At 69.0% G+C, this 56,857-nt stretch carries 48 protein-coding genes and 1 riboswitch (2 of these 49 only partly in view); of the genes, 24 read left to right on the top strand and 24 right to left on the bottom strand.

What is annotated here, in order from left to right:
• Together murJ and ACF07B_RS18525 are read right to left on the bottom strand one after the other, a co-directional pair.
• Nucleotides 1-1,873 carry the 5' portion of a murein biosynthesis integral membrane protein MurJ gene (gene murJ / locus ACF07B_RS18530; RefSeq protein ID WP_392179664.1) on the bottom strand. It extends 362 nt beyond the left edge of the window, so only the first 1,873 of its 2,235 coding nucleotides appear in the window; it begins with the start codon at nucleotides 1,871-1,873; its stop codon lies beyond the left edge, outside the window.
• A gap of 46 nt (nucleotides 1,874-1,919) precedes the next feature.
• A complete protein-coding gene (locus tag ACF07B_RS18525) occupies nucleotides 1,920-4,361 on the bottom strand; it encodes a DUF6049 family protein (protein WP_392179663.1) in 2,442 nt (813 codons plus the stop codon).
• A gap of 223 nt (nucleotides 4,362-4,584) precedes the next feature.
• On the opposite strand from ACF07B_RS18525, the gene ACF07B_RS18520 reads away from it, so the two are divergent.
• On the top strand, nucleotides 4,585-6,051 hold the full coding sequence (locus ACF07B_RS18520; protein WP_392179662.1) for a CCA tRNA nucleotidyltransferase: 1,467 nt from the start codon (nucleotides 4,585-4,587) through the stop codon (nucleotides 6,049-6,051).
• Nucleotides 6,052-6,152: 101 nt separating this feature from the next.
• Here ACF07B_RS18520 and ACF07B_RS18515 read toward each other — a convergent pair whose 3' ends face one another.
• From ACF07B_RS18515 to ACF07B_RS18500, 4 genes are all read right to left on the bottom strand, one after another.
• Nucleotides 6,153-6,647, bottom strand: a complete 495-nt coding sequence (locus ACF07B_RS18515; protein ID WP_392179661.1) for a hypothetical protein — start codon at nucleotides 6,645-6,647, stop codon at nucleotides 6,153-6,155.
• 109 nt (nucleotides 6,648-6,756) lie between these two features.
• The gene (locus ACF07B_RS18510; RefSeq protein ID WP_392179660.1) at nucleotides 6,757-8,019 is read right to left on the bottom strand and encodes an MFS transporter; all 1,263 of its coding nucleotides are present in this window, start codon (nucleotides 8,017-8,019) and stop codon (nucleotides 6,757-6,759) included.
• Between the two features lie 78 nt (nucleotides 8,020-8,097).
• A complete protein-coding gene (locus ACF07B_RS18505) occupies nucleotides 8,098-9,180 on the bottom strand; it encodes an inositol-3-phosphate synthase (protein ID WP_369480761.1) in 1,083 nt (360 codons plus the stop codon).
• Between the two features lie 44 nt (nucleotides 9,181-9,224).
• Nucleotides 9,225-9,905, bottom strand: coding sequence for a PadR family transcriptional regulator (locus ACF07B_RS18500; RefSeq protein WP_362393826.1), 681 nt, complete (start codon nucleotides 9,903-9,905; stop codon nucleotides 9,225-9,227).
• 374 nt (nucleotides 9,906-10,279) lie between these two features.
• Between ACF07B_RS18500 and ACF07B_RS18495 the strand changes: the two genes are divergently transcribed.
• Together ACF07B_RS18495 and ACF07B_RS18490 are read left to right on the top strand one after the other, a co-directional pair.
• A complete protein-coding gene (locus ACF07B_RS18495) occupies nucleotides 10,280-13,030 on the top strand; it encodes a transglycosylase domain-containing protein (protein WP_392179659.1) in 2,751 nt (916 codons plus the stop codon).
• Between the two features lie 175 nt (nucleotides 13,031-13,205).
• Nucleotides 13,206-14,711 carry a glycosyltransferase family 87 protein gene (locus ACF07B_RS18490; protein ID WP_392179658.1) on the top strand — a complete coding sequence of 502 codons (1,506 nt, stop codon included), beginning with the start codon at nucleotides 13,206-13,208 and terminating at the stop codon, nucleotides 14,709-14,711.
• Between the two features lie 89 nt (nucleotides 14,712-14,800).
• Here the strand turns inward: ACF07B_RS18490 and ACF07B_RS18485 are convergent, their stop codons facing one another.
• The 3 genes from ACF07B_RS18485 to ACF07B_RS18475 form a co-directional block, all read right to left on the bottom strand.
• Nucleotides 14,801-15,832 carry an alanine racemase gene (locus ACF07B_RS18485; RefSeq protein ID WP_326786770.1) on the bottom strand — a complete coding sequence of 344 codons (1,032 nt, stop codon included), beginning with the start codon at nucleotides 15,830-15,832 and terminating at the stop codon, nucleotides 14,801-14,803.
• Between the two features lie 158 nt (nucleotides 15,833-15,990).
• The gene (gene femX, locus ACF07B_RS18480; protein ID WP_326786771.1) at nucleotides 15,991-17,112 is read right to left on the bottom strand and encodes a peptidoglycan bridge formation glycyltransferase FemX; all 1,122 of its coding nucleotides are present in this window, start codon (nucleotides 17,110-17,112) and stop codon (nucleotides 15,991-15,993) included.
• Nucleotides 17,113-17,275: 163 nt separating this feature from the next.
• Complete coding sequence (locus ACF07B_RS18475; RefSeq protein WP_329300628.1) at nucleotides 17,276-17,587, bottom strand: hypothetical protein; 312 nt, start codon at nucleotides 17,585-17,587, stop codon at nucleotides 17,276-17,278.
• Nucleotides 17,588-17,875: 288 nt separating this feature from the next.
• On the opposite strand from ACF07B_RS18475, the gene rpsF reads away from it, so the two are divergent.
• The 4 genes from rpsF (at nucleotide 17,876) to rplI (ending at nucleotide 19,616) form a co-directional block, all read left to right on the top strand.
• Entirely contained in the window at nucleotides 17,876-18,166 is a 291-nt protein-coding gene (rpsF, locus tag ACF07B_RS18470) for a 30S ribosomal protein S6 (RefSeq protein WP_037615007.1), read from the top strand.
• Between the two features lie 73 nt (nucleotides 18,167-18,239).
• Nucleotides 18,240-18,857: a single-stranded DNA-binding protein gene (locus tag ACF07B_RS18465; protein WP_362393840.1), complete on the top strand. Its 618-nt coding sequence runs from the start codon at nucleotides 18,240-18,242 to the stop codon at nucleotides 18,855-18,857.
• A 57-nt stretch (nucleotides 18,858-18,914) separates the two neighbouring features.
• Nucleotides 18,915-19,151 carry a 30S ribosomal protein S18 gene (rpsR, locus tag ACF07B_RS18460; protein WP_003949403.1) on the top strand — a complete coding sequence of 79 codons (237 nt, stop codon included), beginning with the start codon at nucleotides 18,915-18,917 and terminating at the stop codon, nucleotides 19,149-19,151.
• Nucleotides 19,152-19,169: 18 nt separating this feature from the next.
• Nucleotides 19,170-19,616 carry a 50S ribosomal protein L9 gene (gene rplI / locus ACF07B_RS18455; protein ID WP_362393843.1) on the top strand — a complete coding sequence of 149 codons (447 nt, stop codon included), beginning with the start codon at nucleotides 19,170-19,172 and terminating at the stop codon, nucleotides 19,614-19,616.
• 186 nt (nucleotides 19,617-19,802) lie between these two features.
• Here the strand turns inward: rplI and ACF07B_RS18450 are convergent, their stop codons facing one another.
• Nucleotides 19,803-21,140, bottom strand: coding sequence for an MATE family efflux transporter (locus ACF07B_RS18450; RefSeq protein WP_392179657.1), 1,338 nt, complete (start codon nucleotides 21,138-21,140; stop codon nucleotides 19,803-19,805).
• Nucleotides 21,141-21,599: 459 nt separating this feature from the next.
• Between ACF07B_RS18450 and dnaB the strand changes: the two genes are divergently transcribed.
• Nucleotides 21,600-23,069, top strand: a complete 1,470-nt coding sequence (gene dnaB / locus ACF07B_RS18445; protein WP_362393849.1) for a replicative DNA helicase — start codon at nucleotides 21,600-21,602, stop codon at nucleotides 23,067-23,069.
• 141 nt (nucleotides 23,070-23,210) lie between these two features.
• Here dnaB and ACF07B_RS18440 read toward each other — a convergent pair whose 3' ends face one another.
• Complete coding sequence (locus ACF07B_RS18440) at nucleotides 23,211-23,777, bottom strand: dihydrofolate reductase family protein (RefSeq protein WP_392179656.1); 567 nt, start codon at nucleotides 23,775-23,777, stop codon at nucleotides 23,211-23,213.
• A gap of 215 nt (nucleotides 23,778-23,992) precedes the next feature.
• Between ACF07B_RS18440 and ACF07B_RS18435 the strand changes: the two genes are divergently transcribed.
• Nucleotides 23,993-25,378: a serine hydrolase domain-containing protein gene (locus ACF07B_RS18435; RefSeq protein WP_392179655.1), complete on the top strand. Its 1,386-nt coding sequence runs from the start codon at nucleotides 23,993-23,995 to the stop codon at nucleotides 25,376-25,378.
• A 102-nt stretch (nucleotides 25,379-25,480) separates the two neighbouring features.
• On the opposite strand, the gene ACF07B_RS18430 is transcribed toward ACF07B_RS18435, so the two are convergent.
• A complete protein-coding gene (locus tag ACF07B_RS18430; protein WP_392179654.1) occupies nucleotides 25,481-25,933 on the bottom strand; it encodes a GNAT family N-acetyltransferase in 453 nt (150 codons plus the stop codon).
• 9 nt (nucleotides 25,934-25,942) lie between these two features.
• Nucleotides 25,943-26,431 (bottom strand): MarR family winged helix-turn-helix transcriptional regulator, encoded by a 489-nt coding sequence (locus ACF07B_RS18425; protein ID WP_369481967.1) that lies wholly within the window; start codon nucleotides 26,429-26,431, stop codon nucleotides 25,943-25,945.
• Nucleotides 26,432-26,570: 139 nt separating this feature from the next.
• Between ACF07B_RS18425 and ACF07B_RS18420 the strand changes: the two genes are divergently transcribed.
• Both ACF07B_RS18420 and ACF07B_RS18415 read left to right on the top strand, forming a co-directional pair.
• Nucleotides 26,571-27,779 carry an MFS transporter gene (locus ACF07B_RS18420; RefSeq protein WP_392179653.1) on the top strand — a complete coding sequence of 403 codons (1,209 nt, stop codon included), beginning with the start codon at nucleotides 26,571-26,573 and terminating at the stop codon, nucleotides 27,777-27,779.
• Between the two features lie 99 nt (nucleotides 27,780-27,878).
• Nucleotides 27,879-28,301 carry a heme-binding protein gene (locus ACF07B_RS18415; RefSeq protein ID WP_362403826.1) on the top strand — a complete coding sequence of 141 codons (423 nt, stop codon included), beginning with the start codon at nucleotides 27,879-27,881 and terminating at the stop codon, nucleotides 28,299-28,301.
• A 132-nt stretch (nucleotides 28,302-28,433) separates the two neighbouring features.
• On the opposite strand, the gene ACF07B_RS18410 is transcribed toward ACF07B_RS18415, so the two are convergent.
• Complete coding sequence (locus tag ACF07B_RS18410) at nucleotides 28,434-29,300, bottom strand: GNAT family N-acetyltransferase (RefSeq protein ID WP_392179652.1); 867 nt, start codon at nucleotides 29,298-29,300, stop codon at nucleotides 28,434-28,436.
• A 158-nt stretch (nucleotides 29,301-29,458) separates the two neighbouring features.
• Here ACF07B_RS18410 and ACF07B_RS18405 point away from each other — a divergent pair, with 158 nt between their 5' ends.
• On the top strand, nucleotides 29,459-30,091 hold the full coding sequence (locus ACF07B_RS18405; protein ID WP_392179651.1) for an HAD family hydrolase: 633 nt from the start codon (nucleotides 29,459-29,461) through the stop codon (nucleotides 30,089-30,091).
• A gap of 34 nt (nucleotides 30,092-30,125) precedes the next feature.
• Here ACF07B_RS18405 and ACF07B_RS18400 read toward each other — a convergent pair whose 3' ends face one another.
• The 5 genes from ACF07B_RS18400 to ACF07B_RS18380 all read right to left on the bottom strand — a co-directional run bounded on the left by ACF07B_RS18400 (nucleotide 30,126) and on the right by ACF07B_RS18380 (nucleotide 33,893).
• Nucleotides 30,126-30,608 (bottom strand): NUDIX domain-containing protein, encoded by a 483-nt coding sequence (locus ACF07B_RS18400; RefSeq protein ID WP_392179650.1) that lies wholly within the window; start codon nucleotides 30,606-30,608, stop codon nucleotides 30,126-30,128.
• 80 nt (nucleotides 30,609-30,688) lie between these two features.
• Nucleotides 30,689-31,594, bottom strand: coding sequence for a LysR family transcriptional regulator (locus ACF07B_RS18395; protein WP_362403837.1), 906 nt, complete (start codon nucleotides 31,592-31,594; stop codon nucleotides 30,689-30,691).
• Between the two features lie 215 nt (nucleotides 31,595-31,809).
• A complete protein-coding gene (locus tag ACF07B_RS18390; RefSeq protein WP_392179649.1) occupies nucleotides 31,810-33,009 on the bottom strand; it encodes a cystathionine gamma-lyase in 1,200 nt (399 codons plus the stop codon).
• Nucleotides 33,006-33,497 (bottom strand): low molecular weight protein-tyrosine-phosphatase, encoded by a 492-nt coding sequence (locus ACF07B_RS18385; protein ID WP_392179648.1) that lies wholly within the window; start codon nucleotides 33,495-33,497, stop codon nucleotides 33,006-33,008. The genes ACF07B_RS18390 and ACF07B_RS18385 overlap by 4 nt, the downstream gene beginning before the upstream one ends.
• An 18-nt stretch (nucleotides 33,498-33,515) precedes the next feature.
• On the bottom strand, nucleotides 33,516-33,893 hold the full coding sequence (locus ACF07B_RS18380; protein ID WP_369481961.1) for a phage holin family protein: 378 nt from the start codon (nucleotides 33,891-33,893) through the stop codon (nucleotides 33,516-33,518).
• Nucleotides 33,894-33,974: 81 nt separating this feature from the next.
• Between ACF07B_RS18380 and ACF07B_RS18375 the strand changes: the two genes are divergently transcribed.
• From ACF07B_RS18375 to ACF07B_RS18360, 4 genes are all read left to right on the top strand, one after another.
• Nucleotides 33,975-34,292 (top strand): cupin domain-containing protein, encoded by a 318-nt coding sequence (locus ACF07B_RS18375; RefSeq protein WP_362403847.1) that lies wholly within the window; start codon nucleotides 33,975-33,977, stop codon nucleotides 34,290-34,292.
• 165 nt (nucleotides 34,293-34,457) lie between these two features.
• On the top strand, nucleotides 34,458-34,670 hold the full coding sequence (locus tag ACF07B_RS18370) for a DUF5326 family protein (RefSeq protein WP_369481960.1): 213 nt from the start codon (nucleotides 34,458-34,460) through the stop codon (nucleotides 34,668-34,670).
• A 388-nt stretch (nucleotides 34,671-35,058) separates the two neighbouring features.
• Nucleotides 35,059-35,952 carry an IclR family transcriptional regulator gene (locus ACF07B_RS18365; protein ID WP_392179647.1) on the top strand — a complete coding sequence of 298 codons (894 nt, stop codon included), beginning with the start codon at nucleotides 35,059-35,061 and terminating at the stop codon, nucleotides 35,950-35,952.
• A 101-nt stretch (nucleotides 35,953-36,053) separates the two neighbouring features.
• Entirely contained in the window at nucleotides 36,054-36,491 is a 438-nt protein-coding gene (locus tag ACF07B_RS18360; protein ID WP_362403853.1) for an SsgA family sporulation/cell division regulator, read from the top strand.
• Between the two features lie 84 nt (nucleotides 36,492-36,575).
• Here the strand turns inward: ACF07B_RS18360 and ACF07B_RS18355 are convergent, their stop codons facing one another.
• Nucleotides 36,576-38,084 carry a YibE/F family protein gene (locus tag ACF07B_RS18355; protein ID WP_392179646.1) on the bottom strand — a complete coding sequence of 503 codons (1,509 nt, stop codon included), beginning with the start codon at nucleotides 38,082-38,084 and terminating at the stop codon, nucleotides 36,576-36,578.
• Between the two features lie 71 nt (nucleotides 38,085-38,155).
• Nucleotides 38,156-38,312, top strand: a riboswitch (TPP riboswitch).
• Between ACF07B_RS18355 and thiC the strand changes: the two genes are divergently transcribed.
• On the top strand, nucleotides 38,305-40,125 hold the full coding sequence (thiC, locus tag ACF07B_RS18350) for a phosphomethylpyrimidine synthase ThiC (RefSeq protein ID WP_392179645.1): 1,821 nt from the start codon (nucleotides 38,305-38,307) through the stop codon (nucleotides 40,123-40,125). It overlaps the preceding riboswitch by 8 nt.
• Nucleotides 40,126-40,183: 58 nt before the next feature.
• Here thiC and ACF07B_RS18345 read toward each other — a convergent pair whose 3' ends face one another.
• Nucleotides 40,184-40,579, bottom strand: coding sequence for a VOC family protein (locus tag ACF07B_RS18345; RefSeq protein ID WP_392179644.1), 396 nt, complete (start codon nucleotides 40,577-40,579; stop codon nucleotides 40,184-40,186).
• A gap of 227 nt (nucleotides 40,580-40,806) precedes the next feature.
• Here ACF07B_RS18345 and ACF07B_RS18340 point away from each other — a divergent pair, with 227 nt between their 5' ends.
• Both ACF07B_RS18340 and ACF07B_RS18335 read left to right on the top strand, forming a co-directional pair.
• The gene (locus ACF07B_RS18340; RefSeq protein ID WP_392179643.1) at nucleotides 40,807-41,739 is read left to right on the top strand and encodes a LysR family transcriptional regulator; all 933 of its coding nucleotides are present in this window, start codon (nucleotides 40,807-40,809) and stop codon (nucleotides 41,737-41,739) included.
• Nucleotides 41,736-43,223 carry a VWA domain-containing protein gene (locus ACF07B_RS18335; RefSeq protein ID WP_392179642.1) on the top strand — a complete coding sequence of 496 codons (1,488 nt, stop codon included), beginning with the start codon at nucleotides 41,736-41,738 and terminating at the stop codon, nucleotides 43,221-43,223. Before ACF07B_RS18340 ends, ACF07B_RS18335 begins: the two co-directional genes overlap by 4 nt.
• Before the next feature lie 269 nt (nucleotides 43,224-43,492).
• On the opposite strand, the gene ACF07B_RS18330 is transcribed toward ACF07B_RS18335, so the two are convergent.
• The 3 genes from ACF07B_RS18330 to ACF07B_RS18320 form a co-directional block, all read right to left on the bottom strand.
• Entirely contained in the window at nucleotides 43,493-44,356 is an 864-nt protein-coding gene (locus ACF07B_RS18330; RefSeq protein ID WP_392179641.1) for a hypothetical protein, read from the bottom strand.
• 180 nt (nucleotides 44,357-44,536) lie between these two features.
• Entirely contained in the window at nucleotides 44,537-45,679 is a 1,143-nt protein-coding gene (locus tag ACF07B_RS18325) for a metallophosphoesterase (RefSeq protein ID WP_392179640.1), read from the bottom strand.
• A 202-nt stretch (nucleotides 45,680-45,881) separates the two neighbouring features.
• On the bottom strand, nucleotides 45,882-46,994 hold the full coding sequence (locus ACF07B_RS18320) for a LacI family DNA-binding transcriptional regulator (RefSeq protein WP_369481951.1): 1,113 nt from the start codon (nucleotides 46,992-46,994) through the stop codon (nucleotides 45,882-45,884).
• A gap of 476 nt (nucleotides 46,995-47,470) precedes the next feature.
• Here ACF07B_RS18320 and hisC point away from each other — a divergent pair, with 476 nt between their 5' ends.
• The 5 genes from hisC to ACF07B_RS18295 form a co-directional block, all read left to right on the top strand.
• Nucleotides 47,471-48,547 (top strand): histidinol-phosphate transaminase, encoded by a 1,077-nt coding sequence (gene hisC / locus ACF07B_RS18315; RefSeq protein WP_392179639.1) that lies wholly within the window; start codon nucleotides 47,471-47,473, stop codon nucleotides 48,545-48,547.
• 424 nt (nucleotides 48,548-48,971) lie between these two features.
• Nucleotides 48,972-50,480: a cytochrome ubiquinol oxidase subunit I gene (locus ACF07B_RS18310; RefSeq protein WP_392179638.1), complete on the top strand. Its 1,509-nt coding sequence runs from the start codon at nucleotides 48,972-48,974 to the stop codon at nucleotides 50,478-50,480.
• A 20-nt stretch (nucleotides 50,481-50,500) separates the two neighbouring features.
• Entirely contained in the window at nucleotides 50,501-51,508 is a 1,008-nt protein-coding gene (gene cydB, locus ACF07B_RS18305; RefSeq protein WP_392179637.1) for a cytochrome d ubiquinol oxidase subunit II, read from the top strand.
• A 60-nt stretch (nucleotides 51,509-51,568) separates the two neighbouring features.
• Nucleotides 51,569-55,096, top strand: coding sequence for a thiol reductant ABC exporter subunit CydD (gene cydD, locus ACF07B_RS18300; RefSeq protein ID WP_392179636.1), 3,528 nt, complete (start codon nucleotides 51,569-51,571; stop codon nucleotides 55,094-55,096).
• A 175-nt stretch (nucleotides 55,097-55,271) separates the two neighbouring features.
• Nucleotides 55,272-56,857: the 5' portion of a GAF domain-containing protein gene (locus ACF07B_RS18295; protein WP_392179635.1), read on the top strand. Its footprint extends 124 nt past the window's final position; only the first 1,586 of its 1,710 coding nucleotides appear in the window; it begins with the start codon at nucleotides 55,272-55,274; its stop codon lies off the right edge, out of view.

The following is a 56,857-nucleotide window of genomic DNA, read 5'->3' as shown; positions in this document are numbered from 1 at the left end:
TGTAACAGACGGCCGAGGCTGCCGCGTTGACGGCGGCCACGATGACCGTGTTGTAGAACGGCGTGCGGGTGTCCTCGTAGGCGTAGAAGCCGCGCAGGATCACGTACTGCACCGAGAACGGGATCAGGCCCAGGGCGAAGGCCATGAGGACGTAGCCCTGGGATTCGGCGGACTGGAGGCCGCTGGAGCCGAAGAGCAGGGTGCACATGGGGATGCCCAGGGCGAGGAACATGAAGGCCACCGGGACGATCGCGACGGCCGAGGTCCGCAGGCCCTGCGAGATGTCGTCACGGACGGCTCCCGGGTCTCCGTCGTGGGCCGCTCGTGAGATCCGCGGAAGCATGGCCGCCATGACGGAGACCGTGATGATCGCCTGCGGCATGCCCCAGATCAGCTGGGCGTTGGCGTAGGCCAGGATGCCCGCTCCGCTCTTGCCCGAGGCCTTGCCCGCCGCCGTGGCCAGCTGTGTGACGACGAGGACGCCGGCCTGGTTGGCGAGGACGAAGAGCACGGTCCACTTGGCGAGCTGAATGGCCTTGCCGAGGCCGTGGCCCCTCCAGTCGAAGCGCGGGCGGAACCGGAAGCCGGCCTCGCGCAGATACGGAACCATCGCCGTGGCCTGGACGACCAGGCCGAGCAGGGTGCCGATGCCCAGCAGACGGACGCCGTCCGGCGGGATGTTGGTCACCGACATCCCGGAGTGCCGGGCGGTGCCGTAGACCCAGAGGAACAGGCCGAACGTGGAGATCATGACGATGTTGTTCAGGACCGGAGTCCACATCATCGCGCCGAACTTCCCGCGGGCGTTGAGGATCTGGCCCATGACCACGTGAACGCCCATGAAGAAGATCGTGGGCAGGCAGTACCGGGCGAACGTGACGGCCACGTTGTTGGCCGCCGGCTCGCTCGCGATGGCGTCCGACATCAGCTGGATCAGCAGCGGTGCGATGAAGACCGCGGCGGTGACGATCACAGCGAGCGCGACCATGACCAGCGTCAGCAGGCGGTTGGCGTAGGCCTCACCCCCGTCGTCGTCCTCCTTCATGGACCGTACGAGCTGGGGCACGAAGACCGAGTTGAGGCCGCCGCCGACGGTGAGGATGTAGATCATCGTCGGCAGGGTGTAGGCGACCGTCCAGGCGTCACCGAGTGTCGCCGCGCCCAGAGCGGCGGTGATGATCATGGTCCGTACGAAGCCGGTGAGACGGGACACCAGCGTGCCCGCCGCCATCACCGCGCTCGACTTCAGCAAACCGGAGGCACGACCGCCGGACTTCGCCGGAGCGGCCGCGGGCGGCTGAGCGGCGGCCGGAGCCGGCTCAGGAGCCGGTGCCGGGACCGCGGGGGAGGCGTAGCCAGGACGGGCGCCGACCTGCTGCTGATCGCGGAAGAGATGAGCGAAGGCGTCGGGCTCATGCTGTTCCTCGCCGGCCTGGGTGACCAGATCGTCCACTCCCACGTACTGGGTCGTCCGGGCGTCGTCGCCGTAGGGCAGGTGACGCGTCGGTCCGGACGGCTCCGGAGGAGGCGTCTGGGCCCACAGCCGTGGGTCGGGTGCGTACTGTGCCGCGGGCGGCTGGGCGTACAGCGGCTGCTGGGGGGCGTACGTTCCGGGCGCCGGCGGAGGGTGCGCGGCGCGGTCGTAGAGCGCCTCCGTCACCGGGTCCTGGGCCGAGAGGTCCTGAGCCCGGTACGGATCCTGGTCGTAGGCGTCCTGGAGGTACATGTCCGCGGGAGACCCCGGCGGCGTCTGAGCGGTCTCCGGCGTGCCCTCGGGGTGGCCGGAGCGGCCCGTGGCCCGGTCCGGGTAGTCCTCGGGGTAGCCCGAGGATCCCGCGCCCTGGCCGCGGTCACCGTCGTACGGCGCGTTCATGGTTACCCCACCTCATCGTCCCCGGGCCCACCGGCCACGACATCGCTCAACGGTCCACTCTCTCACCCGTGCCGGACGGGTCGGCGCTTTCCGGTGCGGTGTCCGGTGTCGGGTCACTCGGCTGCTCCGGGTCGTCTGCCCCTGACTTCGATGCGGAAGCCCGTTCGGGACCGGCCTCGGAGTCTTCGGTGGAGTCAGTGTCCACGGTGCCCTCGGCGACCTCGCTGTCGCCCCCCGCTTCAGGACCGTTCGCCGTGTCCTCCTCGGCCTTCCGGGCCGCCGCGCGCTTGCGCTGCGTGTACATCCGGAAACCGGCGAGCACGAGAAGCAGGACGCCGCCGCCGATGACGAGCATCACCGTGGAGGTGATCTCGGTGACCTTCACCTCGAAGGGAACCGGGTCTCCGTACGGCTGCCCGTCCTCCGTGTAGAGCTGGGCGACGACCTGAACCGGGCCGTTGGCTTTGGTGGACGTCGTGAACTTGACCGACTGGCTGTGCTCGCCCGCGACCTGGATCGGCTGCTCGTCGTACGGTTCATCGCCGATCTCGAGGCGGGTGGGCTGCTGCGAGGTGAGACGCAGCATCAGATGGCCGACACCCTGCACGAGGTTGTTCTGGACGGTCACGGGGATCGTGGCGCTGCGCCCGGACAGCTTCGCGTCCGACTTCTGGATGAGGTGCACCAGGCCCATGAGCCCGTCGAGGTAGGTCTCCACACCCCGCCGGAAGGACGCCGCCTCGGTGGTCCGACCGCGCCAGGACGCCGACATCCCCCGCTCTATGGCCCGTCCGAACGGCGTGACCACACGGGACTCGTCGGTCAGGATCGTCCGGAACTTGTCGAGCTTGGCCTGGGTCGCCTGGATCCTCTCGAACGCCGAGCGCGGCAGCTCCCGCTTGCGCAGCGCCGACGGGTACGAGGACGTGGAGGGCACCTTCGTGGTGGCGCCGGGGTCCGGCTTGGCCTTGGCGGCCTCGGTCAGCCCCTGGGACTGCGACCAGTTCCCCTGCTGGAGCGCCCGCAGTGCCTCGGCCATGGACTGCGCCTGGCTCGCCGTGGGCATGCGCTGGGGAGCGACGACGATGCTGCGCTCGTTCTTCGGCTCCTGGAGGTTGATCATCAGGCTCTGCGCGAGGAACTTCTGGACGGCGAGTGTCGAGGTGTCCGCCTTCAGCATGTCGCCCTGGAACGCGGTCGACAGGCGCTCGTCCGCGACCACCGCCGTGGTCCCGCCGCCGATGGGGCGGGCGGCGCTGGGCGTATAGGACAGGCCGCCGGTCTCGCGCAGGCTGTCGCTGCGGGCGATCACCTTGTCGGCGCCGGCCGACGTGGCCACCTTGATGATCGACGGGTCCACCGCACCGTCCGCCGGCCAGGCGAACTCCGTGCTCGGCTTCACGTGGACGATCGTCTCCACCGTGTCGGCCGCCACATCGGTGGCGTCCTTGAGATGGCTCAGGGAACCGGTGACGTCCTTGCCGTGGTGGGCCAGTGACGCGAGGTCGGGGTCGGCGAACGGCAGGGCCACGATGCTCTGGCCCTGGACCGTCTTCTCCAGCTTGTCGAGCCAGGCATTGGCCACCGCCTGGTTCCGCCCGGCGATGGTCGTGCCGTTCTCCTGCTGGATCCGGTAGCCGCCCCGCATCGCGTCGACGGAGGCGAGCAGGTCCGGGTCGAGGACCCAGGTGACGTCGAGCTCGCTGCCCAGTGACAGGAGCTGGTCCAGGCGGCCGCCCGGGGAGATCTCCTTGGCCAGGTCGTCGTTCTTGAAGACGGGCGTCTGCTGGGCGTCCGAACCCGTCTCCGCCGTGAGGTGGACGGTGGAGATGAGCGGCCAGAGGTACGTCGTCCTCGTCTTCGTGTCCGCCGCCTCGGGCTGCCAGGGCAGGAACGTCCGCTCGATACCGAGGACCTGGTCCCACGGCTGAGCGGTGGTCCGGCCCGTGAGCGACACACCGAACTGGTAGACGCCCTCGGAGTCGAGATCGAGATCCTTGACCGGGACCGAGATGCTGAAGTGCTGCGAGCTGCCCGCGGCGAGCTTGGTGACCTTGGTGACGTACTTGCCCCCGACCTCCAGCGCGTCGAGGCCCGGCTGGAAGCTGGTGCGCCTCGCGACCGTGTCGATGGCGGAGCGGGTGTTCAGCGACGGCCCCACCCGGATGCCCACGTGGGCGTCGGTGACCGTCTGCTTGCCCGTGTTGGTGACCGAGCCCGAGACGGTGACCGTGTCACCGTCGGTGGGGGTGCTGGGGGTCAGCGAGTCGAGGCTGACGTCCACCGGGCCGGACGACCCCGCGGCGGTGGCCACGGACCCCGTGACAGTGGCCGCGGAAGCCTTCTCGGCAGCCTGGGAGGGCGTGCTCAAGGGCAGCTGGAGCAGCCCGGCCAGCAGCGGCGCTCCGGCCAGCAGTGCACCGCCCCGCCGGAGCCACCGGCGGGCAGGTGAGGGACTCGTCCCTTGGAAGTCTGCCGCCTCGGCCACGCGCTCGCCCGTCCCTCGTCGTCGTCAGTGGTCGTCGGAATGTGCGTCCACGCATGGTAACGAGGTGCGCTGAGCGTAAGTGCCGCGGAGTGGTCCACAAGATCGGGGATGAGCGCCGACTGTCCTGTATGTGCGCGTATTCCGCCCGCGAAAAATTGTGGGGCACAGGTGTGGGATTTATCCGGGCGCTCTCCGCCGCCCCGGCCACGTACCCTTTTCTGTTGTGCCGAACGCCAACGAAGACAATCCCAGTGCCCTGAGTCAGGTACAGCACCGCGCGGTGAGTGAACTGCTGCGGGTGTCCCCTGTCGCCGACGAGCTCGCCCGCCGTTTCCAGGAGGCCGGGTTCTCGCTCGCCCTGGTCGGCGGCTCGGTCCGGGACGCGCTCCTCGGTCGGCTCGGCAACGACCTGGACTTCACGACGGACGCCCGGCCCGAGGACGTACTGAAGATCGTCCGGCCCTGGGCGGACTCGCTGTGGGAGGTCGGGATCGCCTTCGGCACGGTCGGGGCACAGAAGGACGCCCGCGTGGGCGATGGGGAGCAGTCGTTCCAGATCGAGATCACGACGTACCGCTCCGAGGCGTACGACCGGACCTCGCGCAAGCCGGAGGTCTCCTACGGCGACTCCATCGAGGAAGACCTCGTGCGTCGCGACTTCACGGTGAACGCGATGGCCGTCGCGCTGCCGGAGAAGGAGTTCATCGACCCCTACGGCGGTCTGGACGACCTCGCCGCCCGTGTTCTGCGTACCCCGGGCACGCCGGAAGCGTCCTTCTCCGACGACCCGCTGCGGATGATGCGCGCCGCCCGGTTCGCCGCGCAGCTCGACTTCGAGGTGGCACCCGAGGTCGTCGCCGCCATGACGGACATGGCCGGGCGTATCGAGATCGTCTCCGCGGAGCGGGTGCGGGAGGAACTGAACAAGCTGATTCGCTCCGCCCACCCGCGCAAGGGCCTGACGCTGCTCGTGGACACCGGGCTCGCCGAGCACGTGCTTCCCGAGCTTCCCGCCCTGCGGCTGGAGAGGGACGAGCATCACCGGCACAAGGACGTCTACGAGCACACACTGATCGTTCTGGAACAGGCGATGGCGCTGGAGGAGGGCGGGCCCGATCTGACGCTCAGGCTCGCCGCGCTGCTCCACGACATCGGCAAGCCGCGGACGCGGCGCTTCGAGCAGGACGGGCGGGTCTCCTTCCACCACCACGAGATGGTGGGTGCCAAGATGACCAAGAAGCGGATGACGGCGCTCAAGTACTCGAACGACCTCGTCAAGGACGTCTCCCGTCTGGTCGAGCTGCATCTGCGCTTCCACGGATACGGCACCGGAGAGTGGACGGACTCCGCAGTCCGCCGCTATGTGCGGGACGCGGGTCCGCTCCTCGACCGCCTCCACAAGCTGACGCGTTCCGACTGCACGACGCGCAACAAGCGCAGGGCGACCGCCCTCTCCCGCGCCTACGACGGGCTGGAGGACCGCATCGCCCAGCTCAAGGAGCAGGAAGAGCTCGACGCCATCCGTCCCGACCTCGACGGCAACGAGATCATGGACGTCCTGGGAATCGGCCCCGGCCCAGCGATCGGCCAGGCTTACAAGTTCCTGCTGGAGCTGCGGCTGGAGAATGGGCCGATGGGCCATGACGCCGCCGTGGCGGCGCTCAAGGAATGGTGGGCCGAGCAGGGCTGAGAGGTCGCCGGCCCGTCATGTTTCACGTGAAACATGACGGGCGGCAACGCGAAGGGCGGTGTTTCACGTGAAACACCGCCCTTCGCGTCCGTGCGGGGGTTCTACTTGGAAGCGATCTCCTCCAGGCAGAGAGTGAAGTCGCTCTTGCCCGTCTGGGTGTACTCGGCGTACTTGGTGCGGTCGCAGCCGGAGTCGTCGGTCTTCTTCTGGACGACCTTGAACTTCGCCTTGGCATCGCCGCAGCCCACGACCTTCAGGCCCGGCTTCGTGCTGCTTTCCGGGTTGCTGATGCTCATGCAGTCGCCGACCTTGGCCGTGTCCGGGTCGTGCCGGCTCGCCAGGTAACCCACGCCGGCGGCTATGACGGCAACGACTACGATGCCGCCGCGCAGGTACTGCTTGATGCCCCGCTTCGGGCGCTGCGGCGGGACCGGGGCAAAGCCGGGGGCCGGCTGCTGCGGGTATCCCTGTGGGGGCTGCCCCTGGGCGAACGGGTTGCCGCTCTGCGGCGGCTGTCCCTGCGCGTAGGGGTTCTGGCCCTGTGGCGGCTGACCCTGGGCGAACGGGTTCTGGCCCTGTGGCGGCGGAGTTGTCACTGGAGTTCCCCCTGGAACGTAGGTGCGGCGAACGTAAGACGCACGTAAGTTATCGGGGCCCTGTGACAACTCAGTCGTCAGAAGTAGCTCTGTGGCACTGATGTGACAGTTACTGACGTTCAAAGCGGGCCATAGCGGCCGCAATTGATGCGTAGACCGCCGTCACGGTGAGGACGAGGGAAACGGACCGTCCGTCAGAAGGCAGCATCAGCGCGGCAACCGCGGCCGCTGCGACGAAGGCGACGTTGAACAGGACGTCGTAGACGGAGAAGATCCTGCCGCGGAATCCGTCGTCCACGGCGGACTGCACGATGGTGTCCGTGGCGATCTTCGCCCCCTGTGTGGTCACGCCCAGCAGGAAGGCGGCGCCCAGTGTGGGTGAGGGGGCGAACGGGAGGAACAGCGCGGGTACCAGGACCGCGGCGGCGCCGGCGCAGACGGCGATCCACCGGCCCGGCCCCAGTCGCCCGGCAGCCCAGGGCGTCACCACGGCCGCGACGAAGAAGCCGGCTCCCGAGACGCCCACGGCCAGTCCCAGCAGCGCGAGCCCGTCGTCGGAGCCGGATGCCCACGCGTAGCGGCAGAGCATCAGCACCATGACCGTCAGGGCGCCGTAGCAGAAGCGCATCAGGGTCATCGTCGTCAGAGCCCAGGCAGCCTCGCGCCGTGGGAGCTCCGCGAGATGGCGTACGCCTCCGGCGAGGCCGCGCGCGGTGCTGGCGAGAGCGGTGCCCACGTACGGGCGGACCAGCTCCTGGTCGGGCCCGAGGACCTTTGGGGCGATACGCAGCGAGGCGAGGGCCGCGCACAGATACAGCGCCGCTCCCACGAGGACCACCGCCGCGTCGGAGTCCGCGACGATCAGCCGTACGGCGAACGCGAGAGCCGCGCCCACGGTGGCCGCGAGCGTTCCGGCGGTCGGTGAGAGCGAGTTCGCCACCACCAGACGGTCCGTGTCGACGACACGGGGCAGCGCGGCCGACAGCCCGGCCAGGACGAAGCGGTTGACGGCGGTGACACAGAGCGCGGAGGTGTAGAAGAGCCAGTCGGGAGCCGGGCTCAGCATCAGCAGCGCTGTCACGCACGCCAGGGCCGCGCGCAGCAGGTTGCCGTACAGAAAAACCTGCCGACGTTGCCAGCGGTCCAGCAGGACGCCCGCGAAGGGACCGACGAGGGAGTAAGGGAGCAGGAGCACCGCCATGGCGGAGGCGATGGAGGCCGCCGAGGTCTGCTTCTCCGGAGAGAAGACCACGTAGGTGGCCAGCGCGACCTGATAGACGCCGTCGGCGCCCTGGGACAGCAGCCGTACACCGAGCAGGCGTCTGAATCCCTGGAAGCGCAGGAGGACGCGCAGGTCACGCACGACGGCCATGGGTCACAGCCTCACATACGAGGAGGGTCCCCGGGCAGTAAGCCCGGGGACCCTCCTCAGCGAGCACTAAGGCGTGCTTCAGCGCTCGACCTCGCCCTTGATGAACTTCTCGACGTTGGCGAAGGCCTCGTCGTCGAAGTACTGGACCGGCGGGGACTTCATGAAGTAGCTCGACGCGGAGAGGATCGGGCCGCCGATACCGCGGTCCTTGGCGATCTTCGCGGCGCGCACGGCGTCGATGATGACACCGGCCGAGTTCGGGGAGTCCCAGACCTCGAGCTTGTACTCCAGGTTCAGCGGGACGTCGCCGAAGGCACGACCCTCGAGGCGGACGTACGCCCACTTGCGGTCGTCCAGCCAGGCCACGTAGTCCGAGGGACCGATGTGGACGTTCTTCTCGCCCAGCTCACGGTCGGGGATCTGCGAGGTGACGGCCTGCGTCTTCGAGATCTTCTTGGACTCGAGGCGGTCGCGCTCCAGCATGTTCTTGAAGTCCATGTTGCCGCCGACGTTGAGCTGCATGGTGCGCTCAAGACGGACACCGCGGTCCTCGAACAGCTTCGCCATCACGCGGTGCGTGATGGTCGCGCCGACCTGCGACTTGATGTCGTCGCCGACGATCGGGACGCCCGCCTCGGTGAACTTGTCCGCCCACTCCTTGGTGCCGGCGATGAAGACCGGGAGAGCGTTGACGAAGGCGACCTTGGCGTCGATGGCGCACTGGGCGTAGAACTTCGCCGCGTCCTCGGAACCGACGGGCAGGTAGCAGACGAGGACGTCGACCTGCTTGTCCTTGAGGATCTGGACGACGTCGACCGGCGCCTCGGCGGACTCCTCGATGGTCATGCGGTAGTACTTACCGAGACCGTCCAGGGTGTGACCGCGCTGGACCGTGATGCCCTTGTTCGGGACGTCGCAGATCTTGATGGTGTTGTTCTCGCTGGCACCGATGGCGTCGGAGAGGTCGAGGCCGACCTTCTTCGCGTCGACGTCGAACGCGGCGACGAACTCGACGTCACCGACGTGGTAGTCGCCGAACTGGACGTGCATCAGGCCGGGCACCTTGGCCGCCGGATCGGCGTCCTTGTAGTACTCGACGCCCTGAACCAGCGAGGCGGCGCAGTTGCCCACGCCGACGATGGCTACGCGAACCGAACCCATTCCGGTTGCTCCCTGTGTCTATCGGTGAAACCCCGAACGGGGTCTCACGTGGCGGTGTCGTCGGACGGATCCGGCCGGGGGCTGTCCCGGTGCCGGGGCAGGCCGCCCGTCTCTCCAGATGTGTTGTCCTGCTGAGCGGAGCCTTCGCCGGGACGCTTGACGTCCCGTCCGGCCCGCTCGCTCTCGATGAGCTCGTTCAGCCAGCGCACTTCGCGCTCCACGGACTCCATTCCGTGGCGCTGGAGCTCAAGCGTGTAGTCGTCGAGGCGCTCCCGGGTGCGCGCCAGCGAGGCGCGCATCTTCTCGAGGCGCTCCTCCAGACGGCTGCGGCGACCTTCCAGTACGCGCATGCGTACATCGCGTGACGTCTGCCCGAAGAACGCGAAGCGAGCCGCGAAGTGCTCGTCCTCGTAGGCGTCGGGACCCGTCTGCGCGAGAAGCTCCTCGAAGTGATCCTTACCTTCCGCCGTCAATCGGTAGACGATCTTGGCGCGACGTCCTGCGAGTGTTGCCGACAGGGCGTCTTCGGGTGTGGATCCTGATTCCTCGATCAACCAGCCGTTGGCGACCAGCGTCTTGAGGCACGGGTAGAGCGTTCCGTAACTGAAGGCACGGAACACACCCAGTGACGTATTGAGTCGTTTGCGCAGCTCATAGCCGTGCATCGGGGACTCGCGGAGCAGGCCGAGTACGGCGAACTCGAGGATCCCGGCACGCCGGCTCATCGTCGCCTCCTCCCTGTCGCTGTCGCCTCGGCACGGCCTTTATGCCGCACTGATGTATCGACTCGATACATCAGCACGATAGAACGACCCTGCGGATGCGACAAGAGGGAGCGGAGTGAACGGCGTCACATCACCGATTCATACGAAGCAAGTTGCCTGATTTGGGGTGAACTTAGGCGCTAGGTGGGTTTTGACGGTGCGTAGTCTGTGCGGGATGGACACCACCGGGAACCGAGTGACGTCTGAGTACGTCAACGTCTTTGGTGCAGTACGGGTGAATGCGCGATCGACCGCATCCGTACTTCGGGGGGACCGGAAACCAGCCGCCGTTTCCAGGCGCGCAAAGGTGCGCCTGCCCGAGGAGTAATCGTTCGATGAGCGAGCACCGTCGCAAACCGCCGCAGCCGCAGGGCGGCGGACGTGCCGCGGCCCGGCGCGGCCAGCCGCAGGCAGGCCCGTCCGCAGGCCGCCGCGATGCCCCGCGAGACGCCACCGGGTCTCCTTCCGATCCATATGGCCCGGGGGGTGAAGAAAGTCCGTACGGCAGCCGTGCCGACGCGCGGCGTGCCACACAGCGCGGAAGCGGCGGAAGCCGGCGCAGAGCCGCCGACGGCGCGGGTCACGGCGGCGGCCCCGGAGGAGGGGGCGGCCGACGCGGTGGTCCCCAGGGGCCGGGCGGTCCCGGACGCGGCCGAGGCCGCGCTCCCGAGCCTGCCAAGAAGCGCATCATCGACTACCCGCGCGCGGGCCGGTACGGCGCCGCGCGCTGGGTGCCGTCCTGGAAGCTCGTGTCGGGCCTGTTCATCGGCTTCCTGGGCAGCATGGTCGCGGCCGCCAGCGTCGCGTACGCCCTTGTGGGCATCCCGGACATCGGCAAGACCGCCAGGGCGCAGAACAACGTCTACTACTGGGCCGACGGCAGCCAGATGGTCGCCACCGGCGGTGAGGCCAACCGCCAGATCATCGGCTACGCGGAGATCCCCAAGGAGATGCGCTGGGCGGTGATGTCGGCCGAGAACAAGACGTTCGAGACCGACAGCGGCGTCGACCCGATGGGTATCGCCCGTGCCTTCGTGAACATGGCCAAGGGCGGCCAGACGCAGGGTGGTTCCACCATCACCCAGCAGTACGTGAAGAACGCCATGCTCGAGGACCAGTCGCAGACGGTCTCCCGCAAGCTCAGGGAGCTGTTCGTCTCGATCAAGGTCGGGGCCAAGGTGCCCAAAGAAGACATCATGGCGGGCTACCTGAACTCCGCGTACTACGGGCGCAACGCCTACGGCATCCAGGCCGCGGCGCGTGCGTACTTCAACAAGAAGGCCACGGATCTGAAGCCGGACCAGTGCGCCTTCCTGGCGGCCGTGCTCAAGGGCGCCACGTACTACGACCCCGCGGGCAATGTGGCGATCGGCGGGGACGCGGCCTCGCCGCAGGCCAACCGCAAGCGTGCCGAGGACCGCTGGAACTGGATCCTCGACCAGGAGGTCGAGGACGGCCGCCTGACCGCGGCGCAGCGCGCCCAGTACAAGAAGTTCCCCACGATCCAGTCCCCGCGGTCCAACGCGGCACTCGGCGGACAGGTCGGTTACCTGATCGACCTGGCCAACGCGTACCTGACCAAGAACAGCGACAAGACCGGGATCACCGAGACCGCGCTTCGCCGCGGTGGCTACGAGATCCACACGACCTTCGAGAAGAAGAAGGTCGACGCGCTCGAAGACGCGGTGAAGAAGGTCCAGAAGGCGAACATCAAGCCCAAGCTGCGGCCGCAGAACGACAAGTACGTCCAGTTCGGCGGGGCGTCCGTCAACCCGGACAGCGGTGCCATCGAGGCCATCTACGGCGGCGTGGACGCGACCAAGCACTTCACCGACAACGCCGACCAGACCGGTGCCCAGGTGGGTTCGACGTTCAAGCCCTTCGTGCTGGCCGCGGCCATGACATGGGGTGTCAGGGATCCTGACGGTCTCGAGTCCCAGCCACAGGACCAGCGTACGAAGGTCTCGCCGAAGAGTTTCTACAGCGGCAAGAACAAGCTCAAGATCAAGGACTACAACGGAACCGACTGGAGGGACGACAAGGGCAAGGAGTGGCTGCAGACGAACGACGGCGGCCAGTCCCTCAACCCGCCCACGTACCGGATCGACCTGCGTGAGGCCATGCGCGAGTCCGTCAACTCCGCCTATGTCCAGCTCGGCATGGACGTGGGTCTGGACAAGGTGAAGGACTCGGTCCTGCGCGCGGGCATCAAGGAGTCCAGTCTCGCCAGCTCCAGGTTCCCGTCGTTCTCCCTGGGCACCTCCTCCCCGAGCGCGATCCGCATGGCCGGGGCCTACGCCACCTTCGCGGCCAGCGGCGAGCAGCGGGACCCGTACTCGGTCGAGAAGGTGACCAGCAGCGAGGGCGTCGTCTTCCAGCACGACAAGATCGCGAAGACCGTGCAGGCCTTCACCCCGGCGGTCGCCGACAACGTCACCGACGTCCTGAAGACCGTGGTCGAGAAGGGCACCGGCACCAACGCCCAGCTCCAGGGCCGTGAGGTGGCCGGCAAGACCGGTACCACCGACGGCAACAAGTCCGCCTGGTTCGTCGGCTACACCCCGCAGCTGTCCACGGCGATCGGCATGTACCGCCTGGACGACGACGAGACCAAGAAGAACCGCGAGTTCCTGCAGATGTACGGCACGGGTGGCGAGAAGACCATCCACGGCGCCTCGTTCCCGTCCCAGATCTGGCGGGACTACATGGAGGTGGCGCTCAAGGGCGAGAAGGCGGAGTCCTTCCCGGTGCCTGAGGACATCGGCGAGATTCTCAACGACGTCCCGAGCCCGACGCCGACGCCCTCGGCCACCGAGAGCGCGACGGAGAGCCCGAGTCCGACCCCGAGTGCCACGCTCACGTCTCCCACGCCCTCGGCGACCGAGACCTGCAGGAAGTTCGACTTCAACTGCAACAACAACGGTGGAACCGACAACGGTGGGACCGACACCGGTGGCACGGACACCGGTGGCACGGACACCGGCGGTACGGACGGCGGCGTGACCACCTCGCCGACGGCGACCGCCACAGGAACCACCAGAGGGAACAGCAACGGCAACGGAGGCCTCTTCGGAGGCTCCGGCTGACAGTCGCCGACCAGCTTCGCGCGTGCGTACCCCCGGGGCGCACGCGCGAAGCTGTTTCCGGCCCCTGGCCCGTCGCGGGGCCCGGCAGCCCGGCCAGGTGGGCAGGCGTCTGTGAGCCGGACTTCAGGGGTCGTCCCTGCTTCCGTTCTCAGGCACGTACGGCAGGATGTGCGGCATGCCCAGTGCAGAGACGACGCGAGCGAGCGTTCACGAGCCGGAGCTGGTGCGGCCTACCAGGGATGACGAGATCGCCGCCGGCGGCAGTGAGCTGATCGGCGGCCCCATCGGACGGCGGGCCCTGCTCGGGACGTCCTGGTGGACGCCCGTGCGGGTCGTCGCGCTGGTGATGATCGGCATGTTCGCCCTCGGTATGGTCCAGAAGCTGCCCTGCTACGACGGCGGCTGGTTCTTCGGCGCCAGCTCGCAGTACACGCACGCGTGCTACTCGGACATTCCGCACCTCTATCAGGGGCGAGGTTTCGCCGACGGCCTCGTGCCGTACTTCGACAAGATCCCCGGCGACATGGACTACCTCGAGTACCCGGTGCTGACCGGCGTGTTCATGGAGGTCGCGGCCTGGCTCACCCCGGGCGGCGGGAGCATCCAGCACCAGGAACAGATCTACTGGATGGTCAACGCGGGGATGCTGATGGCGTGCGCGGCCGTCATCGCCGTATGCACCGCGCGCACGCACCGCCGTCGCCCCTGGGACGGCCTCCTGGTGGCCCTGGCGCCCGCCTTCGCGCTCACGGCCACGATCAACTGGGATCTGCTCGCCGTGGCCCTGCTGGCCGCCGCGATGCTCATGTGGTCCCGCGGGCGCGTCCTGGCCTTCGGTGTCCTGATCGGGCTCGCCACCGCCGCCAAGTTCTACCCGTTCCTGCTCCTCGGGCCGCTCTTCCTGCTGTGCTGGCGCACCGGCAGGTGGCGTGAGTTCGGTACGGCACTGCTCGGTGCCGTCGGTGCCTGGCTGGCCGTGAACCTTCCCGTCATGTACCTCGCGCCCGAGGGATGGGCGAAGTTCTACAGCTTCAGCCACGACCGCGGCATCGACTTCGGTTCGGTCTTCCTGTTCCTCTCGCAGTGGCTGAAGATCTCGATCACGTTCGACACGGCCAACACCTGGGCACTGGTCCTGATGGTGATCATCTGTGCGGGGCTGAGCGCCGTCACGCTCATGGCCCCCCGGCGCCCCCGCTTCGCCCAGCTCGCCTTCCTGATCGTCGCGGCCTTCATCCTCACGAACAAGGTCTACTCGCCGCAGTACGTGCTCTGGCTGGTCCCTCTCGCCGCGCTGGCCCGGCCGCGCTGGCGGGACTTCCTGGTCTGGCAGGCGTGCGAGATCGCGTACTTCCTCGGCATCTGGATGTACCTCGCGTACACGACCAGCGGCGACGCTCACAAGGGACTGCCGACCGACGGGTACCAGGTCGCCATCGCCGTCCACCTGCTGGGGACGCTGTACCTGTGCGCGGTGGTCGTGCGGGACATCTTCATGCCGGAGCACGACGTGGTGCGGCGCCCGGGCGACGACGACCCCTCGGGCGGGATCCTCGACGGTGCGGAGGACGTCTTCGTCCTCGGCCCGGCCGCGCGTCCGGCGCGGCACGCGGCGCACTTCGACGCGGTCCACCAGGTCGACTGGCCTGAGGACGCGGCTCCCGGAGACCGTTCGCTCTGAGCGAACGGGGCGGGGCAGGGCCACGCGAAAGGCCGTACACGGTGTCCGTGTACGGCCTTTCGTCGGTCCCGGGCGAGCCCGGTCCGGGGTCAGCGTTCGACGACGCGGTCGAACTGCGTGGTGGTGTGCCGCAGATGGGCCACCAGTTCGTCGCCGACCTTCGGCTCCGAGGCGTCGTGCGGCACGAAGAGGATCGAGACCTGCATGTGCGGGGGCTCGGCGAACCAGCGCTGCTTGCCCGCCCAGACGAACGGAGAAAGGTTCCGGTTGACCGTCGCGAGGCCGGCGCGTGCGACGCCCTTGGCGCGCGGCATGACGCCGTGCAGGGCCTTCGGGGCCTCCAGGCCCACCCCGTGCGACGTACCGCCCGCCACGACCACGAGCCAGCCGTCCGAGGCCGCCTTCTGCTGCCGGTAGCCGAAGCGGTCGCCCTTGGAGACGCGCGTGACGTCCAGGACCGCTCCGCGGTACTCGGTGGCCTCGTGGTCCCCCAGCCACAGCCGCGTCCCGATGCGGGCGCGGAAGTGGGTCTGCGGGAACTGCCGCTGAAGCCGCGCGAGTTCCTCCGCCTTGAGGTGGCTGACGAACATCGTGTGCAGGGGCAGCCGGGCCGCGCGGAGGCGGTCCATCCAGCCGATGACCTCCTCGACGGCGTCCGAGCCGTCGGTGCGGTCCAGCGGCAGGTGGATCGCGAAGCCCTCAAGCCGGACGTTCTCGATGGCGGAGTGCAGATGCGGCAGGTCCTCCTCGCTCACGCCGTGCCGCTTCATCGAGGACATCACCTCGATGACGACACGGGCGCCCACGAGGCCGTACACGCCGTCGATGGACGACACGGAGCGGATGACGCGGTCGGGCAGGGGCACGGGCTCCTCGCCGCGCCTGAACGGCGTCAGGACCAGAAGATCGCCGCCGAACCAGTCCTTGATCCGGGCGGCCTCGTACGTGGTGCCGACGGCGAGGATGTCCGAGCCCAGGCGGGTGGCCTCGTCCGCGAGTCGTTCGTGGCCGAAGCCGTAGCCGTTGCCCTTGCAGACGGGGACCAGCCCCGGAAACTGCTCGGACACGTGCTTGTGGTGTGCCCGCCAGCGCGCGGTGTCGACGTAGAGCGTGAGCGCCATGGCCGGTCCCGGAACCTTTCTCGTGGCTGCCGTGTATCAGAGGTATGAAAACGAATTGTCGCTGATTCGCCGGGCCGATGGGGCTGTCCCGGGCCGGTTCGGCGGCCCGGGATGCGATTCGGGGCGGTTCGGCGGCCCAGGACGCGGTTCCGGACGGCTCAGCGTCGGGACATGTACATGTCGAGAGCCTTGTGGAGCAGCTTGTTCAGCGGGAAGTCCCACTCGCCGAGGTACTCGGCGGCCTCTCCGCCCGTGCCCACCTTGAACTGGATCAGACCGAAGAGGTGATCGGTCTCGTCCAGCGAGTCGGAGATGCCGCGCAGGTCGTAGACCGTGGCTCCCAGGGCGTACGCGTCGCGCAGCATGCGCCACTGCATCGCGTTCGAGGGCCGTACCTCGCGCCCGATGTTGTCCGAGGCGCCGTAGGAGTACCAGACGTGTCCGCCGACGACGAGCATCGTCGCGGCCGAGAGGTTCACTCCGTTGTGACGCGCGAAGTAGAGCCGCATGCGGTTGGGGTCCTCGGTGTTGAGGGCCGTCCACATGCGCTGGAAGTACGAGAGGGGGCGGGGCCGGAAGTGGTCGCGGGTCGCGGTGATCTCGTAGAGCCGCTGCCACTCCTCCAGGTCCTGGTAACCGCCCTGGACGACCTCGACGCCCGCCTTCTCGGCCTTCTTGATGTTGCGTCGCCAGAGCTGGTTGAAGTTCCTGTGGACCTCTTCGAGGGAACGGTTGGCCAGCGGCACCTGGAAGACGTAGCGGGGCTGGACGTCGCCGAAGCCGGCACCGCCGTCCTCGCCCTGCTGCCAGCCCATACGGCGCAGCTTGTCGGCGACCTCGAAGGCGCGCGGCTCGATGAAGTCGGCCTCGATGTCGCGCAGGCGCTTCACGTCCGGGTTCTGGATGCCGCCCTTGATGGACGTGGCCTCCCAGCGCCGGATGATCACCGGGGGGCCCATCTTCACCGAGAAGGCGCCCTGGTGCTTGAGGTGCGCGAGCATCGGCTGGAGCCAGTCGTCGAGGTTCGGCGCGAACCAGTTGATGACCGGGCCCTCGGGCAGGTAGGCGAGATAGCGCTTGATCTTGGGCAGCTGGCGGTACAGCACCAGGCCCGCGCCGACCATCTGGCCGGTCTTGTCGTCGAACCATCCGAGGCTCTCTGAGCGCCACTCGGCCTTCACGTCCGCCCATGCGGGGACCTGCATGTGGCTGGCCGCGGGCAGGCTCTGGATGTATGCCAGATGCTGCTCTCGGCTGATGGTCCTCAGGGTCAGGCTCATTCGGGGCGCTCCTCGGGCTGGTGTGTCCCCATGGGTACAAGGGCTCCGGCTCTCGCGCCGAAGCCTACTGCGCCCTGCGAGCGCCCCGAATGGCCGTATGGAACCTGGACCCCGGGGGTGCCGTGTGAAGCGTCCCGAGGTCAGGGGAAAACGGACGTTCGACTCAGATCACACCGCCGAAGAGGCCGCCGTGGGCCAGGCCGAGGTAGAAACCGACGCCCGAGAGACCGAGTCCGACGATCAGGCCGAAGCGCTCCCGGGTCGTCTCGGAGATGAACTGGCCGTAGGCGCCGGCGAGGATCCCGATCAGGCCGGCCCATGAGCTGAGCAGATGGAGGCTGTGGAACATCGACGTGACGAAGGCGAGGACTCCGAACACCAGGGTCACCGCGAGCAGGGTGTCCTGGAGCGGATGGGGCTTGCCGTCCGTGGCGAAGAGTGAGCCGGTCGTGCTGGGACGCATTACCTGTGCCATAGGGCACCTCCTGCGGAAGGCGGCGCATCGTAGCGCCATACACACCCGATGTGTACAGATTGACGGCCAACCCGGTCGGATTTCAACCGGAAGCAGGTGTGCAGGTAGTCTGTACCCTCTGCACCGGTGTCTGCCCAGGCTCATGGCCAGGTCACGACAGGGATCGCCGCTCGGTTCAACCGATCGGCGGGCCGATTGTCAGTGGCGGCCGATACCGTTGCGTACGCATCACAACCCTCCTGCCACGGAACGACCGTGGCCGCTGAGTCCAAAGGAGGTGGGTTCCACATGCGTCACTACGAAGTGATGGTCATCCTCGACCCCGATCTGGAGGAGCGCGCTGTCGCCCCCCTGATCGAGAACTTCCTCTCCGTCGTCCGTGAGGGCGCCGGAAAGGTGGAGAAGGTCGACACCTGGGGCCGTCGTCGTCTCTCGTACGAGATCAAGAAGAAGCCCGAGGGCATCTACTCGGTCATCGACCTGCAGGCCGAGCCTGCGGTCGTCAAGGAGCTCGACCGCCAGATGAACCTGAACGAGTCGGTCCTCCGGACCAAGGTCCTCCGTCCCGAGACCCACTGAGCTTCCAGCTCAGCTGAACTCGGGCATCGAGTAGCACCAGCAGCCAGCAGCAAACCCGCCGAGAGGTTCCCCCATGGCAGGCGAGACCGTCATCACGGTCGTCGGCAATCTTGTCGACGACCCCGAGCTGCGCTTCACCCCTTCCGGTGCGGCGGTCGCGAAGTTCCGTGTCGCGTCCACTCCCCGCACCTTCGACCGTCAGACCAATGAGTGGAAGGACGGCGAGAGCCTGTTCCTGACCTGCTCGGTCTGGCGTCAGGCGGCGGAGAACGTCGCCGAGTCGCTCCAGCGCGGCATGCGCGTCATCGTGCAGGGCCGCTTGAAGCAGCGGTCCTACGAGGACAACCAGGGCGTCAAGCGCACGGTCTATGAACTGGACGTAGAGGAAGTCGGCGCCAGCCTGAAGAACGCCACGGCCAAGGTCACCAAGACCACGGGTCGCGGCGGTCAGGGTGGTTACGGCGGCGGCGGTGGCGGCCAGCAGGCCGGCGGCCAGCAGGGCGGCGGTTGGGGCGGAAGCTCCGGCGGTGCTCCGCAGGGCGGCGGCGCTGCGGCCGACGACCCCTGGGCGACCGGCGCTCCCGCCGGTGGCAACCAGGGTGGCGGCGGTGGCGGCGGTGGCGGCTGGGGCGGAAGCTCCGGCGGCTCCGGCGGTTCCGGCGGCGGCTACTCGGACGAGCCCCCCTTCTAGGCCTCAGGGCCGAGGGTGGGCCGTACTCCCACTTCTTGATCACACAGGAGATACACCATGGCGAAGCCGCCTGTGCGCAAGCCGAAGAAGAAGGTCTGCGCGTTCTGCAAGGACAAGGTCACGTACGTGGACTACAAGGACACGAACATGCTGCGGAAGTTCATTTCCGACCGCGGCAAGATCCGTGCCCGCCGCGTGACCGGCAACTGCACGCAGCACCAGCGTGACGTCGCCACGGCTGTGAAGAACAGCCGTGAGATGGCGCTGCTGCCCTACACGTCCACCGCGCGATAAAGGAAGGGTGACCGACACATGAAGATCATCCTTACCCACGAGGTCTCCGGCCTCGGTGCCGCCGGCGAGGTCGTCGACGTCAAGGACGGCTACGCTCGCAACTACCTGATCCCGCGGAACTTTGCGATCCGCTGGACCAAGGGTGGCGAGAAGGACGTCGAGCAGATCCGTCGTGCTCGCAAGATCCACGAGATCGCGACCATCGAGCAGGCCAACGAGATCAAGGCCCGCCTCGAGGGTGTCAAGGTCCGTCTGGCCGTTCGCTCCGGCGACGCCGGTCGTCTCTTCGGTTCCGTCACCCAGGCTGACGTCGCTTCGGCGATCAAGGCTTCCGGTGGCCCCGAGGTCGACAAGCGCCGCATCGAGCTGGGCTCGCCCATCAAGACCCTGGGCTCCCACGAGACGTCCGTGCGTCTGCACCCCGAGGTTGCCGCCAAGGTCAACGTCGAGGTTGTCGCTGCCTGAGTGCAGCACTCGGCCTAGCTGAGAGGAAGGGCCGCACCCTCGGGTGCGGCCCTTCTGCTTTCCCTTTTCCCTGGACCACTTGAGCGGGGGCGTGCCGGGGATGGCGGGGAGCGTCGTTTCACGTGAAACCGGCGTCGTGTTTCCCGTGAAACGTCCGGTGCTGTCCCGAGAGACCTTCGGCGTACGTCAGCGGGTCGCGCCCGTGACGATCCACCGGCCCGAGCGGGAGCGCAGCCACAGGGTCAGCATCCGCATCGTCATCATCAGCGTCATCGCTCCCCAGAGCGCGGTCAGCCCGCCGCCGAGGGTCGGAACGAGCAGGGCGACGGGCGTGAACACCGCCAGGGTGAGCAGCATGGCCCGGGCCAGATACGGCCCGTCCCCCGCGCCCATCAGCACGCCGTCCAGCACGAAGACGATCCCGCAGATCGGCTGGGAGACGGCCACCATCACCAGTGCGGGCAGCGCCGCGTCCCGCACACCGGAGTCGCCGCTGAACAGCGGAAGGAACAAGGGGCGAGCGGCGATGACCAGCAGACCGAGCACGAGCCCGGTGACGAGTCCCCACTGCACCATGCGGCGGCATGCCTCACGGGCACCACGGGCGTCGTCCGCACCGAGATAGCGCCCGATGATGGCTTGTCCCGCGATGGCGATGGCGTCGAGCGCGAAGGCGAGCAGGCTCCACAGGGACAGGATGATCTGGTGTGCCGCCATCTCGGCGTCCCCGAGCCGGGCGGCGACCGCCGTGGCGATCAGGAGGATCGCCCGGAGCGACAGCGTCCGGACGAGCAGGGGGGTGCCGGCCTGGGCGCAGGCTCGGATGCCGGCCGCGTCAGGCCGCAGCGAGGCGCCGTGCCTGCGCGCTCCGCGAAGGACGACGTGGAGATAGACGGCGGCCATGCCGCACTGGGCGATGACCGTGCCCCAGGCGGACCCGGCGATGCCGAGGCCGGCGCCGTAGACGAGGAAGATGTTGAGGACCGCGTTGGCGACGAACCCGCCGACGGCGACATACAGCGGGGTCTTCGTGTCCTGGAGTCCGCGCAGTATGCCGGTCGCGGCCAGCACGACGAGCATGGCGGGGATGCCGAACACCGAGATCCGCAGATAGGTCGTCGCGTACGGGGCCGCGGAATCGGATGCCCCGAACAGCTCCATGAGGGAGGGCGCGGTGGGCAGGGCGACGGCGATCACGGCCACGCCGATGAGCAGGGCGAGCCAGATGCCGTCCATGCCCTGGCGGATCGCGGCCCGAAGATCGCCGGCGCCGACCCTGCGGGCGACCGCGGCGGTCGTGGCATAGGCGAGGAAGACGAAGACTCCGACGGCCGTCATGAGGAGGGCCGAGGCGACGCCGAGGCCGGCCAGCTGCGCGGTGCCGAGATGGCCGATGATGGCACTGTCGGCCAGCACGAAGAGGGGCTCGGCCACGAGTGCGCCGAACGCCGGAACGGCCAGTGCGACGATCTCTCGGTCGTGCCGGTGCCGGGCGGCCCTGGGTGCCGCGGAAGCCTGTGTCATGAGCATCAATCTAATCTTCCACAGGTAAGAGATGCAAAAGGCGAAAGACCCTTACCTCGGGGCGTGCGGGGTGTGTTCTGCCGCACTGTTCGAGGCGATCTTGAATCTGCTGGGGAAGTTTTTCTTCTGCACAGCCGGTGGATGGGAAAACGCCAGGTCAAAGACCGTTCTCTGGGAGACCTGAGGGCTTGTTCACAGGCCTGTCCACCGGGTCGTGCACAGGTTTCGTGGAGTTCTCCACAGCATCGGGGCCGTCGTCCACATGGCCTGTGGATAACCAGATTGGCTGACGGTGCCCGCGGGCCTAACGTGGTGCGGCGCCCGTTCTCTTCTCCGTCCTCGGAAAGCACGCAAAACCGACGCGCGAGATCCGGAGTCGGGCCGCTCACTTGTCAGTGCCGTGCCGTAGAAATTGAAGGCACTGCTAGGTCCGCTCAGCGGACGGGAGGAGGTGGCTCGGTGACTATTTCCGAGCCCTTGGACGACCCCTGGGCGGACAGTGGGCCCAGTGATCGTCTGCCCCCGTCCCGCCGGCGCGGGAACGGCGGCCGAGGCCGTGACGAGCAGCACGACCGGGACAACGGATCCTGGGAGAGCAGCGGTTCGTCCTTCGAACGCGTACCGCCGCAGGACCTCGACGCCGAGCAGTCCGTCCTTGGTGGCATGCTCCTGTCGAAGGACGCCATCGCCGACGTCGTCGAGGTGCTCAAGGGCCACGACTTCTACCGGCCGGCGCACGAGACCATCTACGGAGCGATCCTCGACCTGTACGCGAAGGGCGAGCCGGCCGACCCCATCACGGTCGCGGCCGAGCTCACCAAGCGCGGTGAGATCACCAAGGTCGGCGGCGCGCCGTATCTGCACACGCTGGTCCAGACGGTCCCGACCGCCGCGAACGCCGAGTACTACGCGGAGATCGTGCACGAGCGGGCGGTCCTGCGCCGACTGGTCGAGGCCGGCACGCGCATCACGCAGATGGGGTACGCGGCCGACGGCGACGTCGATGAGATCGTCAACAGCGCCCAGGCCGAGATCTACGCGGTCACCGAGCAGCGCACCACCGAGGACTATCTGCCGCTCGGCGACATCATGGAGGGCGCGCTCGACGAGATCGAGGCGATCGGATCGCGTTCGGGGGAGATGACCGGTGTACCGACCGGCTTCACCGACCTCGACTCACTGACCAACGGTCTGCATCCCGGCCAGATGATCATCATCGCGGCCCGGCCCGCCATGGGTAAGTCGACGCTGGCCCTGGACTTCGCGCGGGCCTGCTCGATCAAGCACAACATGCCCAGCGTGATCTTCTCGCTCGAAATGGGCCGCAACGAGATCGCGATGCGCCTGCTGTCCGCCGAGGCGCGCGTGGCCCTGCATCACATGCGGTCCGGCACCATGACGGACGAGGACTGGACCCGGCTCGCCCGCCGTATGCCGGACGTCTCGGCCGCCCCCCTCTACATCGACGACTCCCCGAACCTGTCGATGATGGAGATCCGCGCCAAGTGCCGCCGCCTCAAGCAGCGCAGTGACCTCAAGCTCGTGGTCATCGACTACCTCCAGCTGATGCAGTCCGGCGGCAAGCGTTCCGAGAGCCGTCAGCAGGAGGTCTCCGACATGTCGCGAAACCTGAAGCTGCTGGCCAAGGAGCTGGAACTGCCGGTCATCGCGCTGTCGCAGCTCAACCGTGGCCCCGAGCAGCGTACGGACAAGAAGCCCATGGTCTCCGACCTGCGTGAGTCCGGGTCGATCGAGCAGGACGCGGACATGGTCATCCTGCTCCACCGCGAGGACGCGTACGAGAAGGAGTCCCCCCGCGCCGGCGAGGCCGACATCATCGTCGGCAAGCACCGTAACGGTCCTACGGCGACGATCACGGTCGCCTTCCAGGGTCACTACTCGCGCTTCGTGGACATGGCACAGACCTGATCCGTCGCCCCGCGGGGCGACGGTGGAGTCTCGCGGGGTGATGTCGTCATCTCACGGGCTGTGTCGTGCCGGGGGCCGGGTCCGTGTCGTACCGACGGCGCATACGGCATCACCGTGAGACCAGCGCGTGGGTGCTGCCGCTCAGCGCCTCGTCTCGTACCTGGTCAGGATCACGCCGGAGGGAAGCGTCCGCGTCTCCACCAGGTTCAGGTTCACCCAGTTGTCCAGCGCGGTGAAGAACGGCGTGCCGCCGCCCACCAGGACCGGATGGGTGGCGATCACGTACTCGTCGATCAGCCCGGCGCGCATGGCCGCCCCGGCGAGCGTTGCGCCTCCGATGTTCATGGGGCCGCCGTCCTCGGCCTTGAGCCGGGTGATCTCGGCGATCGCGTCGCCGGTGACCAGGCGGGCGTTCCAGTCGACCTTGTCGATCGTCGAGGAGAACACCACCTTCGGCGTGTCCCGCCAGTTCCGCGCGAACTCGATCTGCGCCGGGGTGGCGTTGGGCTGCTGGTCGCCGGTCGGCCAGTAGGAGCTCATCGCCTCCCATAGCTTGCGCCCGTACAGCGACAGGCCACTCGCCTGCTCGTGGTCGAGCCACCACTGGAACAGCTCGCGACTCGGCGGTCCGCTCCAGCCGATGTCGTCGCCGACTGCGGCGATGTAGCCGTCCAGGGTCAGGTTCATGCCGCAGATCAGTTTCCGCATGGCCCAGCCTTCCGTCCGTGGGTGCCCGGCGTACAGACCAGCGCGGCGCGGAAAACTCATCGGTGCGCGATCTGGGCTCGCCGGTAGGCCTCGTGCTCAGGGCTCAGCGTGGTGTACTCGGCCGACACGGGCAAGCCGCCTGATCTCGACCTCGCCCGGGGCAGCTTCGGCTCAATCCGCTCGACGTCCGGCGTCGCGGCGGGTGGACTGGTGTCATGACGACATCCCACGATGATCTGCTTCCCGGCACGCGCCGGGCCCTGCTGCACCGCATTGCCGTCGCGCAGAGAGAGGGGCGGGCTCCGTCACTCGTCGCTTCCGTGGTCCGGGGCGGGAAGGCGGTATGGAACGGGGCGCGGACCTCGGTCGCCGGCCACGGCCCGGACGAGAACGTGCAGTACCGGATCGGCTCCATCACCAAGACCTTCACCGCCGTTCTGGTGCTGCGGCTGCGCGACGAGGGTGTCCTGGACCTCGGTGACCCACTGGAGAAGCATGTGCCGGGCACCGGCGCGGGGGAGGTCACCCTCTCCCAACTGCTCGCCCATACCGGAGGGTTGGCTGCCGAGTCGCCCGCGCCGTGGTGGGAGCGCACATCCGGTTCTCTGCGTCCCGAGCTGGCCGATGTGCTGGGCCGACAGCCCTTCCGGCATCCGGTCGGACGCCGGCACCACTACTCGAACCCCGGTTACACGTTGCTCGGGGCGCTGGTCGAGGAGCTGCGCGGGGCGCCCTGGGAAGAAGTGCTGCGCCGGGAGATTCTCGAACCGCTCGGCCTGCGCCGTACGAGTGCTCGCCCGCAGGCGCCGCACGCGGGGGGATGGGCCGTCCACCCCTGGGCGGACGCGATGATGCCCGAACCGGCCGAGGACCTCGGGCGGATGGCTCCGGCCGGACAATTGTGGTCCACCACGGGGGACTTGGCCCGTTTCGCCGTCTTCCTCACCCAAGGGGACGATCGGGTGCTGAGCGCGGAGTCCGTCAGGGAGATGCGCGCGCCTGCCGCTCCGCCCGAGACCGCGGACCTGGCCGCCGGGTCGTCGTACGGGCTTGCCCTGCAGATCCTGCACCGTGACGGCCGGACCCTCGTCGGGCATTCCGGTTCCCTGCCGGGCTTCCTGGCCGGACTGGTCATCAGCGTCGAGGACGACGTGGCGGCGGTGGTGCTGTCCAACTGCACCTCGGGGCCGCCCGTGTTCACCGTTGCCGCCGATCTGGTGCGGATCGTCGCCGAGGCGGAGCCGCGGATCCCCGAACCCTGGCACCCGATGACCGAAGTGGACCAGAGCGTCTTGGAGTTGGCGGGTCAGTGGTACTGGGGGACGCAGCCGTTCGGACTGCGGTTGCCTGCCGACGGAGGTCTGGTGCTGGGCCCGCTCTCGGGTGTCGGCAGGGGTGCCCGCTTCCGGGTGAACGGCGACGGGACGTGGACAGGACTCGACGGCTACTACGCGGGAGAGCTTCTGCGGCCCGTACGACGGCCTGACGGCTCCGTGAGCCATCTGGACCTCGGCTCGTTCGTGTTCACGCGGCAGCCGTACGACGAGGACGCTCCGGTGCCCGGTGGAGTGGACCCGGAGGGCTGGCGAGGAATGCAGTAGGTGCCACGGATGAGGGCGGCCCGTTTCACGTGAAACAGGCCGCCCTCATCCGTGGGGAGCAGCATTCAAAGGCGTGGCCGGCGGACTGACGTCGGCCACGCCTCAGAGAGGGAGCTTGAAGCCGACGTGTGAAGCCTCGAAGCCGAGCCGCTCGTAGAAGCGGTGGGCGTCGGTGCGGGAGGCGTCGGATGTCAGCTGGACCAATCGGCAGTCCTGGCGGCGGGATTCCGCGACCGCCCACTCAATGAGCTCCGTCCCGAGACCGCTGCCGCGCTCGTCGGCATGAATGCGTACGGCCTCGATGACGGAGCGCGTGGCCCCTCTGTGGGACAGCCCGGGAATCATGGTGAGCTGCAGGGTGCCGATGACGCGGCCGTCGCGGACGGCGACGACCAGGTGCTGGTTCGGGTCCCGGCGCAGACGCTCCAGGGCGTCCAGGTACGGGCTCAGGTCGTCGGGCGATTCCCTTCGGGCACCCAGGGGGTCGTCGGCCAGCATCGCGACGATGGCGGGCACGTCATCGGTGTCCGCGGCTCGTATCTCAAGATCTGCCATGAGCGCAGCCTACGAGGGCACGCCCACGGAAGGCACAGGGTGCACAGGCGCGCTCGCCGACTCCACGACCCGGACCAGGGGGGCAAGGTCGGGGTTCTCGGCCGCGTCGTCGAGGGCCTCACGCAGGGCGGCGTCATTGGTGGGCCGCGCCTCGGCGAGGAGCTTCAGTCCCGCGTCGCTGACATTCGTGTAGATGCCGCGCCGGTCGGTCGGGCAGAGGTAGCGGGCGAGCAGCCCGCGGTCCTCGAGGCGGGTGACCAGCCGCGTGGTGGCGCTCTGGCTGAGGACGACCGCGTCCGCGACCTGCTTCATCTGGAGATGGCCGCCCTCGCCGTCGTGCTGTCGGCTGAGCACGTCGAGCAGGGAGTACTCGCGCACGCTGAGGCCGTGCTCGGCCTGTAGAGCTCGCTCGATGTGGGCCTCGATTCTCCCGTGCAGCAGGGAGAGTGCGCACCATCCCTGGGAGAGGGCGGTGAGCGCGGGGTCCGTGGCTGTCATGGCGTTTCCTCCGTCCCGGAGCGGCTGAAACCAGGATAGAGCACGAGCGCAATAGCCCGCTGTTGCTTATAACCCGCGTCTGCAACTATTGTGAACGCAGGCAAAGCGCCCATGCAATCTTCTGGAAGGTGTACCCACCATGCCTCTCGCGCTTCTGGCCCTCGCGATCGGGGCCTTCGGAATCGGAACGACCGAGTTCGTGATCATGGGCGTCCTGCCCGAGGTCGCCGGCGACTTCGGGGTCTCCATCCCGACGGCCGGACTGCTGGTGACCGGCTACGCCCTGGGCGTGGTCGTCGGCGCGCCGATCATGACGGCACTCGGCACGAAGGTGTCCCGCAAGCGGATGCTCATGGTGCTCATGGGGTTGTTCGTCCTCGGCAATCTGATCTCCGCCGCGGCCCCGGCCTTCTGGCTGATGTTCGCGGGCCGGGTGGTCGCCTCCCTCGCGCACGGTGCCTTCTTCGGCATCGGGTCGGTGGCCGCCGCCGAACTGGTCGCACCCGAGAAGAAGGCCGGCGCCATCGCGATGATGTTCAGCGGGCTCACGATCGCCAATGTCGTCGGCGTCCCCCTGGGCACGCTGATCGGGCAGTCCGCCGGCTGGCGCGTCACCTTCGCGGGAGTCGCCGCGCTCGGCGTCATCGGACTGCTGGGCATCGCCAAGCTGGTCCCGGAGATGCCGAAGCCCGAGGGCGTGCGTCTGCGCCATGAGCTGGCCGCCTTCAAGAACGTCCAGGTCCTGCTCGCGATGGCGATGACTGTGCTCGGATTCGGTGGCGTCTTCGCGGCCGTCACCTACATCGCGCCGATGATGACGCACGTCGCCGGTTTCGCCGACGGATCGGTCACCTGGCTGCTGGTCCTCTTCGGCCTCGGCATGGTCGGTGGGAACCTGATCGGCGGCAGGTTCGCCGACCGCGCGCTGATGCCGATGCTGTACGTGTCTCTGGGCGGCCTCGCCGTCGTGCTCGCCCTCTTCACCGTCACCGCGCACAACAAGATCCTGGCGGCCGTCACGATCGCTCTCATCGGCGCACTGGGCTTCGCGACCGTGCCCCCGCTCCAGAAGCGCGTTCTCGACCAGGCGCACGGTGCCCCCACGCTGGCCTCGGCCGTGAACATCGGCGCCTTCAACCTCGGCAATGCCCTCGCCGCCTGGCTCGGCGGCGTCGTGATCGCCGCGGGCCTCGGCTACACCGCCCCCAACTGGGTCGGTGCGGTTCTCGCCGCCGGTGCGCTCGTCCTGGCCGTCCTCTCGGCCGCTCTGGAGCGCCGCACGTCCCGCCCCGGTGTCGTGGTCGCCGGAAGCGTCCCCGCCGAACCGCTGACCGCCGTCCACCACTGACCGACCGGGTCCGCCACGGGACCAGGGCCGTTCCCACGGCGACTCGATCCAGAAGTTTCCCCACTCGATACAGAACACCCCCCACAAGGAGAGACCCTGATGAGCACCACCACCGCCGTCGCCCCCCTGACCATCGAGGACGCCGAGGCCCTCGTGACCGCGGCCCGACGCGCCGCCGAAGCCGCCGGTGTCCGGATCAGCGCCACCGTTCTCGACGCGGGCGGCCACCTGCTCGCCTTCCGGCGCGACGACCAGGCCGTGCTGATCTCGGGAGAGACCAGCACACGCAAGGCCTACACGGCACTCCAGCTCGACTCGGCCACCGCCGATCTCGTCGACGCGGTGCAGCCCGGTGGCCTCTTCCACACCCTGCCCACCGCGCTGGACCGTCCCCTGCTGTTCATCGCGGGTGGCGTTCCGGTCCACCGCGACGGCCGCCTGATCGGCGCCATCGGGGTCGGCGGCGGTATGCCCGACCAGGACCACGGCTTCGCCGTCGCCGCTGTCGCCTCCCTCGTCTGACACCACCGGCCGATAGGTCGTCCGCCGGACGACCTATCGGATGTGCCGGTCCCCCTGAGCACGGGAGGACCGGCACTCGGTGTTTCCGGAACCCCCGGATCTCCGACCGGCGGTCCAAGAACCTTCGGATCTCTAGCCGGCGGCCACGGTCAGCGGCGCGAAGCGGCGGGTCCAGTCACCGGGCAGTCCCGGGATCTTGTGCATCATGACCGCGTTGAAGCCGACGGAGGCCAGCCCGCGTTCCTTCAGCCAGCTCAGCAGGTCCTCGTGCCGCATGTCGATGTCGGTGCGCAGGGGCCGGTCGGTGTGGGCGGCGAGCGAGGAGACGAGCGCCTTCGCGGTCTTCGTGTCCCGGGCGATCAGAGGGCCCACGACGTGGGTGGTCATGTTGGGCCAGGCGGCGGCGTAGCCGATGATCCGGCCGTTCTCCTCGGCCACGCGCAGCTGGTCCGCGAAGGCGGGCAGTCGCGTGATCATGTGGGTGCGGTCGGCGCCGAAGACCTCCTCGTCCAGCCGCAGGACGGGGGCGAGATCCTCCGCCGTGGCCGGACGGGTGAGAACGCCGGCGTCAGAGCCGTCGGGCGTGAAGATTCCATAGACCATCTCGGCCCGGCCGGTGACCTTGAATCCCAGCTCCTCGTAGAGAGGGCGCCCGTTCTCGGTGGCGTGCAGGGTCAACGGGGTCGTGCCCAGCTCGTCGACGACGTACCGCATCAGACGTCGGCCGACGCCCTGGCGCGCGTGCCGTTCGGCGACCAGGACCATGCCGATCGCGGCCAGTTCCGGACGCTCGCGCGGTCCGTAGTCCGTCACCACGCACGCGGTGACGAGACCGCCGGCGGGGTCATCAATGCCGTAACCGGTCCCCGCGGCGAGCAACAGACCCCACTTGTGCTCCTCACGGGGCCAGCCCCGGTCCTCGGACAGGTCGGCACAGGCGACGAGGTCGCGGGGCGTCAGACGGCGAATGGGCAGAGCGGTGAGGGAAGGAGTCGACACGCAGGTCAGGCTGTCCGAGACGGGGCCCTGCCGTCCACCGCTTTCCCGGCACTCCTACCGGCTTTTGGCCATGTTCCACATCACTGTGGTGCGTGACCGGGAGTTTCACGTGAAACCCCTGTCCCTGAAGGCTGGTTGCCCCAGTAGCCTCGACAGACATGGCGAGACTTCATCTCTTCGACCTCGACGGGACGCTGCTCCACGGCAGCACCGCGCCGTTGGAGATCTCCCGGCAACTCGGTCTGGAAGCCGAGACCATCGCGCTCGAAAAGGCCATATCCGAGGGGCGCATAGGTCCTCCGGAGTATGCGGCGCAGGTGCATGCTCTGTGGACGGATCTCACCGAGGTACAGGTGGCGGCCGCTTTCGACGGTGCGCCCTGGATGTCAGGGATCGAGGATGTCTGGAGGGAGATCCGGCGGAACGGCGACTACTGCGCCGTCGTCTCGCTGTCGCCCTCCTTCTTCGTGGAGCGTCTGCTGTCGTGGGGAGCGCACGCGGCTCATGGCTCACGCTTTCCGGCCGTGCCGTTCGTGGAGCCCTTGGACCCGGCGGGCGTTCTCAGCTCCGCGGCAAAGGTACAGATCGCGGACCTGCTCTGTGCGGAGTTCGGGGTGAGTCGAGCCGAGTGCGTCGCCTATGGCGACTCAGGCTCGGACACGGATCTCTTCGGCGTCGTGCCGGTGTCCGTCGCGGTCAACGCGGACCGGCATCTGCGCAGCCTCGCCACGCATTCGTACGTGGGTCGGGACCTGGTCGCCGCCTATCAACTGGTGGGCAGCACCGGGTAACGGTGGGCGGCCGACCCGCGCCGATACCTCCGGGTCAGCTCAGGTCGGGTGCGTGCATGGCGCGTACGCCCTCGATGTTCCCGTCGAGATAGTGCCTCAGCGACAGGGGTACGAGGTGGACGGAGGCGATTCCCACCCGGGTGAACGGGACACGGACGATCTCGTACTCGCCGATGGGCTCGTCCATTTCGGGACCGTGCCGCAGCGACGGGTCCATCGACTCCAGTCGGCAGACGAAGAAGTGCTGGACCTTCACACCGGTCGCGCCGCCGTCGTCGCCGATGTGCTCGACCGTGTCGACGAAGCAGGGCACCACATCGAGGATCTTGGCACCGAGCTCCTCGTGCACCTCACGATGGAGTGCCTCGACGACAGTCGTGTCCTCCGGTTCGACCCCGCCACCCGGTGTGAGCCAGTAGGGATCGACGCCGGGCTTGGTGCGCTTGATCAAGATCAGGTCGTCGCCGTCGAGCAGGACGGCACGTGCGGTGCGCTTGACCACGGGTCGGACGGTCATGGGAGAAATGTGGCCCGGTTGGTTCCACGTGAAACATCGTGCGACCTCGATTCCGCGTGAAAGCCCCGTCCGTGGCGGCCTCAGCTCCAGTCGGAGGCCGCTCGCAGCAGCCATTCGTGCGCACGGGCGATGTGCGGCATCGCCAGCGTTCCCGTCCGTACGACCAGGAAGTACGTACGCAGCGGGGGCACCGCGGGGTCGAGGAGCGCCACGACGTCTCCGCGCTCGATGGCGTCGGAGCAAAGATATCTGGGCAGGACGGCGAGGCCGGCGCCGGCGGAGGCGCAGGCGAGGACCGCTCGGAAATCCGGGACGATCACCGTGCCGGAGGCGGCGGGGCGGCAGTCGAAAACGGAGGCCCAGTAGCGGGCGACGAGCGGCAGCGACTCGTGGACCTCGACGATGGGGAAGCCCTCAAGAGCGTGGGCGCCCTTGCGGCGGAGTTTGCCCGGACCGATCTCGGCGGCCCAGCGCGGAGCCGCGACCAGGACGTGCTCCTCGTCGCAGAGCGGAGTCGCGGTGAGAAGCGCACCCCGTGGCTGGGCCGTCGTCATGGCCAGATCGTGATGCCCGGCGGCGAGTCCCTCCATCGTCTCCTGCGCGTTGCCGAAGGAGACGCGCAGGGCGAAGCCCTGGCCGTCGTCGCCGGTCAGTTCCGTGAGTGCGGGCAGCGCGCGTTCCGCGGTGAACTCGGGGGGTCCGGCGAGATGCAGGGTGCGAAGAGACGAGTCCTCGTCGAGACCGGCCTCGGTGATCTCCACGAGGGCATCGAGATGAGGCGCCGCCTTGTGGGCGAGTTCGTCGCCGATGGTCGTGGGCGTCACCCCACGTGCCTGGCGCAGGAACAGGGGACGCCCCAACTGGCGCTCCAGCGTGCGGATCTGCGAGGTGACGGCTGGCTGGGACAGCCCGAGCAGTGCGGCGGCACGAGTGAAGGAACCGGCCCGGTGCACGGTCACGAACGTGCGCAGCAAGGCCAGGTCCATGGTGCCTCTCCCCTTTCAGCACCCCGCGCGAGCCTCAACTATAAATAAGTCGATAGGTCTCTGTCGCTACTGTGATTGGACACTGACACAGAGTCAACTAGCCTTGTTCGCGCGGTTCTTCGCGCGCAGAACCGGGACGGTCCGAGCCACGAGGGGGGAGGTTCGGACCGTCCGTTGTACGTAGTGGGGGGTACTGATCCCGCCGTGGCGGACGCCTACTCGGCGGATGCGTCGAGGGCCCGCAGGATGTCCGTCACCAGGTCCTCGGGGTCTTCGGCGCCGGCGGAGAGGCGGATGAAGCCCTCCGGGACGGCGTCGCCGCCCCAGCGGCCGCGCCGCTCGGCGGTGGACCGCACCCCGCCGAAACTGGTGGCGTCGTCCACCAGACGCAGCGCGTCGAGGAAGCGCTCCGCCCGCTCGCGCGAGGGCAGCGTGAAGGAGACCACGCATCCGAAGCGACGCATCTGCTGCGAGGCGATCTTGTACGAGGGGTCGTCGGGCAGTCCCGGGTAACGCAGCCCCGTCACCTCTGGGCGGTCCCGCAGGACTTCGGCGATCGTCCTCGCGGTGGCGGTCTGCCGGTCGGCCCTCAGCTGGAGCGTGGCGAGCGAGCGGTGGGCCAGCCATGCCTCCATGGGGCCGGGGATGGCTCCGACGACCTTGCGCCAGCGTCGTACGGGAGCCATGACACCGGCGTCCCTGCCGGTGACGTACCCGAGGAGGATGTCGCCGTGCCCGGTGAGCATCTTGGTGCCGCTGGCCACGGAGAAGTCGGCGCCCAGCTCCAGCGGGCGCTGTCCGAGCGGGGTGGCCAGGGTGTTGTCCACGGCGACGAGCGTGCCCTGCGCGTGCGCTGCGGCGACGAGGCGGCGCAGGTCGCAGACGTCGAGGCCCGGGTTGGACGGCGTCTCGATCCACAGCAGTTTCGCGCCGTCCAGGACGTCGAGCTGGGCATCGCCGGCGGTGGGGGCCGTGCGCACCTCGACGCCGAACGCGGTCAGCTGCTCACGCACCAGCGGCAGCACCTGGTAGCCGTCGTCGGGCAGGACGACGACGTCCCCGGCCCGCAGTTGCGAGAAGAGCACCGCGGAGATGGCGGCCATGCCGGAGGGGAAGGACAGCGTTTCGGCGGACTCCTGTCCGGGTGCCTCCAGCTCCCCGATCGCGCGCTCCAGAAGCGTCCAGGTCGGGTTCTCGTCGCGGCCGTAGGTGTAGGGACCGGTGGGCTCACCCGGCAGATGGAAGTGCGCGGCGAAGACCGGGCCGGGAAGGGTCGGCTCGTACTTGACGGGCTCGGGCAGCCCGGCGCGTACCGCCCGGGTGCCGTCGCCCGGCATCGCCGCCCCCGTGGCCGCGCGTTCTCCCGCGGGGCCGGTGCCCTCATCGTTCGCCGTGACGAAATCCCCTGACGTCATGCCGCTCGTCCCTTCACTTGCTCCCGTACCGCGGCGAGCAGCCCGTGGCTCGCCGCCTCCACCATCTCAAGACATTCCTCGAAGCCGTCCATGTGTCCGTAGTACGGATCAGGGACGTCCAGATCGTCGCCCGCGGTGGGGTTGTACGAGCGCAGCAGCCGGACCTTCCCGGCGTCCTCCGCACTGGTCGCGAGGTGGCGCAGGGCCTTGAGGTGGCCTGTGTCGAGGGCGATGACGAGATCGAGACGGGAGAACCACGAAGCCTGGAACCGCCGGGCCGCGTGGTCGCTCTCGTATCCGGCCGCCTCCAGCACGGCGACGGTGCGCTCGTCGGCTCCGTCGCCCTCGTGCCAGCCGTCCGTGCCCGCGCTGTCGACCTCGACGAGCTCGCCGAGTCCGGCTCGCGCCACGTGGGCACGGAAGACGGATTCGGCCATCGGCGAGCGGCAGATGTTGCCGGTGCAGACGAAGCAGACGCGGTAGGTCATGAGACTCTCTCAGTCTTCTCAGTCGCCGTCGGGCAGGACGACATTGAGCGCCCAGGAGACGACGGAGATGATCAGGCCGCCCAGGACGGCGGTCCAGAAGCCGTCCACGTGGAAGCTCACGTCGAGTTTGTCGGCCACCCACGAGGTGAGCAGCAGCATCAAGGCGTTCACCACGAGGGTGATCAGGCCGAGGGTGAGGATGAAGAGCGGGAAGGTCAGCACCTTCACGACCGGCTTGACGAGGAAGTTCACCAGTCCGAAGACCAGTGCGACGACGAGGAGCGTGGCTATCTTCTTGCCCGTGCTGTCGCCCGTGAGGGTGATCTTGTCGAGCAGCCAGACGGCGACGGCCAGGGCCCCCGCGTTGGCGAGCGTCTTGACTACGAAATTCTTCATGTGTCTGATCGTGGCAGAGAGATCGACTGGCCAGAAGAGGCTGTGGAAACAGCCTGTGGCGCACAAGAGCGGACGAGGGCGATGAAGGCATTCCGGCTGGACGAACTGGAGGCGGAACGCGCCGCCAACGACGGTGCCTACCTGCAGTTTCTGCGCGAACGCAACATGTCCGCCGGGCTGTACGCGCTCGACGCGGGCTCCCATGATCCGCAGAAACCGCATGCCCAGGACGAGGTGTACTTCGTCGTCAGCGGGCGGGCGTCGATCACCGTCGGCCTGGAGACCACTCAGGTGGCCCGGGGCAGCGTCGTCTACGTGCCCGCCGGGGTCGCCCACAAGTTCCACCACATCACGGAGGATCTGCGGGTCCTGGTGGTGTTCTCTCCGCCCGAGAGCTGACCCCGCGTCTCAGGGTTCCCTAGGGGGACGGTCAGGGGAGGACAAGGGATGCGAGGCCACCGTACGGCCCCCTCCCCGGCCTAGCATCGGGTGCGAGACATCAGAGAACCCGGAATCAGTGTCCCGGCGTCGGGGCCACGGGCGAGGAGAGGTAAGGACAGGGCGATGCAGGAGATCTTCAGCGGTATGCCGTGGTGGGTGAAGTGGGTCGCGGTGCCGGTCATCGCCCTCGTGGTGTTCGGCGGTCTGATAGCGAGCGTCGTCGGGTTCGTCATCGGTCTGCTCTTCAAGCTGCTCGTCTTCGTCGCGCTGGTCGGCGGGCTCATCTTCATCGTGCGGAAGTTCCTGTCGGGTTCCTCCTCGCGCAGCGACTGGTGAGGCGCGGGAGGGCCGGCGGCAGGTAACGGCGAAAGGGGAAAGGGAACCCAAGGTTCCCTCGGCCGGGGGAAGTTTCCGGTGAGGCCGGGTATGAGCGGTGACGGCCCGTTAGAGTCCGGAACTCGACGCGGGGGCCGACCCCGCGGGCAGCGCACAGCCCCCTCCCGTGACTCCCCGCACGGGCGGTCCCCCTCGCTCTTCGGAGTGCCCCTTGGCCACGGTTGACACCGCACCCGCACCATCCGTCGCTCCACCCTTCCGGCGACCGGGAACGCCCGCGGCGGCACGCGTTCCGCCGGCCCAGCCGCGTACCTCGCCGGGGGAGCCGCCCCTCTCGCACGGCCCGTCGGCTCCGTCCAGGGAGCCGGCGCAGTCCCGGAATCCGGCGATGGAGGAACCCGCCCGGCGCACCGCGCCGGCGAAAGGGCGCACCGGACCGGCGGCGCCTGGCGGTCCACTCCCACCGGACACGGGGACGGCACGGCGGGCCCGCGCCCTGCCCGCGGAGCCGGAAGCCGCTCCTCTGGACTCCCACACCACCACGCTGATCGGCTCGGTCCAGCGCGCGATGCGGCTGCTGGAGGCCGTCGCCTCGCGGGAGCAGGGCGCCCCCGCCAAGCAGCTCGCCCGGGAGGCAGGGCTGGCGTTGCCGACCGCCTACCACCTGCTGCGCACCCTGGTCCACGAGGGCTATCTGCGGCGTGACAGAGGGCTGTTCTTCCTGGGCGAGGCCGCCGAGCGGCTGAGCAGCAGCGGCGCCCGGCAGAAACGTCGCAGCACGGTGAGAGACACTCTCGCGCACTGGCGCGACGCGATCGGCGCACCCGTGTACTACGCGGTCTACCGTGACGGTGAGATCGAGGTCATGTGTGTCGTCGACACACCGGCGAACCCGGCGGTCGAGGAGTGGGCCGACTTCCGCGAGACCGGGCACGCCCACGCGGTCGGCCAGTGTCTGCTGGCTCAGCTGGACGACAAGTCCCGGCGTGACCACCTCGACCGCTACCCGGTGCGGACGCTCACGCCGTACACGGTGCGTGACGAGGACCGGCTGCTGCGGCGCCTCGAACGGGCGGGCCGGATGGAACCCGTGATCGAGCGGCAGGAGTACGCGCTGGGCACGGTCTGCGCGGCGATCCCCGTCACCGCGGGCAGTTCGGCCGCGGTCGTGGCCTTCTCCCTCCCGTCCCACCAGGGCGACCGGCTGCTGCCCGTGGCACGGCAACTGCAGGACGAGGTCGGCAGGCTGTTAGGAACACTCGCCATCTCTATCAGTATCTGAAAACTCACTCCTTGTAATGCGGCATGCACGTTGAGCAATATTTCCAGCAGTGTCAGGTGGGACGAATCCTGGCCAGTCGACGGCAAACGACGGGGTAGGCGATGCGTGAGTCGGTGCAGGCAGAGGTCATGATGAGCTTCCTCGTGTCCGAGGAGCTGTCCTTCCGCATTCCTGTCGAGCTGCGATACGAGACCTGTGATCCGTACGCCGTGCGGCTGACCTTCCACTTGCCCGGCGACGCCCCCGTGACCTGGGCGTTCGGGCGGGAACTGCTTGTCGACGGGGTGGGCGGGCCCTGTGGTGACGGCGATGTGCACATCGCCCCGTCCGACCCGGAGGCGCTCGGCGAGGTGCTGATCCGGCTTCAGGTCGGCGGCGATCACGCGCTGTTCCGGTCCGGGGCCGCGCCGCTCGTCGCGTTTCTCGACCGGACGGACAGGCTCGTGCCGCTCGGGCAGGAACGCTCCCTCGAAGGTTTCGACACCTCGCTCGACGCGGTGCTCGACCGCATCCTCACGGAGGAGCAGAGCGCGGGCTGAAGCGTCGGCGGCCCGCGAAGCGGCGTAACGCTTCCTCACAAGGGGCGCCGGTGCAGGATGGTTTCCGCGTCGCTGCGTGAGGGCTCAGTGCTTGCGGCGGCGTCCCTTACCGCTCCGTGCCGGCGTCCTGTCGGCCGCGGGCTGCGCGGGGACGGGCGCGCCGCCTTCGCGGTCCGCGGCGACCACCAGCGCGGCCAGCGCGGTCGTCACGGGGACCGCCGCGACGAGACCGATCGATCCGACCAGCGTGCGCACGATCTCCTCGGCGACCAGTTCGCTGTTGGCGACGGTGCCCACGCTGCTCTGGGCGATCGAGAAGAGCAGCAGGAGCGGCAGCGCGGCGCCCGCGTAGGCCAGGACGAGCGTGTTGACGACCGACGCGATGTGGTCGCGGCCGATACGGATACCCGCGCGGTACAGGCCGCGCCAGCCCATCGTCGGGTTCGCCTCGTGCAGTTCCCAGACCGCGGACGTCTGCGTCACCGTCACATCGTCCAGAACGCCGAGCGAACCGATGATGACGCCGGCCAGCAGCAGGCCGCTCATGTCGATGGACGGGTACAGACCGTGGATCAGGCCGGTGCTGTCGTCGGTGTTGCCGGTCAGCACGGCCCAGTCGATGAAGACCGAGCCGAGGAGCCCGATCAGCACCAGTGAGAGCAGGGTGCCGACCACTGCCACGGACGTCCGGGCCGACAGACCGTGACACATATAGAGCGCGATGAGCATGATCGCACTGGACCCGACGACGGCCACGAGCAGCGGGTTCGAGCCCTCCAGGATCGCGGGCAGGATGAAGAAGTTCAGGATCACGAAGCTGATGGCCAGGGCGACCAGCGCCATGATGCCGCGCATCCGGCCGATCACCACGACGACCACCGCGAAGATCACGGCGAGCAGCGTCAGGGGCAGCTTCCGGTTCGCGTCCGTGACCGAGTACTGGAGGTCCTTGGGGGCGGAGGGTTCGTACGCGACGACGACCTTCTCGCTCTGGTGCAACTGCCGTGATTGATCGGGCTGAACGACCTCGGTGAACGTGCGGCCCTGGTCCTTGCCGGTGTCGATGCGGACAGTCGCCTTCTTGCACTCTCCCCCCTTCCCGGACTGAGCGGAGGAATCCCCGGCGGCGGAGCCGCCCGTCGCGGCCCCCGAGGAGGCGTTCACGGACTTGCAGTCCACCTGGTCGATCTTCGTGACGGTCGCCTGCTGGGTCTGCCGGTCGAACCCGACACCGGTGCGCTCGTGGGCCGGCGCGCCGCCGGGCCACAGCACCACGAGACCCACGACGACCGCGGCCGCGAAGGGGATCAGTACCGCGGCGATGACCTTGCGCAGCTGCTTGGAGACCGGCGCCGCGGGGCCGTGGCTGTGGGAATGTCCGTGCCCGGCGCTCACCGGCTCGTCGTGCCCGCGGCGGGGACCCGGCCCGTGCCCGTCGCCCGAACCCTGATGATCACCGTCCGGTCCGTGGCCGTGCCCGTGCTCTTGCTCGTGTCCATGACCGATGCCGGAGCCGTGCCCAGGGCCGCCGTCGGAGCCGGGACGGCGCGGTGGCTCGGGCGGAGGGAACGGATGCTGCCGGGTCGTCGTCACCGCCCGATCATCGCAAGAACGTCAAGGGCCCTCTGTTCACCGCGCCAGACATGACGCTAGCGTGGGGGCACCTTTGCACACGCGGGAGCTCGGAGCACCGGGCTGAGAGGGCGCTGACCTCCGTCTTCGCGATGTTTCACATGAAACATCGGCGATCGGAAGCCGCTGCGTCGACCGCTGAACCTGTTACCGGGTAATGCCGGCGTAGGGAGTAGGTCTCATGACCGACAAGGATGTACGCACGCCTGCCTCCAGCCGGACGGACGGGGTTTCCCCGCCGTCCTCGAACGGCCAGGACGGGCAGTCGATCGGCTGGCACAAGGCATACGTCGGGGGTACTCGCCCCGATCTGCGGGTGCCGGTTCGCCAGGTGCACCTCACCAACGGGCAGGCGGTGACGTTGTACGACACCTCCGGCCCGTACACCGATCCGTCCATCGACACCGATGTCCGCAGGGGGCTGGCACCGCTGCGTGAGAGCTGGATCATCGCCCGCGGTGACACCGAGGAGTACGCGGGCCGTCCCGTCCGTCCCGAGGACGACGGGATCAAGCACACGTCCCCGCGCGGAGGGCTGCGCAATCTCGACGCGGTCTTCCCGGGCCGGCCGCGCCAGCCGCGCCGGGGGCGGGCCGGGCAGGCGGTGACCCAGCTCGCCTACGCGCGGCGCGGTGAGATCACGCCCGAGATGGAGTTCGTGGCGGTCCGTGAGAACGTCGCCCCCGAGGTCGTGCGGGAGGAGATCGCCGCGGGCCGAGCCGTGCTGCCCGTGAACATCAACCATCCGGAGATCGAGCCGATGATCATCGGCAAGCGGTTCCTGGTGAAGGTCAACGCCAACATCGGCAATTCCGCTGTGACTTCCTCCATCGAGGAGGAGGTCGAGAAGATGACCTGGGCGACCCGCTGGGGCGCCGACACGGTCATGGACCTGTCCACCGGCCGCAACATCCACACCACGCGTGAATGGGTGCTGCGCAACTCCCCCGTCCCCATCGGCACCGTGCCGCTCTATCAGGCGCTGGAGAAGGTCGACGGCCGGGCCGAGGAGCTGACCTGGGAGATCTACAAGGACACCGTCGTCGAGCAGGCCGAGCAGGGCGTGGACTACATGACGGTTCACGCGGGCGTGCGCCTGGCGTACGTGCCGCTCACCGCGAACCGCAAGACCGGCATCGTCTCGCGCGGTGGCTCGATCATGGCCGCCTGGTGCCTCGCGCACCACAAGGAGTCGTTCCTGTACGAGAACTTCGAGGAACTCTGCGAGATCCTCGCCGCGTACGACGTCACCTACTCGCTCGGCGACGGGCTGCGGCCGGGTTCCATCGCGGACGCCAACGACGCGGCGCAATTCGCCGAGTTGAGGACGCTCGGGGAACTCAACAGGGTCGCGAAGCGTTTTCAGGTACAGACGATGATCGAAGGCCCGGGACATGTCCCGATGCACAAGATCAAGGAGAACATCGACCTTCAGCAGGAGATCTGTGATGAAGCTCCGTTCTATACCCTCGGTCCGCTGACGACGGACGTCGCGCCGGCGTACGACCACATCACTTCCGGCATCGGTGCCGCGATGATCGCCTGGTGGGGCACGGCCATGCTCTGCTACGTCACGCCCAAGGAGCACTTGGGCCTGCCCGATCGTGACGACGTCAAGACCGGCGTCATCACCTACAAGATCGCCGCCCACGCAGCCGACCTCGCCAAGGGGCACCCAGGTGCGCAGGAATGGGATGACGCGCTCTCCGACGCCCGCTTCGAGTTCCGGTGGGAGGACCAGTTCAACCTGGCTCTCGACCCGGACACGGCGCGGGAGTTCCACGACCAGACGCTGCCGGCCGAGCCCGCCAAGACAGCCCACTTCTGTTCCATGTGCGGGCCGAAGTTCTGCTCGATGAAGATCAGCCAGAGCATCAACGAGCGGTTCGGCGGTGACGTGGCCGACGGCGCCTCCGCCGAGGAGATCTCCGAGGGCATGCTTCAGAAGTCCCGGGAGTTCGCCGAGGCGGGCAACCGCGTGTACCTGCCGCTGGCCGACTGAGCTGTTCCAAGGGGGCGGCGGTCCGGGGCACACACCCGGACCGCCGCCCTCGGCAGGGTCACGGGGTGACGTCCTGCGGGTACCAGCGCAGTTCGACGGTGTTGCCGTCCGGGTCCTGGACGTAGACCGAGGTGGCGTTTCCCCGCGCGCCGAAGCGTTCCACGGGCCCCTCGAGCACGGTGAAGGATCCCGACGCGATGACCTGGTCCCAGTCCAGAGGTTCCACGGTGAGACAGATGTGGTCGACGTTGGACCCGCCAGGGGTATGGGTGATCAGGTCGATGATGGTTTCCGCCGTGATCCTCACGGACGGGAACGGGGCCTGGCCGGACCGCCATTCGGCGACGCGTACGGGTTCGAGGCCCAGAAGTCCGGTGTAGAAGTCCAGGGACCGTTCGACGTCCTCGACATTGAGGACCAGGTGGTCGAAGGCCTTCACGCGCAGCGCGGTCATGTCGTCTCCAGGGCGATGGCGTGGCGAAGCCACGGAGGTGGTGGGCGTACGGGTGGACGGAACCGGGCGCGGAGCCGCTGTGCGCCCGGCCGGCCGGGGAGCCAGTGGGCTCTCCCGCGGCCGGGTGGACGACTTCTACGATCCGCCGTGGGACGGCCGCCATCAAGGCATGATCGCTGTACGACCGTTGAGTCAGATTTAACGCCGGGGGTTTCATGCTGGAGCGAATGGAGACCGAGATCTTTCTGACGCTGGCCGAGGAACTGCACTTCGGCCGGACCGCCGCGCGGCTGCTGGTCACGACCGGGCGTGTCAGCCAGGTGATCAAGGCGCTGGAGCGCAGAGTCGGAGCCCTGCTGTTCGAACGCACCAGCCGTTCCGTCCGGCTCACCCCGATCGGCAGACAGCTGGCGGACGATCTGGCGCCCCTGGTCGCCGGGATGGAGGCGGCGCTGCGCAGGGCGGCCGACGCCGGCCGGGGCGTCACCGGAGAGCTGCGGGTCGCCTTCCTCGGTGAGTGGACGGCGCCCACGCTCCTCAAGGCGGTCGGCCTGTTCGGTGAGCGTCACCCGGACTGCCGTGTCGACGTGCGGGAGGTCCAGCTCTCCAACTCCCGGGCGAGTCTGCTGGACGGTTCGGTCGACGTGCTGCTGGCCTCGTTCCCCTTCGACGGAATGGCCCGCGGACCGGCTCTGCTGCGGGAGAGACGAGTCCTGGCCGTCCCGGCAGGTCATCCGCTGGCCGGTGAGGAGCGGCTGTCCCTGGAGGTGCTGGCGGAACATCCCGTGGTGCAGTACCCCCAGGTGACCTCGGCGACGTTCAAACAGGACCGCACACCGGACCGCACCCCCTCGGGCAGAGCCGTTCCGAAGGGGCCGGCCGGCGGGTCGTTCTCCGAAATGCTGACCCTGGTCGCGATGGGCCGGGGCGTCCTCCCGGTCGGCGAGCACTCACGGCAGTACTACCCGCGGCCCGACGTCGCCTACGTACCCCTGCACGACGCGCAGCCGATCGAACGGGGACTGGTGTGGATGGAGGGCAACACCACCGAGCGGCTGCGCGCGTTCGTACGGGCCGCGACGGACGCGACCGGCGCTTCTCCCGCGCGGGCGTATCGGTCGGATCCACCGACGGCTTCTGCGGGGAGACTGGACGCATGACACCGACATCGATGAGCAAGGGCGCCAACCTTCCCGTCGCCGCGCAGCAGGTGCGGGTCGTACTCGGCTGGTCAGGAGGCCCCGGTGCGCCGGACGCCGATGCCTCGGCCCTGCTGCTCCGAGCGGACGGGCGGGTGCGTGACGACGGTGACTTCGTCTTCTACAACCAGCCCAGGCATGCCTCGGGCGCCGTGCACCACTCGGGCAAGCGGCGGGAGGGGGACGGGACGACGGACACCGTCGAGGTGGATCTGCGTGCCCTGGAGCCGGAGATCCAGCGCGTGGTCCTGGGCGCCTCCGCCGACGGGGGCACCTTCGGCCAGCTGTCAGGTCTGAGACTGCGGCTCCTCGATGCCGGAACCGGGCAGGAACTGGCGGTCTTCGAGATGGAGGCGACGACGGAGACGGCGTTCATCGGAGGCGAGCTGTATCTGCGGGGAGGGCAGTGGAAGTTCCGCGCGGTGGGCCAGGGGTACGCCTCCGGGCTCGCGGGCCTGGCCACCGATTTCGGGATCAGCGTGGACGAGGAGCCGGGCACGGCCGGGAGCACGGACACGAGGAGCGCTCCCGCCGGAGCCTCCGCGGTGGCACCGACGCCCTCGCCGGTCCCGGCACGCCCGATCGCGCCCGTCCCCCCACCACCCCCGCAGGCACCGGCATTCCCGAACGCGCCCGTTCCTCCGGTGCCCCAGGCACCCCCGGCTCCCGGCTCGGCCCCTCGTCTCGTCAAAGGTGAGGAGCGGTTGCCCGTCGACATGCGCAAGCGGCTCTCCCTGCGCAAGGAGCAGGTGGCGGTCAGTCTGCGCAAGCACGGGGCCGTGGGCGTCAGGGCCCGCGTCATCCTGGTCCTGGACGCTTCCGGGTCGATGTCGTTCCTGTACTCCAAGGGCGTCGTGGCCGATGTGGTGGAACGGATGGCCGCGGTGGCGGCCCAGCTGGACGACGACGGGGAGATGCAGGCGTGGACCTTCGCGTCGAACCCGGCCCGACTGCCGGACCTCGCCCTGGGCGATCTGCCGGAGTGGCTGGAACGTCATGTCCGGGTGGGTGAACTGACCTTGTTCAGAAGGAAGAAGCCGAAGAAGGGCCTGCTGCCGGGACAGGTGGACATGCGGGCGGTCGGCATCCAGAACGAGGAGCAGAAGGTGATCGCCGAGGTCCGGACGTTCGTCCGCGAGCACCCGTCCGCCGATCCCACGTTGGTGCTCTTCTTCTCCGACGGAGGCGTCTACCGCGACAAGGAGATCGAGAAGGAACTGCGGGAGGCGGTGGACGAGCCGGTCTTCTGGCAGTTCGTCGGACTGGGGCGCTCGAACTACGGCGTTCTGGAGCGGTTCGACACCCTGCCGGGCCGACGCGTCGACAACGTGGGCTTCTTCGCGGTCGACGACATCAGCGACGTACCGGATCCGGATCTCTACGACCGGTTGCTGTCCGAGTTCCCGTCGTGGACGAAGGAGGCGCGGCGGCTCGGCATCATCTGAGACACCCCGAGAACAGCGCAGGACGCCCGGAGACGGGTGTGGAGAAGCCCGCGCCACGGGCCCAGGGACCGCCCGCGCCACGGCCGTGCACGGGAGCACCGGCGCCCGCGGCGGGCTACGGCGGGCAGTGCCCTGCCACAGCCGTACGGACGCGCCCGCGACAGCCGGCAACGGCCGCACCGGCAAGGGCCCGCACCGGTAAGGGCGTACGGGCCCGCGCACCCGCGCGGGCCCTCTCCTGCCTCGGACCCGGCCGTCGGCCGGCCGGGTCACTCGGGCTGGTGTTCAGGGCCCCCGAAGTCCGGGCTGGAGAAGTCCGGGCTGGAGAAGCTCGGGCGCGGGCCCGCCGCCGGTCCGTCGTCGGGGCTGCTGAACCCCGGCCTGCCGTACCCGAGGTGCGGAATGCGGCTGGTGGGGGCCGGTGCGGGGCGGCTCAGGGCCGCCGAGCCCGGGTCCGCGAGGGCCTCCCGGAGGAACGGCAGGATGCCGCGCTCCAGCAGGGCGTCACGCCAGGCCTCCTTGGCCCGGGTGACCTGACCGGTCAGCTCGTCGCCCGCTTCGGCCTGGAAGGAGGACGAGCTGTTGCGCAGGGCGGTCAGCAGCAGTCCGGCCGCGGCGACCAGAATGGCGGCCGCCGTGATCGCGCCGAAGACCCATCCTGTGGTCAGGAGGGTTCTGGCGACGGCCGGCTCGGGATCGAGCATCCTCAGGACGTAGCCCACGAGCAGGAAGATCAGCGCCGCTGTCCCGGCGAGGACGGGGGCGAGCACCGCGACGACGGCGACCGCGCCCGCTCCGGCGGTCTCGGTGACCTCCCCCACGGTGGCGGCGAGCCCCAACACGGTCGTGCCCGGCTCCGTGGAGCCGGTTTCCTCGCTCACGACAGCGGACCGCACCGGTCGGCGCAGTTCGCTGCGGACCTTCACATAGTGCGCGTACTCGTCCGACGCGGCCGTCGTGATGAGGGCTGTGGCGTTGAGCGCCATGGTGCGCAGTTGTTCGAGGTTGAGCCGCTGGCCGACAGCGGCGAGTTCCGGGCGGTGTGGTGCGGAGCGCAGCGCCTCATCGAGGATCCGCTCGTATTCCTGGCGGTCCTCGCTCAGCAGGTGCTGCGGAACGCTGTTCATCTGCATCCCCCGATGCTCCGTAGGGCTGATGGCTCGCACGCTGACGAGCCGTTGGGCAGAAACGGAGGGGAGCCTGCTACGGATAAGCCGATGGTAGAGCGGTGACGGCACGCCGTGACAGGGGGTTTCCAGAAATTGGCCCCTGTCCGCAGCGGTCCGTCCGCCGGACGCCTGCCCGGTGAACGCTCAGATATCCAGGGGAAGTTGCTGGACCAGCAGTTTTCCGGCCATGGTCACTCCACCGTCCATCGCGATGGCCAGACCGTCGGCGTAGACGTGTGGTCCTTCGATCACGGGACCCGCTCCGGCCTCGCCGTCCTCCGGGCCCACCTCGCCCAGGAGGTACGGAATAGGGCTGTGACCGTGGACGACGCGTGTGCCGCCGTACAGGTCGAGCAGTTCGTGGACCGCCTCGGCGCCGTCGTCGCGGAAGGCGAAGCGGCGGGTGAACTTGCGGAAGAGGTCCCAGCAGTCCTCGGCGTCGTTGCGGGTGAGGGTCTCGCGGACGGTGTCGTTGACCGCTTCGATGGAGTCGCCGTAGTCGAGGTAGGCGGTGGTGTCGGAGTGCACCAGAAGGTGTCCGTCGACCAGCTCCATGGCGTCGAGGCGGGCCATCCACTGCAGATGGTGGTCCTGGAGACGGTCCATGTCCGTCTTCTGGCCGCCGTTGAGCAGCCAGGCGGCCTGGAAGGTGGCGGTGCCGGCGCCGGAGCTGACCGGGGTGTCGCCGAACCGCTTGGCGCCGAGCAGCAGCAGCTCGTGGTTGCCCATGAGCGCCTTGCAGTAGCCGCCGGCCGCGGCCGCCTCGGCGGACAGCCGCATCACGAGGTCGATCACGCCGATGCCGTCCGGACCGCGGTCGGTGAAGTCGCCGAGGAACCACAGGCGCGAGGTGCCGGCCGACCAGTTGCCGCCGGCGTCGAGGAGGCCCTTGGCCTGGAGCGCGGCGACGAGCTGGTCGAGGTAGCCGTGCACATCCCCGACGACGTACAGCGGGCCGGGTCCGGCGCCGGACGCCGGGGCGGGTGCGCCCGAGGGGTCCACGGCGACCTGCAGGGTGTCGCCGCGGTTGATGACCGGCAGATCGCGCTGCGTGGGCGTGTACCCCTCGGAGAACTCTCCCGGGAACTCCGACGGAGACTCTCCGGACGCGTAGGGGGAGGATTCCCCCGACGCGTACCGCGCGCTCTCACCGACGGGTCCGGCGCCCTCGCCATGCGGCGTGTTCTGCGCATACGGACCGGTCTCGTGGACGTAACCCGGTACCCGGAAGTCGCGCAACGTCGCCGTCCGCACCACCTCGGGTCCCTGACCGGCCCCCTGAGTCATCGACCCCTCCACCACCATCGCACCGCATCTGCACCGGTTCGGACTGCCTGGTCGCAGCGGCCCGCGGTGTCGTCCGCCCATCATAGGAATGCGGATCGCGCCATGTGATGACCCAGGGGTGGTGAATCGGAACAGGAGCCCAGTTCACCGCGGTTTTCGCCCGAATTGGGCGGGGCTCGCCCCGCCCAATTCGGATCGGGCCTCAGCCCTGCTCGGGTGATCGGGGCGGACTGACGGTCGTCCGGGGCTGCCGGCGCTGTGACGAGGTCCGCACGATCAGCTCCGTCGGTATCACCTGCTCGACGGGTTGGTCCGATTCGACCCCTTCGATGGCGTCGATCAGCAGCTGGACGACGGCCGTGCCGATTCTGCGCGGTTTGAGGGAGAGGGTCGTGACGGGCGGCTCGGTGCTGGCGTAGACGGTCGACTCGCTGCAGCACACCAGCAGCAGGTCGTCGGGTACGCGCAGACCGTAGCGGCGGGCGGCGGCCAGCAGGTCGGTGCCGTTCGGGTCGAAGAGGCCGTAGACGGCGTCCGGGCGGTCGGGCCGGGCGAGGAGCCGGTCGGCCGCCACCGCCCCCGCGCACGGATCGTGCGCGGGATAGGCCTCGTACACCGGATCCTGGCCCACGCGCTCGCACCAGCGCAGGTACGCGGTGGTGGAGAGATGGGTGTACGTGTCCGTGGTGGTGCCGGTGAGGAGGCCGATGCGTCGGGCACCGGCGTCGGCGAGGTGGTCGAGGATGCCGAGGACGGCGGCCTCGTGGTCGTTGTCCACCCAGGCGGTGACCGGGAGCGATCCCGCGGGCCGGCCGTCGGAGACGACGGGCAGCCCCTGGCGGACCAGCTCGCTGACGACCGGATCCTGGTCGGACGGGTCGATGACCACGGTTCCGTCCAGGGCGACGTTCGACCACACGTCGTGGCGGGAGGTCGCGGGGAGGATGACCAGGGCGTATCCCCGGGCGAGCGCCGCCGAGGTGGCGGCTCTGGCCATCTCGGCGAAGTACGCGAACTCGGTGAAGGTGAAAGGTTCATCCCCGTAGGTGGTGACGGTCAGGCCGATCAGGCCGGACTTGCCGGTACGGAGGGTTCGGGCCGCGGCCGAGGGGCGATAGCCCAGCCGGTCGGCGACTTCGCGGACATGGCGTCGGGTGGCGTCCGGGAGCCGCCCCTTGCCGTTGAGGGCATCGGACACGGTTGTGATGGAGACCCCTGCCGCCGCGGCCACGTCTCTGATGCCCGCCCGGCTCGGCCGACCGCCTCGGCGGGAGGTCTCCGCCCGGCTCACCTGGTGCTTCCCTGCTGCTGTCATGGCGAGCCGATAGTAGGGCTCATACGGTGGGGTAGTGCGGACGCATATGCGCGCGTTGACAGGCACGTTTCTGCATGATCGAAAGCAGCTAACTCCCTTTGAAGTGAAGGTAGTTGACCGATCCCACCCCAATACGTGACTTGTCGACGCGTGCGGACCTGCCAAGCGGGCCATGTTTCGAAGAGGTCTCAACTCACCTGTACGAGGGATGCGCGCCACGGCGCGAGCCACCGGCGCATGTGATAGCCGCCGACGCGCCCCCTTTCGTACGACTTCGTACGCGGGCGGCCGCCGGCCGTGCGACGGCGGGAGCCGGGACCGGTGCCGCCGGCGGGCGTGGATGATCACCCGGCCGGGCACGGGGTGGTGTCAGGTTGTCCACAGGCCATTCGCAGCGGCGCGGAATCCTCATAAGGTGAGAAGTATTAGTAGCCGGTGGCGGTCATGAGCCGCTGGTGGTCACGAGGAGGACTGCGGTGAGCGACACGAACCCCAAGCTGCGTGCAGAGCTGGCGGGTATCCCCACCTACAAGCCCGGCAAGCCCGCCGCCGCCGGCGCCGTGGCGTACAAGCTGTCCTCCAACGAGAACCCGTACCCGCCACTGCCCGGCGTGGTCGAGAGCCTGGCCTCGGCGACCGGTTCGTTCAATCGCTACCCGGACATGGCGTGCACGGGGCTGATCAACGAGCTGGCGGACCGTTTCGGCGTCCCCGCCTCCCACGTGGCGACGGGCACCGGCTCGGTCGGCGTCGCGCAGTCGCTGCTCCAGGCGACGAGCGGTCCCGGTGACGAGGTCATCTACGCCTGGCGGTCCTTCGAGGCGTACCCGATCATCACGCAGATCAGCGGGGCGACCTCGGTGCAGGTGCCGCTGACCCCGGGCGAGGTGCACGACCTGGACGCGATGGCCGACGCCGTCACCGACCGGACGCGGCTGATTTTCCTCTGCAACCCGAACAACCCGACCGGCACCGTGGTCCGCCGGGCCGAGCTGGAGCGGTTCCTGGACCGGGTGCCGAGCGATGTGCTGGTCGTCCTGGACGAGGCGTACCGCGAGTTCATCCGTGACGCCGAGGTGCCGGACGGTGTGCAGATCTACCGTGACCGGCCCAACGTCTGTGTGCTGCGCACCTTCTCCAAGGCGTACGGGCTGGCCGGTCTCCGGGTGGGCTTCGCCATCGCTCACGAGCCGGTGGCGGCCGCGCTGCGCAAGACGGCCGTGCCGTTCGGCGTGAGCCAGCTGGCCCAGGACGCCGCGGTGGCGAGCCTGCGGGCCGAGGACGAACTGCTCGGCCGGGTCGGCTCCCTGGTCTCCGAGCGCACCCGGGTGGTCGACACGCTGCGCGGTCAGGGCTGGACGGTGCCCGAGACGCAGGCCAACTTCGTCTGGCTGCGCCTGGGGGAGCGCACCCTGGACTTCGCCGCGCACTGCGAGCAGGCCGGTGTCGTCGTGCGTCCCTTCGCGGGTGAGGGCGTCCGCGTCACCATCGGTGAGACCGAGGCGAACGACATCTTCCTGAAGGCGACCGAGAGCTTTCCCAAGGGGATGTAGCCGCCCGGCGGAACAACCGCCCACCGGGGGACGGACGTGTCCGTCCCCCGGTGGGCATGCGCCTGTCGGTCCGGAGAGGCCCGTACGCGTCGACCGCGTACGGGCCTCTCGGCGTGCGCGGTGCCGGTGGGGCGGCGGCGGGGCGTCGGCCGGGTGGGTCCGGGCGTCACTTTCGGGCCTCACTCGGGTGTCCCGGGCTGCCCGGTTCCTCCCGGTCGGGGCCCCGCCGAGAGCCGCCGGGCCCGGATCGGGGCCGTTCGGCCCCGGTTAGGGACCCCCCGCCCCTCCTCCCTCGAACGGGCATGCGTCATACTTGCTTGTGAATGTGAACGCGTTCACAAGCGTGTCCTGTTGATCCCGTGATGTCTGCGATGAACCGGGCAAACTGCGGCTGTGACCACGGCGACGTAAGGAGACTGACGACGTGGAATTGGCTTTGGCGCCAGAGACCATGGCGCGATGGCAGTTCGGCATTATCACCGTCTACCACTTCTTCTTCGTACCTCTGACGATCTCGCTCGCAGCGCTCGTCGCCGGCCTGCAGACCGCCTGGGTGCGTACGGAGAATCAGAAGTACCTCAAGGCCACGAAGTTCTGGGGCAAGCTCTTCCTGATCAACATCGCGATGGGCGTCGTCACCGGCATCGTCCAGGAATTCCAGTTCGGTATGAACTGGTCCGCCTACTCACGCTTCGTCGGTGACATCTTCGGCGCGCCGCTCGCCTTCGAGGCCCTGATCGCCTTCTTCTTCGAGTCCACCTTCATCGGGCTGTGGATCTTCGGCTGGGACAGGCTCCCGAAGAAGCTCCACCTCGCCTGCATGTGGATGGTCTCCATCGGCACGATCCTGTCGGCGTACTTCATCCTCGCGGCCAACTCGTGGATGCAGCACCCCGTCGGCTACCGGATCAACAAGGCGAAGGGCCGCGCCGAACTCACCGACTTCTGGCACGTGCTGACCCAGAACACCGCGCTGGCCCAGGCGTTCCACACCCTCACGGCGGCCTTCCTGACGGGCGGCGCCTTCATGGTGGGCATCGCCGCGATCCACCTGGCCCGCAAGCGGCACGTCGCCGTCATGAAGACCTCGCTGCGGCTCGGCCTCATCACCGTCGTCATCGCCGGTCTGCTCACGGCGATCAGCGGCGACACCCTCGGCAAGATCATGTTCAAGCAGCAGCCGATGAAGATGGCCGCCGCCGAGGCCCTGTGGGACGGCCAGGAGTCCGCGCCGTTCTCGATCTTCGCCTACGGAGACGTCAGCAAGGGTCACAACACCGTCGAACTGTCCATCCCGGGGATACTGTCGTTCCTCGCCGACGACGACTTCAACTCGTACGTCCCCGGCATCAACGACACGAACAAGGCCGAGCAGGAGAAGTACGGTCCCGGCGACTACCGCCCGATCATCCCGGTCACCTTCTGGGCCTTTCGCTGGATGATCGGCTTCGGCATGGCCTCCTTCGTGATCGGCATCGTCGGACTCTGGCTGACCCGCAAGAAGTTCTTGCTGCCCCAGCACCTGAGGGTCGGCGAGGACGAGGCACCGCATCTGGTTCTGTTCAAGAACAAGGCACTCGGCCCGAAGCTCACCAAATGGGGCTGGCGCATCGCCATCTGGACCCTGGCGTTCCCGCTGATCGCCAACTCCTGGGGCTGGATCTTCACCGAGATGGGCCGTCAGCCGTGGGTCGTGTACGGCGTTCTGCAGACCCGGTTCGGCGTCTCCCCCACCGTCTCGCAGGGCGAGGTCATCACATCGCTGACCGTCTACTCGCTGATCTACGCGATCCTCGCCGTCATCGAGATCAAGCTGCTCGCGAAGTACGTCAAGGCGGGACCGCCCGAGCTCACCGAGTCCGACCTCAATCCGCCCACCAGGATCGGCGGCGACTCCAAGGACGCCGACAAGCCGATGGCCTTCTCCTACTAGGCTCAGGGAGCTGCTGAGTCATGGAACTTCACGACGTCTGGTTCGTCCTCATCGCCGTCCTCTGGATCGGCTACTTCTTCCTGGAGGGCTTCGACTTCGGAGTCGGCATCCTCACCAAGCTGCTGGCCCGCGACCGCACCGAGAAGCGGGTGCTGATCAACACGATCGGCCCCGTGTGGGACGGCAACGAGGTGTGGCTGCTCACGGCCGGCGGTGCGACCTTCGCCGCCTTCCCCGAGTGGTACGCCACCCTCTTCTCCGGCTTCTATCTGCCCCTGCTGATCATCTTGGTCTGTCTGATCGTGCGCGGTGTCGCCTTCGAGTACCGGGCGAAGAGGTCCGAGGAGCACTGGCAGCGCAACTGGGAGACGGCGATCTTCTGGACCTCGCTGATCCCGGCGTTCCTGTGGGGTGTGGCCTTCGCCAACATCGTGCGCGGGGTGAAGATCGACCGGAACTTCGAGTACGTGGGCAACTTCTGGGACCTGCTCAACCCGTACTCGATCCTCGGTGGTCTGGTCACGCTCACGCTGTTCACCTTCCACGGGGCGGTGTTCGTCGGACTCAAGACGGTGGGAGACATCCGGGAGCGGTCGGGGAAGCTCGCCCTGCGGGTCGGCCTGGCGACAGCCGTGCTGGCGCTGGTCTTCCTCATCTGGACCCAGGTCGACAGTGGTGACGGCGCGTCGCTGGGCGCGCTGATCGTGGCCGTGGCCGCCCTCGTCGCGGCGATGGCGATGGTCAAGGCAGGGCGTGAGGGATGGGCGTTCATCCTCTCGGGGCTGACCATCGTGGCCGCCGTCACGATGCTCTTCCTGTCGCTCTTCCCGGACGTCATGCCGTCCTCGCTCAACGCGGACTGGAGCCTCACGGTCACCAACGCCTCGTCGAGTCAGTACACCCTGAAGATCATGACCTGGTGTGCCGTGATCGCCACGCCGATCGTCCTGCTCTACCAGAGTTGGACCTACTGGGTGTTCCGCAAGCGCATCGGCACGCACCACATCGCTGTGGACGTGTCGCACTGAATCCGATGTAGCGGCATGTTTCACGTGAAACGTGCCTGATGGGCCAAAGGTGTGTTTCACGTGAAACCAATCGATCCACGTCTCCTCCGGTACGCGCGAGCCACCCGCCGTTTTCTTGTGGCGGTCGTGGGGCTGGGTGTCGTCGGAGCGGCCCTGGTCATCGCCCAGGCGATGCTCATCGCCGACGTGGTGGTCGGCGCCTTCCAGCACGGTTTCTCCGCCGCCGAACTGCGTACCCCCCTGGTTCTGTTGACGGCCGTGGCGCTCGGGCGCGCTCTGGTGGCCTGGCTCACCGAGCTCGCCGCGCACCGCGCGAGTGCCGCGGTCAAGTCAGAGCTGAGGGGGCGGCTGGTGGAGCGGGCCGCGTCGCTCGGGCCCGGCTGGCTCAGCGGCCAGCGGACGGGCTCCCTGGTCGCCCTCGCGACGCGCGGCGTCGACGCGCTCGACGACTACTTCTCGCGCTATCTCCCGCAGTTGGGGCTCGCGCTGGTGGTCCCGGTCGCCGTACTGGCGCGGATCGTCACCGAGGACTGGGTGTCCGCGGCGATCATCGTCGGCACGCTGCCGCTCATCCCCTTGTTCATGGTGCTGATCGGCTGGGCCACGCGCAGTCACATGGACCGCCAGTGGCGGATGCTGTCCCGGCTGTCCGGACACTTCCTGGACGTGGTCGCGGGGCTGCCCACGCTCAAGGTGTTCGGCCGGGCCAAGGCGCAGGCCGAGTCGATCCGGAAGATCACCGGCGAGTACCGGCAGGCGACGATGCGGACGCTCCGGATCGCCTTCCTGTCGTCCTTCGCCCTGGAACTGCTCGCCACCATCTCGGTCGCCCTGGTCGCGGTGACCATCGGTATGCGGCTCGTCCATGGCGAGATGGACCTGTACGTGGGGCTCGTCATCCTCGTGCTGGCACCCGAGGCCTATCTGCCACTGCGTCAGGTGGGAGCCCAGTACCACGCCGCCGCCGAAGGGCTCGCGGCCGCCGAGGCCATCTTCACGGTGCTGGAGACCCCGGCACCGAGGTCCGGTTCGCTGCGCGTGCCCGCGGGGGAGATCGCCTTCGACGGCGTCACCGTGTGCTATCCGGGGCGCTCCGCGGACGCGGTCTCGGACGTCTCCTTCACGGTCGAGCCCGGTGAGACGGTCGCCCTCGTCGGTCCCAGCGGTGTGGGCAAGTCGACCCTGCTGAGCGTCCTGCTCGGGTTCGTGGAGCCCACCGCCGGCCGAGTCCGCGCCGGGGGAGTTGATCTCGCCGACGCCGACCTCACGGAGTGGCGCTCGCGGATCGCCTGGGTCCCGCAACGGCCGCACCTGTACGCCGGATCCATCGCCGAGAACGTCCGCCTGGCGCGACCCGACGCCGATGAAGCAGCACTGCGCCAGGCTCTTGTCGACGCCGGTGCGGCAGGGTTCGTCGACGCCCTGCCCGCCGGGGCCGACACCCTTCTCGGTGAGGACGGCGCCGGACTGTCGGCCGGCCAGCGTCAGCGCCTGGCACTCGCGCGGGCGTTCCTCGCGGACCGGCCCGTGCTGCTGCTCGACGAGCCGACGGCCTCGCTCGACGGAGAGACCGAGGCCGAGGTCGTCGAGGCGGTCCGGCGGCTGGCCGTGGGACGGACCGTGCTGCTGGTCGTGCACCGGCCGGCCCTGCTCGACGTCGCGGACCGGGTGGTCCGCCTGGAAGCCGCTGTGGTCGGAGCGACGCGACCGGCACCCGAGGCCGGGGCTTCCGGCCTCGCGCTGCCGACGGGCACACAGCCGACACGAGGGGCCGAGCCGGAGGGCATGTTCCCGGCGGACGCCGAAAGCCCCGTCACGACGCCCCGGGCTCAAGGTGGCGTGCTCACCCGCGTCCGGGCGATGGCGGCCCCCCGGCGTGGGCCGCTCGCGCTCGCCCTGCTCCTCGGCAGCCTCGCTCTCGGGAGCGCCGTCGGCCTCATGGCCACGTCCGGCTGGCTCATCTCGCGGGCCTCCCAGCAGCCGCCGGTCTTCTATCTGATGGTGGCCGTGACGGCCACCCGGACGTTCGGGATCGGACGGGCGGTGTTCCGGTACGCGGAGCGGCTCGTGTCGCACGACGCCGTGCTGCGGATGCTGGCCGACACACGGGCGGCCGTCTACCGGCGTCTGGAACGGCTGGCGCCCGCCGGGCTGCGGACCACCCGGCGCGGTGACCTGCTGTCGCGGCTCGTCGCCGACGTGGACGCTCTCCAGGACTACTGGCTGCGCTGGCTGCTGCCGGCCGGAGCCGCGGTCCTGGTCTCCGCCGCCTCCGTCGGGTTCACCGCCTGGCTGCTCCCCGAAGCGGGGGCCCTTCTCGCCGTCGGTCTGCTGGCGGCCGGGGCCGGAGTCCCGGTGGTGACCGGCGCCGTGGCGCGCCGTGCCGAACGACGGCTGGCTCCCGCGCGCGGCGCGCTGGCGACCCAGGTGGCCGATCTGCTCACGGGGACCGCCGAACTGACCGTCGCGGGCGCGCTGCCCGCCCGTACCGCCGAGGCGCGGCAGGCCGACGGCGTCCTCACGAGGATCGCCTCCCGGGCCGCTGCCGCGACAGCCCTGGGCGACGGACTCACGGCACTCGTCTCCGGACTCACCGTCGCGGCCACCGCTCTCGTGGGCGCCCAGGCGGTCGCCGCCGGGCGACTGCACGGTGTGCTCATGGCCGTCGTCGTCCTCACCCCGCTCGCCGCATTCGAAGCCGTCATGGGACTGCCGCTCGCCGTTCAGTACCGGCAGCGGGTGCGCAAGAGCGCCGAGCGCGTGTACGAGGTGCTGGACGCCGCCGATCCCGTACGCGAGCCCGAACAGCCGCGACCTGCGCCCGCGACACCGTTCCCGCTCCGTGTGTCCGGGCTCCGGGCCCGGCACGCCGGACAGGACCGGGACGCGCTGGCCGGACTCGATCTGACCCTGGAGAAGGGCCGCCGGATCGCCGTGGTCGGCACGTCCGGAGCAGGCAAGACGACGCTCGCGCAGGTCCTGCTCCGGTTCCTGGACCCGGAGGCGGGGACGTACACGCTCGGCGGGGCGGACGCGTGCGGGATGGACGGGGACGCCGTGCGCCGGCTGATCGGGCTCTGCGCCCAGGACGCGTACGTTTTCGACAGCACCCTGCGCGAGAACCTGCTGCTCGCCCGCAAGGACGCGACCGAGCCCGAGGTGCGCGACGCGCTCGGACGAGCCCGGTTGCTGGACTGGGTGGACGGACTGCCCGACGGGCTCGACACCCTGGTCGGCGAACACGGGGCGCGGCTGTCCGGCGGCCAGCGCCAGAGGCTCGCCCTGGCACGCGCGCTGCTCGCCGACTTTCCCGTACTCGTCCTGGACGAGCCGGCGGAGCACCTCGACCTGCCGACGGCCGACGCGCTCACCACGGATCTCCTGGCCGCGACCGAGGGCCGTACGACACTGCTGATCACGCACCGGCTGGCCGGGCTCGACGCGGTGGACGAGGTGATCGTGCTCGAACGGGGCCATGTCGTCCAGCGCGGGGTGTTCGCCGAGCTGGTGGCCGCCGCGGGGCCGTTGCGGGAGATGGCGGAACGCGAGGCCGCCGCGGATCTGCTGGTGCGCGCTGTGGCTCCCTGAGCCCGCAGGGGCGGAGCGCGGCACGACGGCCGTCGTGGGGGGAGCGGTTCGCCCGGGTGACGTGCCGGCTGAGTCCGGGGCGTCCGTCCGGGGGAGGTGCCGGCTGTGTCGGGTCCGCTGTCTCCGGCCACCCGTCCGACTTTCCCGGACAAAGGGGACTCATTACGCTCAAGGCATGTCAGCCGCGAGGAGCTCCCCCGTCCCGGGTGACGACACGGGCGCTGCGGCCCGTGCTCCGGGAGAGCTGACCGGCGCGCCGGACGCCCGGGTCCCGCGACTGCTGGAAGCCGTGCGGTCGGTCGGATCGGGGCTGGAGCTGCACTCCAAGCTGGACCGCATCTGCGAGACGGCCGCGGAACTCACGGACGCGCGGTACGCGGCCATCGGCGTCGTGGACGAGAGCGGGGAGGGACTGGCGGACTTCGTCCAGTGCGGCGTGGACGAGGAGACCGCCCGCGGGATCGGGCGCAGGCCCGACGGCCACAAGGGGCTGCTGGGCGCGCTCATCCGCGACCCCGATCCGGTGCGCCTCGCGAACCTGACCGACGACCCGCGCTCCTGCGGGTTCCCGGCAGGCCATCCGCCGATGCACAGCTTCCTCGGAGTCCCGATCAGGGTGCAGGGGGAGATCTTCGGGAACCTGTACCTCACGGAGAAGCGCGGCGGCGGCACGTTCGACGACGACGACCTCGACATGCTCCGGGTGCTCGCCACCGAGGCCGGTATCGCCATCGGCAACGCCCGTCTGTACGAGGCGGCGCAGCAGCGTGAGCGCTGGATCGACGGCTCGGTGGCCGTCACCACCGCGCTGCTGGCGGGCGGCGACGCCGAGGACGCGTTGCAGATCGTCGCCGAACAGGCCCGCCGGCTCTCCGGCTCCGCGGCCGGGATCGTGCTGCTCCCCGCGGAGGAGGGCGGCCTGGAGGTCGTCGCGGTGGCCTCGGACCACCCGTCGAAGGCGCTCGGTGTGGTCGTTCCGCCGGAGAGCGAACTGGTCACCGAACTCCGCGACGGAAAGCCGGTGTTCCTGGCGGACGCGTCCGCCGACCCGCGCCTGCGGACGGATCTCACCCACGCCTACGGGCCCGTCATGATGCTCCCGCTGCAGAGCGACGGTCAGGTGCTCGGTGCCCTCCTCACCCCGAGGTCCCGCGACGGACGCCAGTTCACCGAGAGCGAGCGGACGGTCGCCACGCAGTTCGCCTCGCAGGCGGCCCTGGCGCTGATGATGGCCGAGTCGCGGCGCGACCGGGAACGGCTCGCGGTGTACGAGGACCGCGACCGGATCGCCCGTGACCTGCACGACCTGGTCATCCAGCGGCTGTTCGCCACCGGGATGATGCTGGAGAGCGCGCAGCGCCGGTCGAACGTGCCGGAGGTGCGGCGGGGTGTCGGCAGGGCGGTCGACGAACTCGACGTCACCATCCAGGAGATCCGTACAGCGATCTTCGCGCTCCGGCAGGGCCCCGCCGAGACGCCCTCCGGGCTGCGCACCCGTGTCCTGCGCGAGATCAACATGGTCGCCGTCCCGCTCGGTTTCCATCCCGGACACCGTTTCACCGGCCCCGTCGACACGCTGGTCGGCGAACTCACCGGCAAGAACCTCATCGCCGCCCTGCGCGAGGCCCTCTCCAACGCCTTCCGGCACGCGGGAGCCTCCCGGATCGAGGTCTCCGTCGACGCGGACGTCCTGTTGCCGGACGGGCGGCCGGGCGTGCGCCTCGCCGTCGCGGACGACGGCGTCGGCATCCCTGACAGCGG

It is taken from the genome of Streptomyces sp. NPDC015532 (assembly GCF_043078065.1).
Classification (GTDB): domain Bacteria; phylum Actinomycetota; class Actinomycetes; order Streptomycetales; family Streptomycetaceae; genus Streptomyces.
Note: the sequence above shows the minus strand (reverse complement) of the source record. Positions and strands in the feature narration are given on the sequence as shown.

Bases quoted from the DNA above. Each gene is read 5' to 3' on its own strand.
- ACF07B_RS18510 (WP_392179660.1), bottom strand. From the start codon at position 8,019: ATGGCCGTCGTGCGTGACCTGCGCGTCCTCCTGCGCTTCCAGGGATTC.
- ACF07B_RS18505 (WP_369480761.1), bottom strand. From the start codon at position 9,180: ATGGGTTCGGTTCGCGTAGCCATCGTCGGCGTGGGCAACTGCGCCGCC.
- ACF07B_RS18500 (WP_362393826.1), bottom strand. From the start codon at position 9,905: ATGAGCCGGCGTGCCGGGATCCTCGAGTTCGCCGTACTCGGCCTGCTC.
- ACF07B_RS18495 (WP_392179659.1), top strand. From the start codon at position 10,280: ATGAGCGAGCACCGTCGCAAACCGCCGCAGCCGCAGGGCGGCGGACGT.
- ACF07B_RS18490 (WP_392179658.1), top strand. From the start codon at position 13,206: ATGCCCAGTGCAGAGACGACGCGAGCGAGCGTTCACGAGCCGGAGCTG.
- ACF07B_RS18485 (WP_326786770.1), bottom strand. From the start codon at position 15,832: ATGGCGCTCACGCTCTACGTCGACACCGCGCGCTGGCGGGCACACCAC.
- femX (WP_326786771.1), bottom strand. From the start codon at position 17,112: ATGAGCCTGACCCTGAGGACCATCAGCCGAGAGCAGCATCTGGCATAC.
- ACF07B_RS18475 (WP_329300628.1), bottom strand. From the start codon at position 17,587: ATGGCACAGGTAATGCGTCCCAGCACGACCGGCTCACTCTTCGCCACG.
- rpsF (WP_037615007.1), top strand. From the start codon at position 17,876: ATGCGTCACTACGAAGTGATGGTCATCCTCGACCCCGATCTGGAGGAG.
- ACF07B_RS18465 (WP_362393840.1), top strand. From the start codon at position 18,240: ATGGCAGGCGAGACCGTCATCACGGTCGTCGGCAATCTTGTCGACGAC.
- rpsR (WP_003949403.1), top strand. From the start codon at position 18,915: ATGGCGAAGCCGCCTGTGCGCAAGCCGAAGAAGAAGGTCTGCGCGTTC.
- rplI (WP_362393843.1), top strand. From the start codon at position 19,170: ATGAAGATCATCCTTACCCACGAGGTCTCCGGCCTCGGTGCCGCCGGC.
- ACF07B_RS18450 (WP_392179657.1), bottom strand. From the start codon at position 21,140: ATGACACAGGCTTCCGCGGCACCCAGGGCCGCCCGGCACCGGCACGAC.
- ACF07B_RS18440 (WP_392179656.1), bottom strand. From the start codon at position 23,777: ATGCGGAAACTGATCTGCGGCATGAACCTGACCCTGGACGGCTACATC.
- ACF07B_RS18435 (WP_392179655.1), top strand. From the start codon at position 23,993: ATGACGACATCCCACGATGATCTGCTTCCCGGCACGCGCCGGGCCCTG.
- ACF07B_RS18430 (WP_392179654.1), bottom strand. From the start codon at position 25,933: ATGGCAGATCTTGAGATACGAGCCGCGGACACCGATGACGTGCCCGCC.
- ACF07B_RS18425 (WP_369481967.1), bottom strand. From the start codon at position 26,431: ATGACAGCCACGGACCCCGCGCTCACCGCCCTCTCCCAGGGATGGTGC.
- ACF07B_RS18420 (WP_392179653.1), top strand. From the start codon at position 26,571: ATGCCTCTCGCGCTTCTGGCCCTCGCGATCGGGGCCTTCGGAATCGGA.
- ACF07B_RS18415 (WP_362403826.1), top strand. From the start codon at position 27,879: ATGAGCACCACCACCGCCGTCGCCCCCCTGACCATCGAGGACGCCGAG.
- ACF07B_RS18405 (WP_392179651.1), top strand. From the start codon at position 29,459: ATGGCGAGACTTCATCTCTTCGACCTCGACGGGACGCTGCTCCACGGC.
- ACF07B_RS18400 (WP_392179650.1), bottom strand. From the start codon at position 30,608: ATGACCGTCCGACCCGTGGTCAAGCGCACCGCACGTGCCGTCCTGCTC.
- ACF07B_RS18395 (WP_362403837.1), bottom strand. From the start codon at position 31,594: ATGGACCTGGCCTTGCTGCGCACGTTCGTGACCGTGCACCGGGCCGGT.
- ACF07B_RS18390 (WP_392179649.1), bottom strand. From the start codon at position 33,009: ATGACGTCAGGGGATTTCGTCACGGCGAACGATGAGGGCACCGGCCCC.
- ACF07B_RS18385 (WP_392179648.1), bottom strand. From the start codon at position 33,497: ATGACCTACCGCGTCTGCTTCGTCTGCACCGGCAACATCTGCCGCTCG.
- ACF07B_RS18380 (WP_369481961.1), bottom strand. From the start codon at position 33,893: ATGAAGAATTTCGTAGTCAAGACGCTCGCCAACGCGGGGGCCCTGGCC.
- ACF07B_RS18375 (WP_362403847.1), top strand. From the start codon at position 33,975: ATGAAGGCATTCCGGCTGGACGAACTGGAGGCGGAACGCGCCGCCAAC.
- ACF07B_RS18370 (WP_369481960.1), top strand. From the start codon at position 34,458: ATGCAGGAGATCTTCAGCGGTATGCCGTGGTGGGTGAAGTGGGTCGCG.
- ACF07B_RS18365 (WP_392179647.1), top strand. From the start codon at position 35,059: ATGGAGGAACCCGCCCGGCGCACCGCGCCGGCGAAAGGGCGCACCGGA.
- ACF07B_RS18360 (WP_362403853.1), top strand. From the start codon at position 36,054: ATGCGTGAGTCGGTGCAGGCAGAGGTCATGATGAGCTTCCTCGTGTCC.
- thiC (WP_392179645.1), top strand. From the start codon at position 38,305: ATGACCGACAAGGATGTACGCACGCCTGCCTCCAGCCGGACGGACGGG.
- ACF07B_RS18345 (WP_392179644.1), bottom strand. From the start codon at position 40,579: ATGACCGCGCTGCGCGTGAAGGCCTTCGACCACCTGGTCCTCAATGTC.
- ACF07B_RS18340 (WP_392179643.1), top strand. From the start codon at position 40,807: ATGGAGACCGAGATCTTTCTGACGCTGGCCGAGGAACTGCACTTCGGC.
- ACF07B_RS18335 (WP_392179642.1), top strand. From the start codon at position 41,736: ATGACACCGACATCGATGAGCAAGGGCGCCAACCTTCCCGTCGCCGCG.
- ACF07B_RS18330 (WP_392179641.1), bottom strand. From the start codon at position 44,356: ATGCAGATGAACAGCGTTCCGCAGCACCTGCTGAGCGAGGACCGCCAG.
- ACF07B_RS18325 (WP_392179640.1), bottom strand. From the start codon at position 45,679: ATGACTCAGGGGGCCGGTCAGGGACCCGAGGTGGTGCGGACGGCGACG.
- ACF07B_RS18320 (WP_369481951.1), bottom strand. From the start codon at position 46,994: ATGACAGCAGCAGGGAAGCACCAGGTGAGCCGGGCGGAGACCTCCCGC.
- cydB (WP_392179637.1), top strand. From the start codon at position 50,501: ATGGAACTTCACGACGTCTGGTTCGTCCTCATCGCCGTCCTCTGGATC.